Source organism: Nocardiopsis sp. CNZ308 (assembly GCF_004217075.1).
In genome coordinates, this window is record NZ_SHKJ01000001.1 from 6257075 (window position 1) to 6314116 (window position 57042).

Sequence of the window (57042 nt, forward strand, 5' to 3'; positions counted from 1 at the left end):
CGCGGGCCGACGCGGTCGTAGAGGCGGCCCACCACCGGGGCGAGCAGACCCATGACCAGGCCGCCGGGCAGCAGGGACAGGCCGGTGACGAGCGTGTCGTGGCCCAGGACGTTCTGCATGTAGACCGGCAGCAGGATGAGGGTGCCGAACAGGGCCATGAAGCTGATCACGACCAGGCCGATCGAGACGCAGAACTGCTTGGAGCGGAACACCCGCAGGTCCAGCAGGGCGCGGTCGCGGCGCTGGAGGCGCAGCTGGCGCCACACGAACAGCACCAGCGCGACGGCGCCGACCCCGATCGAGGCGAAGGGCGGGACCACGGCGGTGGCCTCGCCCTCGCCCAGGCCGGAGAAGCCGTAGACGAGCCCGCCGAAGGCCAGCGCCGACACCAGGAGCGAGAGGACGTCGATGCTGGCGGCGCGCGGCTCGGTGACGTTGCGGATGAAGAGGGCGCCCAGGACCAGGCCCAGGATCGCGATGGGCAGGACCAGTCCGAACATCCACCGCCAGTCGAGCACGCTGAGGATGAGGCCCGCCAGGGTCGGGCCGACGGCGGGCGCGACCGACATGACGATGGAGATGTTGCCCATCGTGCGGCCGCGGCGGTCCGACGGGACCAGGTTCAGCACGGTGGTCATGAGCAGCGGCATCATGATCGCCGTTCCCGCCGCCTGGACCACGCGGCCCACGAGCAGGAAACCGAAGCCGGGGGCGAGGAAGCACAGCAGCGTGCCGACGCTGAACAGCGTCATCGCGGTGATGAACACCTGGCGCACGTGGAAGCGCTGGAGCAGGAACCCGGTGGCAGGGATCACCACGGCCATCACGAGCATGAAGGCCGAGGTCAGCCACTGTCCGGTGGAGACGGAGATGCCGAGGTCCCGGTTGAGCGCGGGCAGCGCCACGCCCATGATCGTCTCGTTCAGGATCACCACGAACGCCGAGACCAGGAGCAGCGGGATGATCAGGCGCCCCGCCCGCGCGCTCTTGTCGTCTTGGGGTGGGGCCGAAGCGGTCTCGGCCGTGGATGGAGTGGGCTGCCCGGTCACAGATGTCCTCAGATTGTGGTGTTCGAAAGGGTTCGTCCGGAGGGTTCGCGGAACCTCCCCAGAGGTAACCCAACGCTCCAAACTATCCGCCCGTTCCCGGAACAGCGGTGTGTTCTGGACCATAACCACGCCATCCGCGCAGCAAACCCGCCGCGGCGGCCCCGTGCCGGTCCCGGGTGCGCGGCGGGTGGAGTGTGACCGGTGCAGATGCCGGATTCGACCCGACCGTAAACGGAGTGTGACCGGAGCGGTCGCCGGGTCCGGTCCGACGCGGGGGAGGAAGGGGACCGCAGCGGACGCCGTGACCGGCCGGGCGTCACGCGGACCGCGACCGGGGCGGCCGCCCCTCAGCCGCGGTCGGAGCCGTCCGCGGGCAGCCCCCGGCAGGCGGTGCGCGCCAGGGCCAGGGCGCAGGCGTCCTCCACCACGCCGCCGATCCAGGCCGGGCGGCCCGTACCGCTCCAGTACCGCCGCCACCCCACCCCCGCCAGGGTGCCGACCGGCGCGGCCGCGGCGGCGAGGACGGCGGCCAAGGCGGGCGAGGTACCCGCTCCCCGGGCCAGGAGGGCGCCGCCGGTGCCCGCGCTCACCACCCTGGCCGTCAGGCTCGGCGCGGCGGTGCGGCTGGGGATGCCGGGGAGCTTGTCCCCGGAGAACTCCCCGAGCGCGGCCAGCGCCATGAGCGCGCGCTTGCCCTTCCCGGCGGAGTGCCACAGCGGCGCGCCCCCGAGCGTGCTCCGCGAGCCCGCGGCCAGTCCCAGCAGCAGCGCGCGGGCCGCGCCCGATGATGCGCCCATGGTCGGTGCCCCCTCGTTCTTCGGCCGCCGCACGCGGCCGGGTGCTATCCCGGCTATCCCGTTCGGCCCCCGTGAAACCTCGCGGGCGCGGGGGCCGCGCCCGCTCGCGGCCGCCGGAACCGCCGGACCGGCCGGGCCCGCGGGGGTGACCTCGGACGACGGCCGCACGGACGCGTGCGCCTCCCCGGCGAGGCCGTTCGGCCCTCGACCAGAAATGTTGACGGTGTGGCGTGAGGGGTTTTCGCTCCGACGGCCTTCCGGTCCCCAACGGTGGTTTCGGCGCGCAGTCAGCCCCTGGCCGACCGGACCGTCCCGCGGGGCCAGGCCGGGGAGAACTAGGGTGTGGGCATGCCCCTCCCCTCCCCCGCCCCCGACCCCGACGACGCCCTCCTCGGCTCACTCGTGCGCGCGGCGTTCGGCGACGGCGCCCGCGTGCGCGAACGCGCGGTGCTCACCGGCGGCACCTACAACTCCGTGCACCGCGTGGTCCTGGCCGACGGCCGCCGGTCGGTGCTCAAGCTCGCGCCCCCTTCGGACCGGCCCCGGCTCACCTATGAGCACGGCATCGCGGCCACCGAGGCCCTGGTCCACGAGCGGGCGCGTCCCGTGTGCGGCCCGCTCGTGCCCGAGGTGCTGCACCTGGGCACCGTTCCCGGGGATCCGGGCCGCGCGTACCTGTTCCTCAGCCACCTGCCCGGGGTCCCCCTGGACGGGGTCCGCGCCGACCTGGGGCCGGAGCGGACCGCCGGGGTGCGCCGGGAGCTGGGGCGGGCCGTGGCGGCGCTGCACACCGTCACCGGCGACGGGTTCGGCTACCCGGGGCGGGAGGCGCTGAGCGCGCCCACCTGGCCGGAGGCCTTCGGCGCGATGGCGGAGGCGGTGGTGGCCGACGCCGACCGGTTCTCGGTCGCGCTGCCCGGCGGCGGCGCGCGGATCCTGCGGCTGGTCTCGGCCAACCTCGTGCACCTGGCCCCGGTGCGAACCCCCGTGCTCACCCACTTCGACCTGTGGGACGGCAACGTCCTGCTCACCGGGACCGGCGGCGACGGGGGCGCGCCCCGCCTCAGCGGGATCGTCGACGCCGAGCGCGCCTTCTGGGGCGACCCGGCGGCCGAACTGGTGTCCCTGGCGCTCTTCGGCGACGTCCGCGACGACACCGCGCTCCTGGCGGGCTACCGCGAGGCCGGGGGCCGCGTCGACTTCTCCCCCGGGCTGCTGCGCAGGCTCGCGCTGTACCGGGTCTACCTGTACCTGATCATGTTCACCGAACCCACCCCGCGCGGGCACGCGCCGGACGGGGCGGCCCGGACCAGGGCGTTCCTGGCCGGGCACCTGGAGGCCGACCTGGCCCGGCTGGCCGGGCCGCTGGACTGAACCCGGCGCACCGGACCGGCCCGACGCGCGAAAGCGGCGCCCGGCCCGGCGGACGGGCGCCGCCGCCCCGGACCGAGGGCCCGGCCCCGCGAGCGGTCAGTGGGCCCCGGGCGCCTGCGGCTCCCCGAGCCCGGCCTCGCGGCGGGCGCGGCGGCCCACCGCCTCCACCGCGCGCAGGGCGTCGCGCACGTCCCGGGCCGAGGGCGTGAACGCCAGGTTGTGGATGGTCTCCTCCGGCGCGGTCGCCGCGGCCACGACCCGGTCGAGCACCTCGTCGTCCGCGTCGCCCAGCCCCGCCTCGGTCAGGGTGGTCGGCAGGCCCACGCGGGCCGTGAACCGCGCGAAGTCGTCCACCTCCGAGGCCGGGGCGCCCTCCAGCACCAGCTGGGTGAGCGAGCCGATGTTGACCTTCTCCCCGTGGGCGAGGTGGTGCGTCTCGTCCACCGCCGTCAGCCCGTCGTGCACCGCGTGCGCGGCGGCCAGCCCGCCGGACTCGAAGCCCAGGCCGGACAGCAGCGTGGTGGCCTCCACCACGGCCTCCACGTCCGGGGTCACCAGGCCGCGGTCCACCGCCTCCAGCGCGGGCAGGGACGACTCCCACAGGATGTCCCAGGACAGGCGCGCCAGGGTCGTGCCCGCCCGGGTCGGCAGGCCCTCCACCATGTTCGTGCTGTGCGCCCGCTCCACCGCGCGCGCCTCGATCCAGGTGGCGAGGGCGTCCCCGACCCCGGCGGCCAGGAACCGGGTGGGCGCCTCGGCCACGAACTGCGTGTCGACCACCACAAGCGCCGGGTTGCGGTCGTAGAAGCGGTAGGACTCGAACGCCCCGGACTCGGTGTAGACCACCGACAGCGCCGACGTGGGCGCGTCGGTCGAGGCCACCGTGGCCGCGCTGACCCACGGGATTCCCGCGTTGTCCCCCGCGGCCTTGGCGGTGTCGATCGCGGCTCCGCCGCCCAGGCCGATGACCACGTCGTGGCCCCCGTCCCGGATCGTCCCGGAGACGCGTTCGGCCTCGGCCCTGGTCGGAACGCCGCCGAAGTCCTCGAAGACCAGGGGCAGGTCCGCCTCGCGGAAGGAGGCGGTGAGGACCTCCTCGGTCAGTCCGCGGACGACGTCGTCGACCAGGACGAGCGGGCGGGAGCCGTGGTCGGAGACGAGCGGGCCCAGCCGGGCCAGGGCGCCCCGGCCCTGGACGTAGCGCCCCGGCGAGGCGAAGACGCGCGGCCGGGTTCCTCGGGTGTGCTCTGCCATGGGGTGGAACCTCCTCCTCGGTGGATTGCCCTCCCCCTCCCGCTGGCCGCACACCCACCTGCCCAAACGTGCTGTGGCGAGGCATGGGCCACTCTTGGGCGCGAGGAGGGGCGCGTACGCGTTCCTCCCGCCCGCCGCACACGACGACGGGACCGCCCCCGAGGAGGCGGTCCCGTCGTGTGTCCGGACGGGGTCAGCGCGGCAGGCGCTCGGCCAGCCAGGCCTCGACCTCGGCGGAGGAGCGCGGCAGACCGGCCGACATGACCGTGCGGCCCTCCTCGGTGACCAGCACGTCGTCCTCGATGCGCACGCCGATGCCGCGCAGCTCCTCGGGGACGGTCAGGTCGTCGGGCTGGAAGTACAGGCCCGGCTCGACGGTGAGCACCATGCCCGGCTCCAGGTCGCCGTACAGGTGGACCTCCTGGCGCGAGACCGCGCAGTCGTGCACGTCCATGCCCAGCATGTGGCCGGTGCCGTGCAGGGTGTAACGGCGCTGCAGACCCAGCTCCAGGACGCGCTCGACCGGGCCCTCAAGCAGGCCCCACTCGACGAGGCCCTCGGCGAGCACCCGCTGGGAGGCCTCGTGGAAGGCCACGAACGGCCTGCCGGGGGCGACGGCGGCGATACCGGCCTCCTGGGCGGCGTACACCAGGTCGTAGACGCGGCGCTGCACGTCGGTGAAGGTGCCCGACACCGGCATGGTGCGGGTGACGTCGGCGGTGTACAGCGTGGTGGTCTCCACGCCCGCGTCCAGCAGCAGCAGGTCGCCCTCGCGCACCGGGCCGTCGTTGCGGGTCCAGTGCAGGGTGGTGGCGTTGGCGCCGGAGGCCGCGATGGTGCCGTAGCCGACGTCGTTGCCCTCCACCCGGGCGCGGAGGAAGAACGTGCCCTCGATGAACCGCTCGGAGGTGTCCTTGGCCTGCGGCAGCGCCTTGACGACGTCGCCGAAGCCGCGCACGGTGGCGTCCACGGCCAGCTGGAGCTGGGCGATCTCCCACTCGTCCTTGACCAGGCGGTGGTCGGCCAGCGTGACGGAGAGGTCCTCGTCGAGCTGGGCGTACTTGGCCCGGGCCTCCTCGTCGGCGTCGGCGCGCAGCCCGTCGACGATCGCGTCGAGCTCGGCGTCGTGGCCTCGCACGATGCGGGTGGTCGCGCCGCCCGCGCGCAGCACGCCGGACAGCGTGGTCACGTCGGCGGTGGCCACGCCCAGCAGGTCGGCGGCCTCGGAGAGGCTGTTGCGGCGGCCGGTCCACAGCTCGCCGTAGCCGCCCAGCCAGAACTCGCCGTTGTCGCGGTTGGAGCGGGGCTTGAGGTAGAGGACCACGTCGTGCCCGCCCTCGGCGCGGGGCGTGAACACCAGGCAGCCGCCGTCGGAGGTGTCGCCGGTGAGGTAGGCGTAATCGGTGGCCGCCCGGAACGGGTACTCGGTGTCGTTGGAGCGGGTGAGCAGCTGCCCGGCCGGGACGACCAGGCGGTCACCGGGGAAGGCCGCGCTGAGCGCGGCGCGGCGGCGGGCGGTGTGCCCGGCCTGCTCGACGGGCTCCAGGTCGCGACGCTCGGTGTCGGCCCACCCGGTGGTCATCCACGCGGCGAGCTCGTCGGAGACCGACTGCGCCTGCCCGTTCTTGCGGGGACTGAACACGGGGGCGTTCGTCTCGTCCTGGGGGCGCTGCTGCTCGCTCACGTCGTGCGTCTCCTCGCGGGTCGGGCGTCGTGGCCGCTTGTGGCGGCCCTGGGCACCCATCGTACGGGGAGGCCCCGGGGTGCGGCCGTCGCGCGGACATACCGGAAGCCATAACGCGTCCGGCCCCTCCGGCGGCGGCGCGGCGGGCCGCGCCGGAGCCCGCCGGGGACGGCCGCACCCCCGGGCGCCGCCCTCCGGGGAGGCCTCTCCGGTCACCGGGCGCCCGCCTCCTCACACGAGGTCGTGGGCGAAGGGGATGGCCGTGCGGTGGGGCAGCTCGTCGATGTCGGCCGGATCGACCGGCCGGTAGCCGATCCGCGTGTAGAAGGCGACCGCCTCGGGCTGGGCGGGACCGGTGAACAGCAGGACCCGGGTGTAGCCGAGGTCGCGGGCGGCCTCCTCCAGGGCGGTCATCACCCGGCTGGCCAGTCCGAGGCGGCGGTGGCGCCCCGAGGTCCAGACGCGTTTGAACTCGGCGGTGTCGGCCATGGCCGCCCGGTCCTTCTTGTAGGGGCGCACGGCCCCTCCGGCGACGATCTCCCCGTCCAGTTCGGCCAGTACGAGGCGGCCGTGGGGAGCGGCGAACTCGGTCACCGGGTAGCGCGCGAGCTCGTCGGCCGCGCCCTCGGCGCCGTAGCGCTCGGTGTACTCCTCCAGCAGGCCGTCGAGCAGGCCCCGCACGCGCGGATCGTCGTGGCGCACGCGCAGCATGCGGACCGCACTGGTCCGCGGGCCCTCTGCAACGCCTTCGGCACTGGTGTGTGTCACGCGTTCCTCCCCGTGGCCGACGGGACCTCCCGCCGCCGTGTCGGCGCGCGGTGCCCGGTTCCGCCGGAATACTACGCGTCGGATCATCGGACCTGCGACGCGGGCCGTACGCCCCGACGGACCTGCGCGGGCGGTCAGTCGGCGTTGGGCCCGTACCTGTTGTCGCGGTCCTCCGGGTCGTCGGGGTCGGCGATGCTGCCCAGGGCCGCGGCCACCGGCGGCAGGACGGCCGCCACCGCGCACATGGCCACCGCCCATCCCGCGCCGAAGAGGTAGTAGACGGGCAGCGCGCCGGCGAACAGGGCCAGGCACGCTCCCATGACGAGGCTGTACTGGCGTACACGGCGCTTCATCGCGGCCCCCTCGGTCCACGGGAACCCCTCCACGCTACCCGCGGTGCCGCCCCGGCCCGGTCCGCCGGCCCCGCGAAGGCGCGACCGCCCCTGCCGGGGTGCGGGCGCGCATCGACCCGAACCCGTTCTCGATCTCGTACCCGGCCTCCAGCAGCCGCCGCCTGGCCTCCTCGGCGCTGCGCACGGTGGCCTCGTCGAAGAGGAGGTTGTAGTAGCGCTCGGGCACCCGGTTGAGCACCGCTCTGAGGGCCCGCAGCGACGCGGTGGCCGCCGCGTCCCCGCCGGGCGCCTCGGGCAGGACCCCGTAGGCGCGGCGCGCCCACGCGGGCAGGGTGGCGTAGGACAGGGCGCCGACCGGGAACCACAGGGGCTTGAGCGGGGCCAGCCAGGACAGGCGCTCGGGCACCTTGGGCCACAGCAGGAAGCGCACCGCCTGCCGGGCCTCGGGAGTGGCGCGCAACACCGGTCGGACCGAGGCCAGGTAGCGGCGCAGGTCGGCGACCGAACGCGGCACGTCCTCGCGCGACAGGCCCACGTAGGCGGCCGTGCGCGACTGCTCGTCGAGGTAGCGGTCCGCGTCGCGGGCGGTCAGCGCGACGCCCGCGCGCACGGCGTTCTCCAGGTAGGAGGAGACCTCCGCGCAGTGCACCCACACCAGCAGGTCGTGCTGGTCCACCCGGTGCGGGCGGCCGGTGGCCGGGTCGGTGAAGGACAGCGCGCGGTGCACCCGCCGGACGCGCTCGCCGAGCGCGTCCGCCTCGGCGGGGCTGCCGTAGGTGGTGACGGCCACGAAGTGGGCGGTGCGCATCAGGCGGCCGGTGGGGTCGGAGCGAAAGTCCGAGCGCTGCCACACCCCCTGCATGGCCACGGGGTGCAGGGCCTGGAGCATGAGGGCGCGCACGCCCGCCACCCACATCGACCGGTCCAGGTGGATCTTCCAGGTGACGCTCTCGGGAGCGGCGACGGTCGGCTGCATCCGGTCTCCTACGGGCTGCGGGGGGAGTTCGCGCCGTGACGGCTCTGCACCTCCACGATAGGTCCGGCGCTCCCCCGCCTCCCGGCGGGTCCGCGACGCGGCCGACTCGTGACCGGGCCTTGGGCGAACCGGGGGGTGGCCCGGGAGCAGTCTGGGTAGTGGGACCGCCCGGTCCGCGGGCGGTCACCGGGAGCCGAGGAGGCGAGCCATGTCCGCCCCACCCCAGGCCCACCCGTCCTTCGACACCGACCGGTACATCCGTGCCGTGGAGTCGGCCGACGCCGAGGCGATGGCGGCCCAGTACAGCGACGACGCCCGGATGGAGATGATCGACCGGCGAACTCCTCCCAGCGCCCCGACGGTCCTGCGCGGCAGGGAGGAGATCGGGCAGGCCCTGCGGGAGGTCTGTTCGCGCGAGATGACCCATGAGGTGCTCCAGTGCGTGTCCGACGGCGAGCACGTCGCCGTCACCGAGCGGTGCACCTACCCCGACGGCGGCAAGGTCATGAGCATGGCCATGCTGGACCTGCGGGACGGGCGCATCGTGCACGAGTCCGTGGTCCAGGCCTGGGACGAGGGGGCCGTGGACACCCCCCAGGGGGCCCGGTTCGAGGAGGCCGAGCAGACCCAGGAGTTCGAGCGGGGGCGTATGGAGGTCGTCCGCGTCGGCGGACGGGCGGTCACGCGCCTGACCCTGATGCCCGGCTGGCGCTGGTCCGAGCACCTGCGGCCCCTCCAGGGCACGGACAGCTGCATGAGGACCCACTGCGGCTACGTGGTCTCGGGCACCCTGGCCTGCCGCATGGACGACGGAACCGAGCGCGAGTTCGGGCGGGGCGACGTCGCCTTCATCCCGCCCGGGCACGACGGCTGGGTCGTGGGCGGGGAGACCGCCGTCATGATCGACTGGTGCGCGGCCGAGTCCGGCTGAACGCCCGGCACCGCCGGTGGCCGTGCCGGTGGCGCGGCCACCGGGGGCGCCGTCCCCGCCGTGCGGGGGACGGCCCCGGCTCAGGCGGGGCGGCCTCGCAGGTAGGCCAGGACCGCCTGGACGCGGCGGTGCACCCCGTCGTCCGGGGGCAGGTCGAGCTTGGCCAGGATGTTGCCCACGTGCTTGCCGACGGCGGCGTCGCTGACCACCAGGTGGCGGGCGATCGCCCCGTTGGAGCGGCCCTCGGCCATCAGGGCGAGGACCTCGCGCTCGCGCGGGGTCAGGCGCTCCAGCGGGTCGGCGCGGCGGCGCAGCAGCTGGCGGACCACCTCGGGGTCGACGAAGGTCTCGCCGTCCACCACCCGGCGCAGCACGGAGGCGAACTCGCGGACGTCGCCCACCCTCTGCTTGAGCAGGTAGCCCACGCCCTGGCCGCTGCCGGAGTCGAGCAGGTCGGTGGCGTAGCTCAGCTCCACGTACTGGCTCAGCGCGACCACCGCCAGGCCCGGGCGCTCGCGGCGCAGCCGGACGGCGGCCCGCAGCCCCTCGTCGGTGAAGCCGGGCGGCATGCGGATGTCGGTGACCACGAGGCCGGGTTCGTGCTCGGCGACGGCCGACACCAGTGCCTCGGCGTCGCCGACCGAGGCCACGACGGGGAAGCCGAAGCGCTCCAGGATTCCGGACAGCCCCTCTCTGAGCAGCACGCCGTCCTCGGCCAGGACGGTGGGCACCGGGGGCGCGTCGGGGGTCACGCCAGCGTGGTCGGGGGGACGGGTCCGCACGGAAGCTCCACTCGGATTCGGGTAGGTCCGCCCTGGGGGCTGGACAGCTCCATTGTGCCGCCCATGACCGCGACGCGGTCCCTGAGCCCGGTGATCCCGGACCCGCGTGCGGGGTCGGCGCCGCCCGGGCCGTGGTCGGTGACCTCCACCAGCAGGGTGTCGGGTCGGCCCGGCGCGCCGGGTGCGGTGCTGGCGTGCACGGTGGCGGCGTCGGCCCCGGTGTGCTTGCAGACGTTGGTCAGGGCCTCGGCGACCACGAAGTAGGCCGTGCCCTCCACGTGCGCGGGCAGGCGTCCGCCGATCCGCGCGTGCACCGTCACGGGCACGGGGCAGCGGTCGGCCAGCTCCTCCAGGGCGGCGGACAGCCCCCGGTCGGTGAGGACCCGGGGATGGATGCCGCGCACCAGCTCGCGCAGCTCGGTGATGAGCTCGTCGGCCTTGGCCTGGGCGGCGACCACGCGCTGGTCGGCCTCGCTGCCCTCCTCCAGGTCCAGGCGGGCCACGCCCAGGTCCATGGACAGGGCGACCAGGCGCTGCTGGGCGCCGTCGTGCAGGTCGCGTTCGATGCGCCTGCGCTCGTACTCGAAGGCGTTGACCAGGCGGGCCCGCGACTCGGTGACCTGGTTGAGTTCGGCGTGCAGGACCCCCTTGGGCGGGCCGACCAGCAGGGCGCGGGCCAGCAGGGCGTGCAGGCACGCCAGGGCCGCCGACACGTAGAGCAGGACGACCAGCAGCAGCGGGGCCAGGAGGGTGTAGGGCATCGCCTCGGCGCTGGAGGTGAGCCTCACGGGGCCGAGGTCGACGACGGAGCCGGGGCTGTCGTCCAGCAGGAGCGGGCCGGAGGCCAGGACGATCACGAGCAGCAGCAGGAAGCCGGTGAGCATGGCGTTGACCCCCGCCAGGAGGAGCATCAGCCCCGCGTAGGCCACCTCCCGCCAGGTGGCGGCCTCGGTGTAGCGGGTGCGCACCCACCCCCACAGCCCGGGGACCGGTTCGCGGTGCCCGCTCTCGCGGGGGCCGCCCCCGACCAGGCCCAGGCGCCAGCGCTCCAGCGCGCCCAGGGGGATGGCGACCAGCGGGCCGAACAGGAACGTCAATGCCAGGCACAGGGCCAGCACCAGCACGATCCCGCCGTAGTCGGCGGAGACCTCGATCCCTCCGGTCCAGGCCATGAACAGCGCCGCCCAGGGGGCCAGGACGGGCGAGGCGACGAAGAACAGGACGGAGGCCACCAGGACGGTGCTGCCGCTGTAGGCGAGGCCGCGCCAGGGCCAGGAGGTGAGCAGGAAACGCCTCGTCGCGAGCGCCTGGAACAGGGCGCGCGGCGCGTTCGGGGGCTCCGCGGGAGTGGTCATGGGACAACGTTAGACAGGCCCGGCGCAGGCCGGAACCGGCTGCGCCACCGGGTCGGGGGTGGGGCTGGCCCTACCTTCCGGCCCCGGATCCGGGCGTTCGCCGACCGCCCCGCGTCGCCGCCGGTCCGCTCTCGGGGCGTTCGGGGGGAGTGGCCGCGCGTGCGCCGCAGCTCAGGACGATAGGGTCGGACGACGTGAGTGCGAAACCGCTGATCCCTGATGTCCTGGCTGCCCGCTACGCGTCCGCGGAGCTGACCCGGCTGTGGTCCCCCGAGTACAAGGTGGTCGCCGAGCGGCGGCTGTGGCTGGCCGTGCTGCGCGCCCAGGCGCGTCTGGGCGTGGACGTCCCGGCCGGTGTGGTCGAGGACTACGAGAAGGTCCTGGAGCAGGTGGACCTGGCCTCCATCGCCGAGCGCGAGCGGGTCACCCGCCACGACGTCAAGGCCCGCATCGAGGAGTTCAACGCCCTCGCCGGGCACGAGCACGTGCACAAGGGCATGACCTCGCGCGACCTGACCGAGAACGTCGAGCAGCTCCAGGTGCGCGACAGCCTGCTGCTGGCCCGCGACCGGGTGGTGGCTCTGCTGGCGCGGCTGGGGAGGCTGTCGGCCGAGTACGGCGAGACGGTGATGGCGGGCCGCTCCCACAACGTGGCGGCGCAGGCCACGACGCTCGGCAAGCGGTTCGCGTCGATCGCCGACGAGGTGCTGGTCGCCCACGGGCGGCTGGAGGAGCTGATCTCCCGCTACCCGCTGCGCGGGATCAAGGGCCCGGTGGGCACCGCGCAGGACATGCTGGACCTGCTGGGCGGGGACCGGGCCGCGCTCAGCGCGCTGGAGGACGAGGTGGCCTCCCACCTCGGGTTCGAGCGGCGCTTCACCAGCGTGGGCCAGGTCTACCCGCGCTCGCTGGACTTCGAGGTGCTGACCGCGCTGGTGCAGCTGGCCGCCGGTCCCTCGTCGCTGGCCAAGACGATCCGCCTGATGGCCGGGCACGAGCTGGTCACCGAGGGGTTCGCCGAGGGCCAGGTGGGCTCCTCGGCCATGCCGCACAAGATGAACACGCGCTCGTGCGAGCGGGTCAACGGGCTGACCGTGATCCTGCGCGGGTACGCGTCCATGGCCGGTGAGCTGGCCGGGGACCAGTGGAACGAGGGCGACGTGTCCTGCTCGGTGGTGCGCCGGGTGGCCCTGCCGGACGCGTTCTTCGCCTTCGACGGGCTGGTGGAGACGATGCTGACGGTGCTGGACGAGTTCGGGGCCTTCCCCGCGGTGGTCTCCGCCGAGCTCGACCGCTACCTGCCGTTCCTGGCCACGACCAAGATGCTCATGGCCGCGGTGCGCGCCGGGGTGGGCCGCGAGACCGCCCACGAGCTGATCAAGGAGCACGCGGTGGGCTCGGCCCTGGCCATGCGCCAGGAGGGTGCGGGCAACCGGCTGCTGGACCGCCTGGCCGAGGACGAGCGCTTCCCGCTCGGCCGCGAGGAGCTGGACGCGCTGCTGGCCGACCGGATCACCTTCACCGGCGCCGCCGCCGACCAGGTGGCCGCCGTGGTGGGGCGGATCGACGCGATCGTGGCCGCGCACCCGGAGGCGGCCGCCTACTCCCCCGGTTCGATCCTGTAAGGGGATCCGGATCCGCCTGGCGAGGGGTCCGGGACGGTGCCGCGGCGCCGTCCCGGACCCCTCGCCATGTGCGGCGGACGGACGTGCTGCGGGCGGGCGCGCGGTGGCGCGCGTATGACCCAGTTCACCGCCGCTGACGCTCGGCCCGAAAGTTAACACCTATTACGGTTGGGCTGTCGGCACGTCCAACCCCCGATCCCCTCGGAGCACCCATGATCGACCCCGATTCCTTCGGTACCGCGCTGTGGACCGTGCTGATCGTCGCCGCCGTCGTCATCGCCTTCGGTCTGGCCGCCCTGTCGGACATGGCCATGCGCCGCCGCGAGGACCGTGCCGCGCGCGCCGCCGGACGCGACGACCCCGTGGCGGCGCGCGCCGGCGAGCGGCAGCGCGTGAACGGGAGCGGGCCCACCGGCGGCGGGGGCTCCCGAGCCTGACACCGGCGCCGCCCCGGCGGGGCGGCGCCCCCGACCTGCGGCGGACGGCCTCCGCCCCGCACGGTCGCGCGGCTCACGCCACCAGGCGGGCGAACAGCTCCGGGTCGGCGTTGCCCCCCGAGACGACCGCGACCGTCTCCTGCGGGCGGCCGGGCGCGGTGGGCACCCGGCCCGCCAGGACCGCGGCGGCGGCCAGGGCCCCGCTGGGCTCGGCGACCAGGCGCGCCCCGTGGGCGAGGGCGGCGACGGCGCGGGCGATCTCCTCCTCGGTCACGGTGACGACCCCGTCCAGGCGGGCGCGCAGGTGGGCGAAGGTCAGCTCGGACAGGCACACGCGCACCCCGTCGGCCATGGTGCGGTGGGTGCGCTCGGGCGGCCAGGTGACCAGGCTTCCGGTGCGCAGGCTCTCGGCGGCGTCGGCGGCCAGTTCGGGTTCCACCCCCACGACGCGGACGCGGCGCGGGCCCGCGGCGGCCAGCGCGGCGGTGGCCACCCCCGAGGCCAGACCGCCTCCGCCCACGGGCACGACGACGGTCGCCACCTCGGGCGACTGCTCCAGGACCTCCAGGCCGACCGTGCCCTGGCCCGCGATGACGCGCGGGTCGTCGAAGGGCGGGACGAGGGCGAGCCCCTCCTCGTCCCGGAGCCGCCGGGCGGTGGCCTCCCGCTCCCGGGGGGCGACCATGACGATGCGGGCGCCCAGGGCGCGCATGCGGTCGACCTTCACCCCGGGCGCGCCCTCGGGGACGACGACGGTGCAGGGCACCCCGTGCCGGGCGGCGGCGTGGGCGAGCGCCTGGCCGTGGTTGCCCGAGGAGTGGGTCACCACACCGCTCCGGCGCTGGCCGGGGTCGAGCAGGGCGACGGCGTTGGTGGCGCCGCGCAGCTTGAAGGCCCCGGTGGGCTGGAGGCTCTCGGGCTTGAGCAGGAACGGCGGCCCTCCGGCGGGGCCCGCCGTCAGCGGGGTGCGCACCACCTCCCCGCGCAGGCGTTCCCGGGCGGCGCGGACGTCCTCCACCGTGATCAGTTCCATGGGCCCTCTATGCCCGGTCCCGGCCCGGCCACGCGTCCGGACGGTGCCCCGCCCGGTCCGGGTGCGGCGGCCGTGCGGGCCACGGCGCGGGGCTCCCGCCCCGCCGGGTCCTCCCCCCCTCCGGTCGGGCGGCTCACGGGGGTCCGGCCGTCGGTCGGGAGGGGAGCGGGTCTCGCGGAGGGGACCCGCGTGCACTACCGTGGCCCGTTGACTGTCAGCACAAGTCCATATCGTCGACGTCGCAGTGCACGGGAAGCCGGTGGAAGTCCGGCGCGGTCCTCGCCACTGTGACCGGAGGGCGCCTCCCACACGCCACCGGGCCGGACACGGCCCGGGAAGGGGGAGCGGCGCGGGGCGAGAGCCCGACTCCGGGAGCCAGGAGACCGGCTGCGACCGTCCGCGTCATCAGACCACGAAGGATGGTTTGTTCGATGAAGCCCACCGGGACACGCGCGGTCCGGTACCGCCTGCCCGCCTGCGCCGCCCTCGCCCTGCTCCTGGCCACGACCGCCTGCGGCGGGGGTTCCGCCGCCCCCTCCCCCGAGGCCGCCGGGGAGACGATCCGCAACTGCGGCGTCGACGTGGCCGCGGACAGCCCGCCGGAACGGGTGTTCGCCGCCTACCAGCCCGCCATCGAGACCGCCCACGCGCTGGGCCTCAGCGACCGCCTGGTGGGGACGGCGTTCCTGGACGCCGCCGTCCTGGAGGAGTACGCCGACGCCCAGGCCGGGCAGGAGTACTACCCCAACCTGCCCAGCCGGGAGGAACTGCTCAGCCACGGGCCCGACTTCGTGCTCGCCGGGTTCAACGACGTGTTCACCGACGAGAACCTCGGTACGCGGGCCTCCCTGGGCGAGCTGGGCATCGGCAGCTGGATCCCGGCGCCGCTGTGCCCGAGCGGGGACGGGCGCACCGACGCGACCATCGACCCGGCCTCGGTGACGATGGACAACGTCTACGCCGACCTGCGGGACCTGGGCGCCCTGTTCGGCGCGCGCGAGCGCGCCGAGGAGGTCATCGCGCACATGGAGGGCACGATAGGCGGGGTCACCGAGGCCCTGGAGGGCGGCGTGCCCGAGGAGGACCGGCCCTCGGTGATGGTCGGCCGCCCCAGCGACCAGGGGTTCCGGGTGGCCGGCGGGCAGGACTTCTCCACCGAGATCATCCGCCTGGCCGGAGGCGTCAACGCCTTCGCCGACCTGGACGGCGGGCGCAACCACGACGTGGCCGTCGAGGACGTGATCGCGCGCGACCCCGACTTCATCCTGGTCGACGTGTGCTGCGACGCGCGGATGACCGCCGCCGACGCCGCCCCGGACGTGGAGCGGATCACGGCCGATCCCGTGCTGGCCAACCTGACCGCGGTCACCGAGGAGCAGGTGGAGGAGTTCACCTTCGCCGACCGCTCCGCGGGTGTGCGCAGCGCGGCCGCGGTGGAGACGGTCGCCCGGATCCTGCACCCCGGCCTGTTCGGGTAGGCGGGCCGATGGCCCCCCGTGTGGCGGAGAGGCCCGTGACGACCGTGCCCTCGGGAGTCCGGCGCCGGCTGCGGGCCGCGGCCGACGGTCCCGGGGTGCTCGTCAGTGCCCGCGCCCGCGTCGCCGGGTTGGCGGTGGCGCTGCTGGTCCTGGCCGCGGCCCTGCTGGCGTCGGTCCTGGTCGGCTACGAGCGGCTGTCCGTGGCCGACGTGTACCTCGCCTACGCCGGTTTCACCGGTTCGGACACCGACCTGGTCGTGCGGCACCTGCGTGTGCCGCGCACCCTGGCCGGGCTGGCGGTCGGCACGGCCCTGGGCGTGTCCGGGGTCCTGGCGCAGGGGGTGACCCGCAACCCCCTCGGCGACCCCGGCGTCCTCGGCATCAACGCGGGCGCCTCCCTGGCGGCGGTCCTCGCGATCAGCGTGTTCGGGGTGTCCGCGCTGCTGGGCTACGTCGGCTTCGCCTTCGTGGGCGCCGCGGCGGCGGTCTGCGCGGTCTACGCCGTGGGGTCGCTGGGCCGGGAGGGCGGCGGTCCGGTCAGGCTCACGCTCGCCGGAGCCGCGGTCTCGGCCCTGCTGGGTTCGCTGACCTCGGCGATCGTCCTGCGCGACCGCGCGAGCCTGGACGAGTACCGGTTCTGGGTGGTGGGCTCGCTGGCGGGCGCCGACGGCGCGGCGCTGCTCCAGGCGCTGCCGTTCCTGGCCGCCGGGCTGGTGACGGCGGTGGCGGTGGCCCGGTCCCTGAACGCGGTGGCGCTCGGCGACGAGCTGGCCCGCTCCCTGGGGACACGGCTGTGGCTGGTGCGCGGGGCGAGCGCCCTGGCGGTGGTGCTCCTGGCGGGAACGGCGACGGCCGTGGCCGGTCCGATCGGCTTCGTCGGCGTCGCCGTGCCGCACGCGGCGCGGGTCCTGGTCGGCCCCGACCACCGCTGGGTGCTGCCCTGGTCGGCGGTGCTGGCGCCCGTCCTGTTGTTGGCGGCCGACGTCGCGGGCCGGGTGGTGGCGCGTCCGGAGGAGTTGCAGGTCGGCGTCCTCACCGCTCTCATCGGTGCGCCGTTCTTCGTCCTCCTGGTGCGCGGGCGAAGGGTGACGGGGCCGTGACGGCGCGCTCCGGGGTCCTGGGCCCCCGGACGGGGGCGGCCCGCCTGGGCGGACTGTCGGTGCGGGTGTACTGGCCCGCGGTACTGCTCGGCGGCCTGCTCACCGCCCTGGCTTCGGCGGTGGCCCTGGTCTCGCTGACCCTGGGGGACTTCGAGCTGGGTGTGGGCGAGGTGGTGGACGCGCTCACCGGCCGTGCCGGGGTGATGGTGACGCACGTGGTGGTGGAGATGCGGCTGCCGCGTGTGCTCACCGCGCTGGGTGTGGGCGCCGCGCTGGCGCTCTCGGGGGCGCTGCTGCAACGGCTGGCGCACAACCCGCTGGTCAGCCCGGACGTCATCGGGGTCAGCGCGGGCGCGACGACGGCGGCGGTGCTCGCCATCGTCGTCTTCGGCGGCACGGCGGCGGCGATCGCGGCCAGTGCGCTGGCGGGAGCCGTGGCCACCGCGTTCCTGCTGTACCTGCTCGCCTACCGGCGCGGTGTCAGCGGGCAGCGGCTGGTCCTGGTGGGGATCGCGGTCACCGCGATGCTGGGCGCGGTGACGTCGTACCTGCTGACCCGCACGGAGCTCACCACGGCGCAGCGCGCCATGCTCTGGCTCACCGGCAGCCTGGCCAACCGGGACTGGCCGCACGTGGTGACGGTGGCGGTGGCGCTGGCCGTCCTGGCGCCGACCACGCTCCTGCTGGCCCGGCCGCTGTCCCTGCTCCAGCTCGGGGAGGACACGGCGACCGCCCTGGGCGGCCGGGTGCGGCTCGCCCGGGGCGCCCTGCTGTTCACCTCCGCCGCGCTCGCGGCCACGGCCACCGCCGTCGCCGGTCCCGTCGCGTTCGTCGCCCTGGTGGCCCCGCAGATCGTGCGGCGGCTGCTGGGCGGACGCGCCCTCGGGCTGCTGGCCTGCGCCGCCTGCGGAGCGCTCCTGACGGCCGGCGCGGACCTGGTCGCGCGCACCGCCTTCGGGGGGAGCGAACTTCCGGTCGGGGTGGTCACCGGGGTGCTGGGAGCCCCCTTCCTGCTGTACCTGCTGGCGCGCGGCGACAGCGCGGGACGGGGCCGGTGAACGCCCGCGGCGCCGCCCCGCCGGGTCGCCGGGGGCGCCTTCCCGGTCAGGCGGCCCGCGGGGCCGGGGCCCCGCGGCCTCCCATGGCGAAGTGGCGCGAACCGGGGGCGAGCGCCGCGGCCCCCGGGGCCAGGAAGCACAGGGCGGCGCACACGACGAGGACCGCCTCCGTGCCGAAGGCCTGGGTGGCCGGGGCGATCAGCGCGAGCCCGACCGGGGCCAGGCCGTAGGAGAACAGGAAGTCCAGGGAGGAGACGCGGGCGAGCTTGTCGGGCGCGACCTCGCGCTGGGCGGCGGTGAACCACGGGACGTTGAACAGTTCGATCCCGACCCCCGCCAGGGCGTAGGCGGCGAACACCGTCCACGGGCCCACGGGGAGGAGCAGGCTCAGCGGCGCGAGGCCGTACAGGGCCAGGCCCGCCAGCGCCACCCACCCCTGGGAGGAGGGGCGCCAGCGCCCGATCAGCAGCGCCCCGGCCAGCGCGCCGCCGGTGTAGGCGGTCAGCGCGCCCGCCAGCACCGCCTCGGTGCCGTAGGTGTCGCGGCTGACCACGGGGAGCAGCACGCCCGTGGCGGAGTACCCGGTGGCGATCACCGCCGTCAGGGCGCCCAGCCCCGCGAGGAACCACGTGTGGCGCCGGGCCTCGCGCAGCCCGTCCCGGAAGTCGGCGACCAGGGAGAAGCCGCGCGCGGGCACCGCCCCCGGGGCGGGCGCGCTCCGGCCCCGGGGCGGGGCCAGTGCGGCGACGGCCCAGAGCGCGGCGGTGACCAGGAGGAGGGCGTGCACGCCCAGGACCGTGGAGAGCAGCGCCGTCACCCCCGGGGCGACCAGGGTGGTGACCCGCACGGAGATGGTGAGCGCCGCGTTGGCGCGCTGGCGCCGCGGCTCGTCCACGACCTCGGCGGTCAGCGCCTGGAAGGCGGGTCTACAGGCTCCCTGGCCCGCGCCCACGGCCGCCGCGGCCACGGCCGCGAGCGCGAGGGCTCCGGTCGCCACGCCCACGGCGACCAGCGGCGTGGCGGCCGCCGCGAGGACCCCTGCCCACAGCACCACCGCGCGGCGGGAGAGCCGGTCGGCCAGCAGGCCGCCGAGCGGCAGGGCCAGGAGGAAGCCGCCGGTACGGGTGGCCAGGAGCAGGCCGAGCCCCATGGCGGTGAGCGATCCGTCCAGCACGGCCAGGCCGAGGATGAACGGCATGGCCCACGTGGCCAGTCCCGAGGCGGTGCTCCCCGACCACAGGCGCAGGAAGGCGGGGTCCGAGAACACGTGCGCGCGCGGTGGGGCCGTGGGCACAGTGCCGGTCTGCTGGGGGTGGGCCACGTCTTTCCACGTCCTCTCCGCGGAGGGTCACCGGCGGGGCGCGCTGGCGCCGCCCCGCCCGGGCGCGTCCGTCGCGGGCCCGTCCGCCGCGCGGCGCCCGGGTCCACGGAACACACCCCCGGGGACGCGAACTCCGACCCCACTAATGACAATGGTTATCGTTTTATCTACAATAGCGCGCGGACTCCGGTACTCAGAACATCCGGCGCTCCCCGTTGGTGTCCCGTGTTACTCCCGACCCCCTTTGGAAGGACGACCGTGGACCGCTCCCTCGTGGACCAACTGCCCCCACCGCTGCCCGCCGAACAGATCCTCGCCGTCAACCCGCCGCGAGAGGACCTGCACACCACCCGCTCCTACACCTGGAACGGCTGGGGGTTCGAGGTACCGCCCGGCGTCTTCCTCCCCGGCGGGACCAGCAGGATGATCCACCAGCGCATCCTGGACGACGACATCGACGTGCGCGGACGGCGCTACGCCGCCATGGGCGTGGGCCTGGGCGTGGAGGCCGTCGCCGCAGGGGCCCGCGGCGCCCGCCGGGTCCACGCCGCCGACGTCCACGCCCCCAGCGTCGAGGCCGCCGCCCGCAACTTCGCGCGCCTGCTCGGGGACCGCACCGCCACCGAACTCGTCCCCGTGACCGGCGACATGTTCGAGGGCTTCCCGGACGGGACCGGGCTCGACGTGGTCACCTTCAACCCGCCCGCGGTCAGCCAGACGGTCAGCACCGACCCCGACGTCGTGCGCAACGTGTGCGTGGGCGCGGCGATCACGGAGAAGTTCTTCACCCAGCTGGCCGAGCGCCCGCTGCTGGCCCCCGGCGCGGAGGTCTTCCTCATCGCCTCCAACACCGCCGACCTGCGCCGCATCGTCGCCCACGCGGAGGCCACCGGCTTCCGGGCCGGGGTCCACCACCGGCACGACTGGGGCGACGGGGTCCTGACCTACCTGTTCCGCTTCCAGGAGGCCGGGAGATGACCCTCGACGACCTCCTGCGCGACGCCGTCGGCCGGGTCGGCGACACCGTGGCCACCAGCGTCTTCTGGCTCCACCACGGCACCCGCCTGGCCGGGGGCGACACCACCTACCTCAACCACTACATCGCCGTGCGCGTCGGCGGTGCCTTCGGGGCCTGCGCCTTCGAGGACGGGCAGATCGCGCCGGACCTGTGCCGCGAGGCCTCGGGCGCCCCGCTGGCCGAACTGCTCGCTCAGGGACCCCTCCCCCTGCGGGTGGCCGCCCTGGACGCCCACCTCGCCCACACCTCGCCGCACCGCGAGGACCCCCGGGCCGAACCGGTCACCCTGCCCGCCGGGACACCAGAACAGCGCGCGCGGGCCCGGGACGCCGCCGTCGCCGGTCTCGTCCCCATCACCGAGGGCGCGCGGATCGCGCTGATCGGCGTCGTCAACCCCCTCGTGGCGGCCATCCGCGAACGCGGCGGCGAGTGCCTGCCCTGCGACCTCAACCTGCGCACCACCCGCTGGGGCGACCCCGTCTCGGAGTCCATGGAGGAGGTGGTCGACGCGGCCGACGCCGTCGTGGCCACCGGCATGACCCTCGGCAACGGCACCTTCGACCCGCTCCTGGCACGGTGCCGCGGGCGCGGCGTCCCCCTGTACGTCTACGCCCAGAGCGCGAGCGCGGTGGCGCGCGCCTTCCTCGGCCGCGGAGTCGACGGAGTCTCCGCCGAGCCCTTCCCCTTCTCCCAGTTCAGCGCCGACCCCACGCGGCTCTACCGCTACCGGGCGACCCCGGCGGCCTGAACACCCACGCCCTCCTCCCGGGCGGGCGCGTGCACCGTCGCGTTCCGGCGCACGCGCCCGCCCCAGCCACCAGTAAGGAGAACGACCGTGGACGAGCACGTCTCTGAAGCGATCGGCCGCCCCGACCTCATCGACCTGGGCGGCGGACTGCTGTGCCTGCGGTTCGAGACCCTCAAGGCCCTCTCGGCCCTGGCCGCCGTCCGCCACCTCGTCGAGACCGGCGCCGTCCGCCCCGGCGACACCGTGGTGGACAGCTCCAGCGGCGTCTACGCGCACGCGCTGGCGCTGGCCTGCCACCGGTACGGGCTGCGATGTCACATCATCGGCTCCACCACCGTGGACCGCACCCTGCGCGTACAACTGGAGGTCCTGGGCGTACACCTGGAACAGATGGAGTCCACCGACGACCTGCGCCTGGACCAGAACCGCCGGGTGCGCCGGGTCAGGGAGGTCCTGGCCGCCCACCCGGACCACCACTGGATGCGCCAGTACCACGACCCCCTCCACTACCTGGGCTACCGGGAGGTCGCCGAGACGATCCGCCGGGAGACGGCGGGCGCGGACCTCACGCTCGTGGGGGGTGTGGGGACGGGCGTGTCCACCGGCGCGCTGGGCACCTACCTGCGCGAGGCCGACCCGGGCACCCGCCTGGTGGGGGTGCAGCCGTTCGGCAGCGTCACCTTCGCCAGCGACGGCGTGCCCGACAAGGACATCATCATCGCCGGGATCGGCAGCGCCATCCCCTTCGGCAACGTCGACCACACCCTCTACGACACCGTGCACTGGACCGGTTTCACGGCGGCCCTGGCCGGGACGGTCGACCTGCTGCGGCGGCACGCCGTGTTCGCGGGGCTCTCCAGCGGCGCCGCCTACCTGGCCGCCCGGTGGGAACTGGGACTCTCCCCCGGCCGGACGGTGGTGTTCCTCGCCGCCGACACCGGCCACCGCTACACCGAGTCCGTGTTCGCCCGCCACCGGGAGGCCGAGGCGGTGGAGGACCTCAAGCCGCTGGACGTCACCGGCACCTCCGAGCTGCGCCTGCCCTGGGCGCGCATGGAGTGGCGCCGGGCCGGGGCGCCGCGGCAGGCGGAGTTCGACCGCACGGCCTGAGCCGGACGCGCGGGCGCGGGACGGCGGTGGCCGCGCCCGCGCGCGGGGCACCGCGCCGGGGCCCGCCCTCGGGTCGCCGTCCGCCCCGCCGCGCGGTCCGGGGGTTCGGCCCGCTCGGCGCGGGGCGGGATAATCGATGCCGATGCGTACCGAATGGACACCGCGAGACCTGCCCGGACGAGCGTTCTACCAGCTGATGACGGCCGTGATCCTGCCGCGCCCGATCGCGTGGGTCTCCACCACGTCGGCGTCGGGCGTGGACAACCTGGCACCGCACTCCTTCTTCACCGTCGCGTGCACCCAGCCGCCGATCGTGCAGTTCACCTCGGTGCGGCGCAAGGACTCGCTGCGCAACGTGGAGGAGACCGGCGAGTTCGTGGTCAACCTGGCACCGGAGCCGATGCAGGCACAGGTCAACGCCAGCGGCACCTCCTACCCGCCGGAGGTGAGCGAGTTCGAGGCCCTGGGGATCGGGCGCGAGCCCAGCGCGTCGGTGCGCCCTCCCCGGGTGGCCGACTCCCCGGTGGCGCTGGAGTGCGTGCTGCACTCGACGGTGGGCCTGGGCGACTCGACGGTGGTGTTCGGCCGGGTGGTACGGGCGGCCGTGGACGAGTCGGTGCTGGTGGACGGGCACCCGGAGGCGACCCTGCTGCGCCCGCTGGCGCGGCTGGGCCGCGACGAGTGGTCCACGCTGGGCGAGGTGCGGTCCCTCCAGCGGATCCCGTACCGGCCCTGACCGGCGGCTCCGGCCGCCGCCGTCAGGCGGCCGACCCGGCATGCGGAGGGTCCGTCCCGGCCAGCGGAGGCCGTCCGGACCGCCGCTTCCGGCCCGTCCGACCGGGAGCGGCGGGCACGGGTCCCGCACGGGCGGTTCGGGCACGCCCGCCGTTCCCCGGTCAGACCCGCAGGCCGGTCTCGGGGAAGGGGAAGGCCGACAGGCGGTACAGGACGTCGGCGGGGTCACCGCTCCAGTCCATGGCGCGTATCTGGGCGGCGCTGCGGCGGCCGGTGGCGGCGCGCACCAGCTCGAAGGCCGTGGCCGACCACTCCAGGTCGGCCCGCTCACCGAAGGCCCACTCCTGGCCGGTGTCCGTGGCCGCCACGCGCACCCCGGGTAGCTCGGGGGACCACGCGCGGGCCGTCGCGCCCAGGACGAAGGCGGCCAGTTCGTCGGCGTGTTCGGTCTGGGCGGGCATCCCCAGCGCGCCCCGGACGTCGTTCTCGTGGTGCCACACGTCGATCGCGGGCAGCGAGTAGCGGGCCCGGGTCCGGGTGGCGAAGACCTCCAGCAGGGCCGGGGTGTCCTCGCGCCAGGCCGCGCAGAGCGCGGCGATGTCCAGGTGCTCGCGCTCGGCCACCTGGCGGGCGGTGACGGCGTCGTCGGCCGGGGGCGTGACCCGTTCCGCGGGCACGTCGGCGCAGAGTCCGGCCAGGTGCGCGTAGGTCTGCCGGACGGTCCACGCGGGCAGGGCGGGAACGGGCGTGGCGAGCTGCTCCGCGCTCAGGTCGTCGGCGAGCGCGAGCATGCGCTCCTGGCAGGAGGTGTAGATCTTCGCGGTGTTCATGGCGCCACGGTACCGAACAGCGTTCGGTACCGTGGCGCCGGGACCGCGCGGGCCTTCACGGCCCTCGTGTGGGGGGTACGGTCCCTCCGGGATGGTCAGGTCACGGCTCCTGGCAGGTCACCCGCGGCTCGATGTTCACGTTCCCCGAGGTGGCGGTGAACCCGAAGCTGGCGCTCTCCCCGGCCGCGAGCGAGCCGTTGTGCGCGGCGTTCCTGGCCTCGAAGTGGGCGCCGTGGTTGACGAGCGAGGCGTTCCAGGCGCTGCTGACCGCCTGGCCGTTGGCGAACACCCAGTCCACCATCCAGCCGTCGGTCCCGTCCTCGCCCGCGGTGACCTCGACCTCGGCCTGGAAGCCGCCCTGCCACTCGTTGAGGACCGTGTACTCGGCCGTGCAGTACTCACCCGCCGGCGGGTCCGTGGGCTCCGGCTCGGGTTCCGGCTCCGGCTCCGGCTCCGGCTCGGGCTCGGGGTCCGGGTTGCCGCCCGAGCCCCCTTCGAAGACCACGTCGGAGCAGTTGTAGAACGCCTCGGGACTGTCGGAGCGCTCCCACACCACGTAGATGACGTGCTGGCCCTCCTTGTCGGGCAGGTCCACGTCCCAGTAGTACTCGGCTCCGGCGACGCCGCCGCTGCGCAGCGGCGGGTCGGTGACCTCGTCGATGAGCTCCAGGGAGTCCCAGGTCAGCGCGTCGGTCGCGGGGTCGAACCCGTCCTCGGTGACGTAGGTGTAGAAGGTGCCCGGGTGCGCGGCCCAGGCGTTGTGGTGGAACTCCACCGTCGTGTTGGCGGGCAGCTCGGTGGTCGGCCAGTCGGCGCGGACCGCGTTGAAGGCGGAGAAGCTGTCGGTGGGTCCGCACAGCTCGCCGTCGGCCACGAACTCCTGGTGGCGTCCGTCGGAGTTGCTGATGAGGTTGCCGAACCAGTTCCAGAACGGGTAGTTGCCGCCCTCGGCCAGCGCGTCGGCGCAGGCGTCGTTGGTCGGCGCGAGCGCGCCGCCGCTGCTGCCGCCGGTGGCGTCCTGGAAGCAGGCGTAGGTGCGGCTGGCCGGGTAGGTGAACGCGCCGTGGGCCTGGGCCGTGTCGGGCAGCGCGACGACGGTGGTGCCGACGGCGAGGCCGCCGAGCGCCAAGGCCATGGCGAGGGTGCTGCGTGACCGCATGGGCCACTCCAATCTCTGTGGGGGGTGCCCGGCCGCACCGGGGCGGTGCGGGCCGGGGCGGGTGGTCTGTTCCCTCAGCGGGATCAGCGGGTGTGTCGGATCACGTGGTCACCGGGTCGCGGGGACTCCGGGTTGTGGGGGTACCGGGTCGCAGGGGCAGTGGGTCGCGGGGATTCCGGTGGTCGGGGCACTGGATCGTAGGAGCACGGAAAGAACAGGGTGCGGACGGGTCAGGAGCCGCTGCACGTCAGCTCGGGGGTCGAGACACCGCCGCTGGAGTTGCCGACGAACCCGAACGAGGTCGACTGCCCCGCCGCCAGCACGCCGTTGTAACCCACGTTCGTCGCGGTCACACTGCCGTCACTCCCCGACACCGACGCGTTCCAGGCGTGCGAGACGCTCTCACCGCTACCGAAGGTCCACTCCACAGTCCACCCCGACAGAGCGGCACCCGCCGTCACCGTCACCTGCGCCTGAAAACCCCCCTGCCACTGGTTCGTCACCGAGTACACCGCCTCACACTCACCCGACGGCGGGTCGGTGGGCTCCTCGGTCGGCGGGTCGGTGGGCTCCTCGGTGGGCGGGTCGGTCGGGTCGGGGCCGCCGCCGTAGACCGGGGCCTCCTCGGCGGTGGCGGCGATGCCGTCCGGTCCGTTGAAGATGCGCTCGCCCCAGGGGGTCAGGCTCTCGACGTCGAAGCCCTCGACCATGTCCAGGTACTCCACGGGGCTGCCGTTGCCGCTCCAGGACCAGCCGATGTAGCCCAGGCCCAGGCGCTCGGCGTGGGACATGATGGCGTCCTCGTCGGGGTTGCCGTCGGAGTGGTCGTGGCCGAACTCGCCGACGATCAGCGGCAGGCCCGCGTCGACGAAGTGCTCCAGGTAGGAGACGACCGTCGACTCCTGCTGGTAGACGCCGTACATGTGCACGGAGAAGACCGTGTTGGCGTGCGGGTCGGAGTCGAACACCGGCTGGGCGTTGTCGCGCATGACGCCCGCCCAGTCCTGGCCCCAGTTCGGCGCGTCCACGACCAGGGTGTGGTCGAAGCCCGCGTCGCGCAGGCGGTTGATGGCGTCGCTGGTGTCGGCGGCCCAGTTCTGGTTGATCGCGGCGTCGTTGCCGTAGGGCTCGTTGCCGATGTTGACGAGGATGTGGTCCTCCTCGCCCTCGACGGCCTCCTGGACGCGCAGCCAGTAGTCGACGGCCTGGTCGAGCGTGGCGGCCCCGGCCTGCTCGCCGTAACCGGTGGTGTCGTGCACCTCCAGGACGCAGATCAGCCGGTTGGTCTTGCACTCGTCGACGACGTCGGCCACGTCGGCGGCGGTGTTCTCCGTCCAGCGCTGGCCGCTGCTGAGGACGACGCGGACGGCGTTGGCGCCCAGGGACTTGATGTCGGCGAACGACTGGGTCTCCTGGGTGTACCAGGTGTGGGCGTGGCTGACGCCGCGGATGACGAAGTCGTTTCCGGCGGCGTCGACGAGGCGGCCGTCGCTGACGCGGAAGCCGGTGTCGGCGTGCGCGGGCAGCGAGTGCACGAGCAGTGCGGCCACCAGGGTGATGACCGACCCGAGGGCGATCAGCAGGCGTTTGACCATGGGAGGGCTCCAGGTAGAGGGGCGGACAACGTTGTCGGGTTGCGGGGGTCCCGCCCTCGTGGGCGGGGACCGGGTGGGCGCCGGGGGTGGCGGCTGCGTTCCCCCGGCGCCCGGTCCTGACACAGGCGCGGCCTGTTCCGGGGCGGTCGCGTCAGTGTCGTTCGGTCCTCCCCCGCGGGCGGGGTCAGCCGCCGGTCAGGAAGCGCTGCACGTGAGTTCGGGTGTGGAGACACCGCCGCTGGAGTTGCCGACGAACCCGAACGAGGTCGACTGCCCCGCCGCCAACGCGCCGTTGTAACCCACGTTCGTCGCGGTCACACTGCCGCCGCTCCCCGACACCGACGCGTTCCAGGCGTGCGAGACGCTCTCACCGCTACCGAAGGTCCACTCCACGGTCCACCCCGACAGAGCGGCACCCGCCGTCACCGTCACCTGCGCCTGAAAACCCCCCTGCCACTGGTTCGTCACCGAGTACACCGCCTCACACTCACCCGACGGCGGGTCGGTCGGGTCCGGGTCCGGGCCGGGACCGGGGTCGCCGCCGAGCGCCTCGTGGATCGACCAGTAGGCGGGCTTGGGCTCGTAGTCCTCGTCGATGGGCAGTGCCGCGCCCTGGCCCGGGAAGGTACCGGGAACCCAGGAGTGGGCGTCGGTGACGCCCCACACGATCACACCCGAGCACCCCTGGACCGCGTAGCAGGCGTTGACCACCTGCTCGTAGTCCCTGGCCTGCTGCTCCAGCTTCTGCTGGGTGACGGGCAGCTGGATGCGGATGTCCAGCTCGGTGATCATCACCTCCAGGCCCAGGTCCACGAAGCGCTGGATGTTCTGCTGGATGCTGGAGGGGACCTGCCCCGCGATGAGGTGGCCCTGGAAGCCGATGCCGTCGATCGGCACGCCCTGCGCCAGCAGGTCCCGGACCAGGTCGTAGTAGGCGTCGCTCTTGGCGTTGATCCCGTCGATGTTGTAGTCGTTGATGAACAGGCGGGCGTCGGGGTCGGCCCGGTCGGCCATCCGGAAGGCCTCGGCGATGAAGTCCTCCCCCAGCGTCCGGTAGAAGACCGAGTCGCGGAACCGGGCGTCGTCCCCGATGGGCTCGTTGACCACGTCCCAGGTGGCGATGTCGTCGCGGTAGCGCCCCACGGTGGTGCTGATGTGGGTGTCCATGACGTCCAGCAGCTGGCCCTCGGTGAAGGTGCCGTCCCTCACCCATGGGGGCAGCTGGCTGTGCCACACCAGCGTGTGGCCGTGGATCAGCTGGTCGTTCTGCTGGGCGAAGTCCACGATGCGGTCGGCGTTGGTCCAGTTGAACTGCCCCGGCTGGGGCTGGACGGTCTCCCACTTGAGGTCGTTCTCGTGGGTGACGGAGTTGAACTCGGTCGCGGCGGTCTGCGCGTAGGCCGCCTGGTTCAGGTGCTGCGGCGCGACCGCGGTGCCCATGCGCAGCCCGCGCTGGTCGGCGAGTTCGCGCAGGGTGGCCTGCTGGGCCCGGGCCGCCTCCTGCGCCGTGAGCGCTGTGTCCTCGGCGTGGGCGGCGGCGGTCAGACCGCCCGTGACCAGGCTGAGTGCGAGGGCGACCGCGGCCGCGGCCCCTCCCCGGAGCCGTCTTCGCCCCTTGGTGACCGACATGGTGTTCCTTTCTTCTGTGGGGGGTCGGGGGCGGGCGCCGTCGGCGCCCGCCCCCGTGCGGCTACGGCCGGTCAGGCGCCGTCGCCGAACAACTCGCCGTGGGTGGCGAGGGCTGTGGCCACGTCCACCTGCGCCCAGAAGCGGTGGTAGGTGAACTCGGGCACCGGTCCCCCGTTGAGGTACTCCTCGACCTGGGGCCAGTTCGGGTCGTCCTCGTAGAAGGACCGGATGGACAGGAACGTGGAGTCGGAGTCGACCGGGTCCCCGTTGGGCATCTGGCCGGTCCATCCCTGGGGGATGTAGAGGCCGCCGTCGGGGGCGCCGAACTCGTCGTCGAAGCGGGCGTAGTCGGCCCGCGTCTCGGGAACGGCGACGCCCAGGTCGTCCTGGTTGGCCAGGAGGGCGTCGAGCAGGCCCTCGGCCGTCGCGCGGGCGTCGGCGTCACCGGTGGCGGCGGCGTAGTGCATGAGGGTCTTGGCCAGGCCCGCGGCGATGCCGACGTCCTGTCCGTGCGAGACGACCTCGACGCTCAGGTCGGGGTTGCCCGTGGACTCGCCCGTCCAGGTGTCGGGCTGGCCGCTCCACTCCATGTCGGCGGGGATGGCGAACTCGCCGTTCTCGCCGACGGTGGTGTTGGCGATCGCCCAGGGCACCCAGTCGTCCAGGATGTCCCCGGCGCGCTCGTCACCGGTGATGCGGTGGTACTCGGCCACCCGCTCCATGTCCCAGACCTGGAAGCCGAACCAGCGGTTGGACGGCGGGTCGTGCCAGACGGGCTTCTCGTCGTAGAACATGCCGTAGAAGGTGGGCGTGCCCGAGGGCGGCTGGGCGTAGGTGCCCTCCCAGCTGTTGGTCGCGCCGCCCGCGATGGCGCCGTCGGAGGACTGGAGCCACTCCAGGAACTCCAGCTGCCGGTCGAGGCTGGTGCCCCAGTCCTCGGTGCCGGTGGCCGACTCCGGCTGGAGCGCGGACACCTCCGAGAGCGCGTAGGCCGCCATCACGTTCTGGTAGCCCTGGTGGGCGGAGGATCCGCCGATGCGCCAGGCCCAGGGGTACTGGGCGCTCTCCAGCGCGCCTCCCCAGGAGTAGTACCAGGCCATGAGGTAGTGCGCGGAGTCCTTGCCCGATCCGGGCGGGCAGGACTGGGGATCGACGCAGTCGCCGATCTCCTTGAAGTACTTGTCGAACATGGCGTAGCGCAGGTAGTCGCCCATCATCGCCGCGTTGGAGACGTTCTCGGCGATCGCGCCCTCGTTGCCCTGCTCCGAGGCCCACTCGTGCGCCAGGTAGGCCACCTGCACGGCGCGCGCGTCGGCGTCGGGGGCGTTGGTGTAGCGCCACTGCTCGGAGTAGTTGTCGTCGTCGGTGAACAGGTCGAGGAACCCGTTCTCGCCGCCGTGCTGGAAGGTCTCGCAGGACGGGTGCGGCACGGTCTCCCAGACCGACTCGTTGGAGCCGCGCTGGAAGGTGTTGATGTAGGCGGGGGCCTCATCGGTGCCGTCACCGCAGAACCCGTAGCCGTAGGTGTTGTCCACGTCCAGCAGCCAGTGCATGCCGTAGACCTCGTCGGTGCCGTAGGTGCTGCTCAGCTCCTGGGCGAGCGGGTCCTGCCCCGCCTCGACCGAGTCGTCCAGCGGCATCGGGTAGTCGCTCGGGTCGAGCGACTCGGGGATGTAGGTCGCCGGGGCCGACGGGTCGTAGGAGCCGTTCGTGGGCTGGTCGGCCGTGCCCGGGATGATGAAGGCCTCCATGGACTCCCACGCGGAGTTGAAGGGCTCCCAGTCGCCGGTGATCCTGCCGTAGGTCGCCTCCAGCCACAGGTAGTAGCTGTAGGCCTCGGAGGTGGTGGCGTGGCCGTGGTCGGGCGCCTCCACGATCAGGGTCTCCACCGAGTGGTACGGCACGAGGAGGCCGTCGAACTCGCGGAAGTAGCCGCTGTCGGGGTCCTTGATCTTGTCGTACTGGGTGAGGAACTCCTCCTCGTAGGCGTTGGAGGCGCCGGAGAGTTCGCGCGCGGTGACGACCACGGGGTCGTAGCCCTCGGCGGAGACGGTGAACTCGGCCTGGGCGGGGTCGCCCGAGCCGTCACCGGAGGAGGCGACCGTCACCTCCTGCGGGGTGTCCCAGTCGGCTTCGCCGAAGGTCAGCGAGGCTCCCGAGGCCACCGACAGGGTCGGGCTGCCGGAGGTGCGCTCCACGCTGACGGCCACGTCCTCGGCGGGCGCCTCGGACAGGGCCACGTCGAAGGCGGTCTCGCCGCCGGGCGCCAGGGTGACCGAGTCGGGGTCCACGACCAGGGTCGGGTCCTCGGGCTCGGGCTCCTCGCCCGCGCAGTCCAGGCCGTTGAGGGTGAAGTCGGTGGGTACCTCGTTGGTACCGCTGTAGGTGGCCTGGAATCCGAACGTCGCGGTCTGGCCGGAGGCGAGGCCGGGCGCCCAGGAGGGGCCGCTGGCGGTCACGGAGCCGCCGCTCTGGGAGACCTGCGCGCTCCAGCTGTTGCTGATGCGCTGGTTGCCGGAGAACTCCCAGCCCAGCGTCCAGTTGGAGAGGGACTCGGCCTCGTTGGTGACCGAGACCTCGGCCGTGAAACCCGAGCCCCAGTCGTTGAGTTGGTAGTCGACGGAGCAAATCGGTGCGGCCTGCGCGGGCGCGGCCGGAAGGAGGGCGGCTAGGAGCACCGCTCCGAGGAGCGCGGGCGCGGGTCTGCGCCAGCGCGCCGTGCGGCGCGGGCCGGGGCGGGGGGTGGTCACGTGTCCTCCTCGGACAGGTTCTCCGTTCCCCTCCGCGGTCCCGCGCGCCGGAGGACGGCGCCGGGGCGGAGCTCTCCGATGGGGGGAGGCGGCGGGGTCGGAGTGCGGGTGTGGGGGGGAGGGAGCCGGGTACGACGCTGTGACCTGCGGCTCGTTGCCCGGGTCGGGCCGGTGCGCGTTCGGTGGTTTTCCGGAATTCGGACGCCCGTTTCGCGCACGCCTTGCGGGAGCGCTCCCAGGCATCGTGGGGCGAAGTTAACATCCACGACACACGGAGACAACGGGTGCAAACATGGTGACTACTCGTTAAGTTCCCGGGGCCCCGGGGCGGGCCGGACCGCCCCGGGGAGTCTCGGAGCGCAGTGCGGAGCGGAGGTGCCCGCCCGTGTCGGACGGGCACCCCTCGTACTCACCGCACCGGCAGGCGGTCGCCGGTCCTACTGGATGGGCGGGTGGGCGTTGGCCAGCAGCTCCTGGAACTGCGCGGAGAACCAGTGCCCCGAGATCGGCGCCTCGGGCAGCGCACCGCTCATGTTGTAACCGTTGCGCGGGTTGCCCTCATAGGTCGGGTCGCACATCCGGTCGAACCCCTTGCCCTCCGGGTTCTCGATGTACTCGCTGGACCCGTCGGACTCACCCGGCGGCTTCATCCACACATAGGCGTCGATCCCCGGCTCCGGAGCGGCCTGGGGACGCTCACCCAACCCCGCACCGGACTGGTTGCACCAGTTCCCGGACTGGATCCGGCGGTCGTAGCGGCCCCCGTCCACGTAGGCGTTCACATCCGTGCTCGGCCCCGGCCCGTCCGGACGGTCCGGGCCGCCCCACCCGTTACGGGAGGTGTCGATGAGCATCCCGATCCCCGAATCGAAGCCCTGACCCACCAGCTCCTCGCGCAGAGCCTGGGCGAAGGACAGCTCGTCGGTGAACTGGTTCCAGTCCACCCAGTCCGACTGGCGCACCGGCGTACCCGCGATGGTCTGGTCGATGGAGAAGTTGTCCTCCACCAGAGCCGAGTAGTTCGCGGTGTTGGCGATGAACCCGTGCACATCGGCCGGAGTCGCCCCGGCGGCGTTGGCCGCCTCATGGAACAGCGCCGCCGAGGCGGTGAAGTTGTCCTGCCAACCGATCCACCCGTGGTGACCGGCGTCCACGTAGTTGTAGACGTTGTCGATCGCGCCCAGCTGCGCCAGCGCGTAGCCCACCCCCTCGACGTAGTTGCCGTTGGCCAGCATCTCGTCGCAGTTCTCGGTCGCGGTCTCGCGGGGGGAGACGTTGGTGACCAGGTTGGGCAGCGAGTCGATCTCGACCGTGGTCACCACCCGCAGCTCGGTGTCCTCGTAATCGGCCAGGATCTCGGCGATGGGATCGATGTAGTCGTTCTTGTACCGGTCGATCTCGTCCGGGCCCAGCTCGCCGTTGGAGGCCAGGGCGGCGCAGTCACGGCCGGGCAGGTTGTAGATGACCACCTGGAACACCAGCGGCTCACCGTCGGCCTGGGCCAGGGCCTCGTCCAGGTGATCGCGCAATCCCATGCTGCCGGTGGTGGGGCTGTCGTTGCCCTCGATGGCGCTGATGCGGTCCAGCCACACCCCGGTGGGCTCATCGGCCACGGCGTCCCCGCCGGGCTCGGCGGCGGCGTTGGCCGACCAGATCGGGTTGACGTACACGTCAGCGCCCACGTACGGATTGTCCACCCGCTCGCCCGTGCCGGGGTCCGGGTCCGGGTCCGGATCGGGGTCGGGGTCCGGATCGGGGTCGGGGTCGACTAGGCCCTCACAGGCCACACCGTTCAGGGTGAACTCGGCGGGGACGGCGTTGGCGCCCGAGTACGTGGCCTGGAAGCCGAAGGTGGCCGTGCCGTCCGTCGCGATCGCGCCGTTGTACCCGGCGTTGGTGGCCGAGACGCTCTGTCCGCTCTGGGTGACGGTGCCGTTCCAGGAGTTGGTGACCCGCTGGTTTCCGGCGAAGTCCCATTCCAGGGTCCAGCCGTTGACCGCGTCGCCGAGGTTGGTGATCTCCACGCTCGCGGTGAACCCGGAGCCCCAGTCGTTGAGTTGGTAGTCGACCTCGCAACCGGCCGCTGCGCTGGCGGGGGCGGGCACGGCCGTGGCCAGTGCGGCGCCCACGATCAGGGCCGATGTCGCGGCGAGGCCGCGCCGTGCGCCCGGACGCCTGTCCGGAGTGCGCGGGATTCTGCTCATCTCTTGCTTTTCCTCATGGTTGGGGGGTGGTGCCAGAGGGACGAGAGTGTCGGGGCGCGGGGCCGCCGACTGATGCGTGGAATCCGAAGGGTGATGCGGGTGATGCGGGTGGTGCGCGGGGCACGTCGTCCTCCGGGGAGGGTGCGGCGACGCGGGGGGTGACCCCATGGGTGGGAGCGCTCCCAGAACAGGAGTGCGAAGGGCGGGATGGGACGGGTTGGGAATGCGGACACTCACGCTCCCCCGAACGCAACCCGAATCAGTGTGATTCAGGTCATTCGGGAGCGCTCCCATGAGAATAACCACCACGGCTTCACATGTAAACACCCCGTAAAGAACAGCGTTCGGCAGTGCGGTCCGACCTCGGAGGATCCCGACTCCGCGGCGGCCGCCCGCCCCTCACCCCCTGGCGCCCCCCACGGGAATAGCCGGGACGGGCGCGCCGTTCCTCTGGTAGTTTCACCAAAAACTACTTCTCAAGAAGCTTTTTACTAGGGGGACAGATGGCGACCCGCACACTGGTGACCGTCTCGGCGGGGATGAGCACGCCGTCCTCGACCCGCCTGCTCGCCGACCGGCTGACCGCCGCCGCCGAGTCCTCGCTGCGCGAGCGCGGCGACGAGGTCCGCACCCGTACCGTGGAGCTGCGCGAGGTGGCGCACGACATCGTGAACGCGATGACCACCCGGGTGCCCACCGGTGAGCTGCGCGGTGTGCTGGAGGACGTCGCCGGAGCCGACGGGATCATCGCGGTGACCCCGGTGTTCAACGCCTCCTACAGCGGCCTGTTCAAGTCCTTCTTCGACGTGGTCGACCCCGAGGACCTGGACGGCATGCCGGTGCTGATCGGCGCGACCGGAGGCAGCCCGCGCCACTCGCTGGTGCTGGAGCACGCGCTGCGGCCGATGTTCGCCCACACCCGTTCGGTGGTCGCGCCCACCGGCGTGTACGCGGCCTCGGAGGACTGGGGGTCGGGCGAGGGCGGCGGCCGCGAGCTGACCCAGCGCGTCGAGCGCGCCGGACGCCAGCTCGCGGCGCTGGCCGCGGACCGCTCCCCCGCGGCCGCGGACCCCTACGAGGAGCCGGTCCCCTTCGCCGACCTGATGTCGGGTCTGGGCGCCTGACCGGTCACCCACCGCCCGTCCGGGGTCACCAGGGGACGGCGCCCTCGTCGTCGAAGAAGCCGCCGCGCGGTCCGTCGTCGGGCAGGGTGGCGAGCCGGATCGCGATCGCCGCGCCCTGTTCGGGCGTCCGTGGCGCGTTGAAACCGGTGAAGTCGGTCGCCACGTAGCCCGGGCAGGCGGCGTTGACGATGACGTTGGTGTCGGCGAACCGGCGGGCGTACTGCGCCGTGACGCTGTTGAGCAGGGTCTTGGACGGCGCGTACGCGGCCAGGACGGGGCCGGTCCGCAACGTCAGAGAGCCCATGTTGCTCGACATGTTAACGATGCGCGGCGAGCTCGCGCGGCCGAGCAGCGGCAGCATCGCGTTCGTCACCCGCACGACCCCGAACACGTTCGTGTCGAGGACCTCGCGGAGGACGTCGAGGTCGAGGGTGGTCGGGTCCTGGGCTCCGCCGTCGGTGCGGCCGGAGACGCCCGCGTTGTTGACGAGCACGTCGAGCCGACCCGCCTCTCGCTCGATCGTCTTCGCCGCCGCCGCGACGCTGTCGTCGCACGTGACGTCGAGGGCGACCCCGAACGCGTCGGCGCCCGCCGCGCGCAGCCGCTCGACGGCCTCCTCCCGCCTGGCGTCGTCGCGGGCCCCCACCGCGACCGTGAAGCCCAACTCCCCCAGTCCTTGGGCGATGGCGAAACCGATTCCCTTGTTCGCGCCGGTGACCAGCGCGGTCTTCGTGTCGTTCACGGAGTCCATGCTCGGCGGAGCGCGCACCCGCGGTCCAATACCGGCTCGGTCGGCCGTGATACCCGCCGGGTATCGGTCCATAGGCTGTTGGCGTGGACGATCTCGAAACCCGCGAACTCCGCTACTTCGTCGCCGTCGCCGAGGAACTGCACTTCGGGCGCGCCGCCGACCGGCTCGGCATCGCGCAGCCTCCGCTCTCGCGCGCGATCGGGCGGCTGGAGCGGCGGCTCGGTGTCCCGCTCCTCGACCGGAACCGCCGCGGTGTGGCGCTCACCGACGCCGGCGGGGTGCTGCTCCGGGAGGCCCGGGCGGCCCTGGACGCGGTCGCGGCAGCCGCGCGCCGGACGCGGCGGGCCGGGGCCCCGGATCGGCCGCTGGTGCTCGTGACGAAGGCCGGGGCCTCCCACGAGCTGCTGCGACGGCTCCTCGACGCGGCGGGGAGCGCACCCGGCGCCGCGCCGGTCGAGGTCCTGCTGTGCGAGGTCGGCGAGCAGGCGGGGCTGCTCCGCGACGGGAGCGCCGACGTGGCGATCATGCACCTGCCCTTCGACGACGTCGCCGGGTTCGACACCGAGGAGCTCTGCGTCGAGGGCCAGGTGGCGATCCTTCCCGCCGCGCACCCGCTCGCCGCACGCGACCGGCTCACACTGGCGGAGGTCGCCGACGTGCCGGGCCTGCCGATCGCCCGGTGGCCCCGGCTCGACGGGACCTACCCCGACGGGCCCGGGCCGCGGGTGCGCACCCAGTCACAGCTCGCCCAACTCGTGGCGCTGGGCCGGACGCTGCTGGTCATCCCCGCCTCCAGCCGCGCCTGGCAGTGGCCCGAACACGTCGCGGTGCCCGTGACGGACGCGCCGCGGGTCACCACGGTGCTCGCGTGGCCCGCGGGCAGCCGCTCCCGGGAGGTCGCCTCGCTCGTGCGCTCGGCGGACGGGCTCCGCGGCACCGGGACGTGTGGCGGCTCCGAGCGGTCAGGCCCGGCCCCGTCGCGGCCCGCCGCCGTCGGGAAGGGCTGAGGCCGGGGCGCCCGCCGCCCGTCCGTGCCCCACACGCGGACGGACGACGGGTGGACCGGAGCCGGGCCGGGGTCGCGGCAGGCGCGGACGGCGGTGCCCCCGCCCGCGGTCAGTTCCCGTACTCGGCGCGGATGCGGTCGGCGAAGCGGGCGAAGTCGGCCCCGTGCAGGAAGGCCGAGCGCATGGTGCCGTGGTCGGCCCTCCCCTGGCCAGCGATGTCGAAGGCGGTGCCGTGGTCCACCGACGTGCGCAGGATGGGCAGGCCCACCGTCACCGAGATCGTCCCGTCGAAGTCGAAGGTCTTGGCCGCGATGTGGCCCTGGTCGTGGTACTGCGAGAGCACCCCGTCGTAGTGGCCGGTCAGCAGGCGGTGGAAGACCGAGTCCGCCGGGACCGGCCCGACCACGTCCGCGCCCGAGGCGCGTGTGCGCTCCACCGCCGGGGCCAGGTGGCGGATCTCCTCGTCGCCGAAGGCGCCGTTCTCGCCGCCGTGCGGGTTGATCGCCGCCACCGCCAGGGTGGGCTCGTCGTGGCCGAACACGCGCAGCGCGGTGAGCGCCTCGGTGATCGCCCCCACCTGCTGCTCCTCGTCGATCATGTCCAGCGCGCCGCGCAGCGAGACGTGCCGGGTGGCGAAGAAGATCTTCTTGCCCCGCACCACGAACATGGTGTTCTGGCGGGTGACGCCGGTCAGCTCCCCGAGCATCTCGGTGTGGCCGAGGTGGCGGCTGCCCGAGGCCCAGATGGCCTCCTTGTTGATGGGCCCGGTGACGATCCCGTCCACGCGCCGCTCCATCGCCGCCCGTGTGGCCACCTCGATCGCGCGGACCGCGGCGGCCCCGGCGCGCGCGTCGACCACGCCCCACTCCAGTTCGGTGTCGCCGAGCGCGCCGATGTCGAGGCAGTCGACCACCCCCTCCTGCTCCGGCGGCAGGTCCCAGGAGGACAGGGCGCGCACCCGCACGTCCAGGTCCAGGACGGCGGCCGCGCGGCGCAGCACGGCGGGGTCGGCGACGACCACCCCGCGCGCGGGGGCGGTGGCGCCCACCTCGGCCAGGGTGCGCACGGTGATCTCGGGGCCGATGCCGACGGGGTCTCCGACGGTGACGGCCAGGGTCGGGCGTTCAGTCATCTTCTTCTCTTCCTCCGCTCGGGATCCGCGCGGACACCCCGCGCAGCCTGTCGTTGACCGTGTCGCGCAGCCGCGCCAGGCAGCGCGCGATGGTGTCCTGGTCCCCGACCAGCCCTCCCTTGGTGATGATCGGGGTGTCCTCCAGCGGCCCGCCGTCCAGGCGGCCGTGCACGGCCAGCGGGACGAGTTCGCCGCCCACGTCCAGGGCCCGCACGTCCAGGGCGGTGAGCAGGGCGGAGGTGACGTCGCCGCCGCTGGAGAACAGTGCGCTGGGCCGGGCCCGGGCGACGGCCCCGGCGACCAGCGCGGCGAGCATGCCGGGCATGGCGCGGCGCGCCTCGGTCGGCAGGCGCACGACGTCCTCGGCCGAGGCGCGGGTGCGCACGACCACCGCCGCGGGGAAGGAGGCCCTGGTCAGGGCCCCGACCAGGAGCCGCGCGACCTCGTCGCGGTGCCCGGGGTCGGAGGTGAAGCGCCGGGCGTCGACGTCGACGAACTCCACCGAGGGGTCCTCGGCGACGGTGTCGAGCTGGTGCCGGGTCAGCTCGGTCGCGCTGCCCACCACCGCCAGGACCGGCCCGGGGTCGGGCGCGGTGCCGCGCAGCCCCAGTTCGCGGGCGAGCAGCGCCCCGAACGGGCCGGGGTCGGCGGCCACCCAGACGGTGCCGTCCCGGCGGGAGGCCGCGGCCGCCGCCCGGGCGATGTCGGCCAGGTGGTCCTCGGTCACGGCGTCGCACAGCACGACGGGTTCGTCGCCCGCGAGCAGCTCACCGACGAGGTCGGCGCGGGTGACCCGCCCCAGGGACAGGTGCCGCACGGCCAGGGCGCTCTGCTCGGCGACGAGGTCGGCCACCACGCTGGTGCGGACCGGGTTCAGCGGGTCCAGGGCCAGCTGGGTGCGTTCCAGGGGGACCCCGTCGAGCAGTTGGACGCCGTCCACGGTGATCCGCCCGGAGGCGGGGTGGGCGGGCGCGAAGAGCACGCGGACGCGGACTCCGGTCGGCGTGCGCTCGCGCACCGCCCGCCAGGCGGCCTCCAGTTCGGCGCCGACGTTGCCGCGCAGGGTGGTGTCGGTGCGCTTGACCACCAGGTCCACCGGCCAGAGCCGGTCCACGGTGGCGGCGACGAGTCCGGCGGCCTCGCGGGCGGGCAGGTGGCGGCTGTCCAGGTTGGCCACGACCGCGTCGTAGGCCGGAGCCGCGTGGGCGGCGTGCCCGGCGTCCACCGAGGCCACGCGCATGCCGGTCTGGGCGAAGCGCGCGCCGGTGGCGTTGGCTCCGGTGAGGTCGTCGGACAGGACGAGGATCTGCGCCACGGGGTCCCCCTATCCCAGGACCAGGGCGGCGACGCACAGCAGCGGCAGGCTGGCCAGCCACAGCACGGTGGTCATCCCGCTCCACATCTTCATGGCGGCGCCGCCGGACAGGCCGGTGAACCGGGTCACGACCCAGAAGTAGGAGTCGCTGACGTAGGAGAAGACGAAGGAGCCGGCGCAGGCGGAGGCCACGGCGAGCGCGGGGTTGATCCCCGCCGCCGCCACGATCGGGGCGCTGAGGGTGGCGGAGGTGATGATGGCGACGGTTCCCGAGCCCTGGGCCAGCCGGACGAACGTGGCGATCACGAACGGCAGCAGGAACATCGGCACGGGCCAGCCCGAGACGGCGTCGGCCAGCGCGTCGCCCACGCCGGAGGCGCGCAGGACCTCGCCGAAGGCCCCTCCGGCGCCGGTGATGAACACGATCATCCCGGCCGAGGCGGCGGCCGCGGTCAGCCAGGAGACGACCTCCCCGCGCCCGGTCCCCCGGGGCGGCAGCGTGTAGACGGCCACGACCAGCCCGATGACCAGGGCGATGGCGGGGTTGCCGAGGAAGGCGAAGACGTCGGCGGCCGCGCTGCCCCCGGCGAGCGCGCCGGTGAAGGTGTTGCCCACGATGAGCAGCAGGGGCAGCAGCAGCGGAACGGAGGCGGTCAGCGCGCTCACGCCCGGGTCCGGGGGCTCCTCGCTGATGTCGCGTCCGGCGGCCGGGACGGCGTCTCCGAGCCCGGCGGCCTTGCGGGTGGCCGCTCCCGGCTCGCCCGCGGCGGCGTTCTCGGGGACCAGGCCCGACTCCACGCTCGCCTCCAGACGGGGTCCCATGTAGCGCGCGTAGACCACCACGACCGGGATGAGCAGGATCGACATGGCCCCGCCGAGCATGACGGTGGTGCCCAGGTCGGCACCGAGGAGCCCGACTGCGGCGAGCGGACCGGGTGTGGGCGGGACCAGGTGGTGGGTGATGGACAGCCCGCCCGCCAGGGCCAGGCTCATCACGACCAGCGGCCTGCCGTAGCGCCTGGCCAGGGAGCGGGCGAGCGGGTGCAGGATGACGAAGCCGGAGTCGCAGAACACCGGGACGGACACGACCGCGCCGGTGGCGGTCATCGCCACGTCCTCGCGGCCTTTGCCGGCCATGCGGACGAAGGCCTTGGCCAGGGCGTCGGCGCCGCCGCTGCGTTCCAGGACGGTGCCGATCATCACGCCCAGGGCGATGACGATGCCGATCCCGGCGAGGGTGTTGCCGAAGCCGGTGGTCAGGTGCCCCACCAGCTCGGGGGCGGGGACGCCCGCGACCACGCCGGTGACCAGGGCTCCGGCGAGCAGTCCGACGAACGCGTCCAGCCGGGACCACACGATGAGGGCGATGACGGTGCCCACGCCCAGGAGCAGTGCCGCGAGGAGCTGTACTTCCATACCAGGTGCCTTTCAGGGGGTCATTCCGGTCGCGTGCCCGCGTCGACCGCGACGACGTGGGGGGTGCAGGCGGGATCGGCGTCGAGGGCCTCGCGCTCGCGTGCTCCGATCCCGTCGTCGGTGATCAGGCCGTAGGGTCCGGGGACGACGGCCCAGTACGGGTGGGGGCCGGAGCCGACCTTGGTGGAGTCGGCGACCACGAAGATCCGCCGGGCGCTGCGCATCTGGAGTTCCTTGGCGGCGGCGATCTCGGGGCTGGGGCAGTTGAGCCCCCGGCCGGGCAGGAGCCCGTCGGCGCCGATGAAGGCGATGTGCGGGGTGATGCGGTCCAGCACGCCGTGCGCGTAGTCGCCGACGATGGAGCCGCGCCTGCGCCGCACGCGCCCGCCGACGACGACGAGTTCGATGCCCTCGGCGTCGTGCAGCGCCGCCATGGGGCCGAGGCCGGAGGTGACCACGGTGGGCCCCGAGCGCCGGGCCAGGCGCTCGGCCACGAAGGTGGTGGTGCTCCCGGCGTCCAGCAGGACGACGTGGTCGTCCTCGACCAGTGCGGCGGCGTGCTCGGCGATGCGCCGCTTGGCGGGGGCGTTGCGCAGGCTCTTCTGGGTCCAGGACAGTTCGGCGCCCGCGGGCGCGGGGACCGCGCCGCCGTGGGTGCGGACCACCTTTCCGGCCCTCTCCAGTTCGCCCAGCCCGCGCCGCACGGTGGAGGGGCTGATGCCGAGTTCCCGAGCGAGGTCCTCGACCCTCTGCACGCCGTCGGTGACGGCGTCCAGCAGCCCTTGGTGACGCATGACCACTCCTGCTCGTTTCGCGCATGTGAACAGGGCCATACTGCGCGCTTTACGCAGAGAAAAACAAGAGGTCAGCGCCAATCTGCTCATAACGCGCATATAACGCCCAGAGGGCGCGGATACAGCCACCGGGCTGAGAACAGCGCGGCCGGGGACGTTTGGGCGGGGCGGCGCACGGCTATGTCGCATACGGCGCCGCGGGGGGCCACAGCGAGAACTACGGAGCGTGCCGATGCGAAGACAGTTCATCAACGAGCCGGGCGACGTGGTGTCCGAGGCGTTGGAGGGGTTCGCCGCGGCCTGGCCGCACCACGTGCGCCTCAACGCCGACCCCGCCTACCTCGTGCGCGCCCGCCCCGCCGCGGACAAGGTCGCGGTGGTCTCCGGCGGCGGCTCGGGCCACGAGCCCCTGCACGTGGGCTTCGTGGGCACCGGCATGCTCGACGCCGCCGTGCCGGGCGCCGTCTTCGCCTCCCCCACGGCCGTGCAGATCCGGGCGGCCTCACAGGCGGCCGACACCGGCCGGGGCGTCCTGCACGTGGTCAAGAACTACACCGGCGACGTGCTCAACTTCCGCATCGCCGGTGAGCTGCTGGCCGACGCGGGCGTACGCAGCGAGATCGTCCTGGTCGACGACGACCTGGCCACCGACACCGGCGACGGCGGGGGCCCGGGACGCCGGGGCACGGCGGCGGTCGTGGCGGTGGAGAAGGTCTGCGGCGCCGCGGCCGAGCGCGGCGCCGACCTGGCGGAGCTGGCCGCGCTCGGACGCCGGGTGGCCGAGCGCAGCCGCACCCTGTCCGTGGCGCTGGCCGCGGGCGCCCACCCGGGCGAGTCGCGGCCCTCGTTCGAGCTGCCCGGGGACGAGGTGGAGTTCGGCGTGGGCATCCACGGCGAGCGGGCCCGGCGGCGACGGGCCTTCGGCCCCTCCCGCGAGCTGGTGCCCCCGATGGTCTCGCCGCTGGTGGAGGCGCTGGGCCTGGGGCGCGGGGACCGCGTGATCGCCATCGTCAACGGCCTGGGCGCCACACACGACCTGGAGCTGTACGGGGTGTTCCGCGAGGCGCGGCGCGTCCTGGACGACGCCGGGGTAGAGGTGGCCCGCTCGCTCGTGGGGTCCTACGTGACCTCCCTGGACATGGCGGGCTGCTCGGTCACCCTGGTGGGGGCCGACGACGAGGTGCTGGAGCTGTGGGACGCTCCGGCCGCCACACCCGCGCTCACCTGGTAGAACGTCCGTCCCACCACAGTCCGAACGGGAGCACCGGCATGGCAGAGCAGCTCAGTCCCTCCGACGTCGAGCGGTGGGTGCAGGCCTTCATCGGCGCGGTCGAGGAGGAGGGCGCGCACCTCACCGACCTGGACCGCCGCAGCGGCGACGGCGACTTCGGCACCAACATGACCACCGCGCTGCGCCGTACGCGCGAGGCCCTGGCCGACACCGCCGCCACGGGGTCGGCCGGACAGCCCTTCGAGGTGATGGCGGAGACCTTCCTGGGCCACAGCGGCGGCACCAGCGGCCCGCTGTTCGGCATGTGGTTCCGCGAGTTCGGCAAGGCGGGCGCGGGCGCGGAGGCGTTCACCCTGGCGATGGTGGCCGAGGCCACCGCGAACGGGTGGGCGACCCTGCACCGGCTGGGGTCGGCCGAGGTCGGGGACCGCACCATGGTCGACGCCATCGCCCCGGCCTCGGAGGCCCTGGCCGGGGCGGTGGACAGCGGCGCGGGGCTGCGCGCCGGGCTGCGGGCGGCCGCGGAGGCCGCGCGGGAGGGCGCGGACGGCACCAGCGGCCTGCTCGGCCGCCGGGGGCGCACCAGCTATGTGGGCGAGGCCGCCCTGGGCAGCCCGGACCCCGGCGCGGTGACCGTCGCCCTGTTCTACCGGGCCGCGCAGGGGGTCGTCGGCGTCTGAGCCCCGGTCGGCCGGGACCGCGCGAAGGCCCGCGGCGGGTCCGGCCGCCGCCGGGGCACGTCCTCGGCGGAAGGCGACCGCTCCGACAGCCGCGCGGCCCGGTCAGGCGCCGCCGAGGTACTCCACGAAACGCACCCCGATCCCGCCCGGGCCGCAGCTCACCCCGACCATGCGGCCGGTGAACCCGCCCGCGACCTCGGTCGACAGGTAGCGTCCGTCGATCCTGGCCAGCTCGGTGGTGCCCTGCGGGGCGCGGACCGCGGCGACGACCACGTCCGGCCCCCGTTCGCGGCTGTACTCGGGCGCCGTCGAGGGCTCCACCCGCAGTTCGAGCACCGTGTCCGCGGAGGCGTGCGCCTCCCCGAGCACGGTGGTGAGCGGTCCGGCCCGGGCGACGGCGCGCACCCGCCCGCCCCCGACCTCCAGGGCGAACCGGTGAGCGGGGTCGATGCGGACCTCCAGGGCGCCCGCGCCCCCGCCCGCGTCGATCCCGGCCCGGACGGTCATGGTCGTGTGCTCCTGGCGGCGACCGACGAACACCTCCTCGTCCCCGGGAGGCGACATCCGCCACCGGTCCCCCGACCACCGCAGCACCCGGTCGGGGAAGACCCCGGCGCCGACCCAGCCGGGGCCGAGCACGCCCTCGCCCAGCGAGACGCGCACCCGCGGCGGCTCTTCGGGCTCGACCGGTCCGGTGACCACGGGCCAGCCGTCGCGCCAGGCGACGTCGGCGGCGAAGGTCTCCCGGCCCAGCACGTGCCACCCGGGGAAGGAGCCCGAGGGACGCACCCCCAGGAACACCGCCGCCCACGACCCGTCGGGCCTCTCGACCAGGTCGGCGTGGCCGGTGTTCTGCACCGGGCCCGGCGTCCCCCTGGCGGTCAGCAGGGGGTTGTGCGGGCAGGGCTCGAACGGACCCTCCAGCGAGGGCCCCCGGGCGACCGTCACCGCGTGTCCGGGGCCGGTGCCGCCCTCGGCGACCACCAGGTACCACCACCGCCCCACCCGGTACAGGTGCGGCGCCTCCGGATCCCTGCCCCCGGTACCGCTCCACAGCGGACGCGGCCGGGACAGCAGCTCACCGGTGGCCGGGTCGAGGACGGCCTGGCGGATGCCGCCGTCCGACCACGTGAGCAGGCACCTGCCGTCCCCGTCCCACGCCAGGTCCGGGTCGATGCCTCCCGCGCCGCGGATCCGCACCGGGTCGGACCACGGACCGGCAGGGTCGGTCGCCGTCATCAGCAGGTGCCCGGGACCGTCGGAGACGTTGGTGGTCACCAGGAAGAAGGTGCCGTCGTGGTAGCGCAGGGTCGGGGCGTAGACGCCCGAGGACGGCGCGGCGCCGGACAGCACCAGCTGGGAGGGCCGGTCCATCACCGCGCCGACACGCTCCCAGGACACGAGGTCCGACGACCGGAACAGGGGGACGCCAGGGGCGTACTCGAAGCTCGAACACGCCAGGTAGAACACGTCGCCGACGCGGCACACCGTGGGGTCGGGGTGGAAACCGCCGAGGATCGGGCGGGTCGGCAGGACTCCGCCTCCGGGGGGAACTTCGGGCTCGGTCACCCACCGAGTGTGACACGCCCCTCCCGGGCGGAACGGGGCGGGTCGGGTGCCCGGTCCGGGGCCGGGTCTGGGTCTGGGTCTGGATCCGGGCCCGGGTCGAACGGCGCCAGCCCCACCGCGCCAGCTTCACAGCGCCAGCCCCTTGCAACGCCGAGTCCCTGAACGGTGGAGGCCTGGTGCGGTGGCGTCAGCTGCCGCGCAGTGGCTCGGGAGGGCGACCAACGCTTGCTGTTCGCGCGTGGTCGGGCTCTGCTGCGTTGGCAGCGAAGGCAGCGGGTGTCCGGGGACCCCGCTCAACGCCCTACCCGTTGGTGGTGGCGGGAGGTAGCGTCACCAGCTGCCGCGAAGTGGCCTGGGAGGGCGACCAACGCTTGCTGTTCGCGCGTGGTGGGGCTCTGCTGCGTTGGCAGCGAAGGCAGCGGGTGTCCGGGGACCCCGCTCAACGCCCTACCCGTTGGTGGTGGCGGGAGGTAGCGTCACCAGCTGCCGCGTAGTGGCCCGGGAGGGCGATCAACGGTCGGCCTTCGGAGGCGGCTGGGCTCTGCTGCGTCGGCACCAAAGGCAGCGAGACTGTCGGGCCCCGGGCAGCGGTCCCGGCCCCTGGGGCGGGGGCGGGCGACGGAGGCAGCGACCACGGTGGGCGCAGGGCCCGGGCCGCTTGCCGGGTGCGGGCATGCCGGGGCTCGGCGCGGCCCGGGGGTCATTCCCGGGGCGGTGGATCCGGGTCCCTGCCGGGCAGGTGGTCTCGTCCCCGGCCCCGTCCCCGGTCCCGTCCTGGGTAGTGGTGTGTGCGGAGTTCGCGTTGGTACTTGGCCCGGTTGTGCGGCCCACACAACGGTTGCAGATTAGCCACCACCGTGCGCCCACCCCGCGAGAACGACCGCACGTGGTCGGCCTGGCACAACGCCACCGGTACTTCGCATCCGCCCGGGTGGGCGCAGGTGCTGTGCCCGTGAAAGGCCGCCGTGCGCTGGCGGGCTGAGGCCAGACGGCGGCTATGGCCCACATCCAGCACCTGTCCGGTGGGCGGTGCGGTGAGCATCCGCACCACCTCAGAATCCCCAGCCAGTTCGTGGACCAGCCCGACCGGAATCACCCGACCGTGCTCGTCCAACGCCGGAACCTCCTGACCCTGAGCGTCCAGGTAGGTTTCCACGGGCACCACGATGCGGATCTGCGCCAACGGAGCCGGAGCATGAGTGCACCCGGTGTGGGTGGTGGCAAAACGCAGCGCGGCGATGAGCGCATCATGCTCACGCTGAGACCGGGACCGGGTGTCCTCGTTTGTGGGTGGGGTGGTGAAGGTGTCGATGGCCGCACGCACGATCAACGCATCCCCAGACCCGCCCCAGGCCTGCAACTGGTAACTGCCCTGGAAGGTGTCATGGAGCGTTAGTCCACGGGCCGCGTGAGCAGTTTCGTGGTCACGGTCCAACCGGTGGGGGTCCAAACGGTAAGCGACCTGGCGGGCCACCGACTGGAGCTGGTTGACCGACAACGCGGGCCGCTCCTGCTTGGCCGCCACCAGCGCCGCTTCGAACCCGTGCCGGTACTCCACCTGATCGGGAAAATGCTGCTCATCGCGGGCCTGGACGGCCTTGTCGGTCGCTTTGGCGATCGCCACCGCCTCACCCAACACCACCCGGCCCTCAACTACGGCCTGGGCAGTGGCGGGCAACGTCTCCTCGTGCACGTGCTGGGCCAGACGGGCCAGGTCCTTGGCCTGAGCGGCAGGGACCTTGCACCGATGGGTGATCCACTTGTCCAGCGTGGAGTAACCGCTGTAGCGGGCTACCTCACCGCGTGCGTACAGGCGCGCCATCCGCGCGAGCGCCTGGTAGCGGAGCAGGTCCAGCTGCGCCCACAGCGCCGCGACCTCCTCAGCCGCACTCTCGTCCGCCCCGGGCGGCACCTCGGCGTTCAACGCCTGGTGGATGATCTCGCGCGCACCGGCCAGCGCGGCCACGGCCGGGGAGCATTCCCCGGGGGCCGCTTTGGGCGCTGCGATCATCATCTCCATACTTCTTATTATAGGCCAGCACCCGCCCTTTCTCCACTATTCACAGCCCCGAATTAGACGCCTTTCTTTCCGGGGGCTACACTTGATTGAATAGCCACAATTAAGGCGGACTCAAAACGTGCCCGAAAATGACCGCTTGTCGTTGGCGCGATCGTCTCCCGCGCCGACGACAGGAGTCAGAAGCGTTGCCCAAGGCCGGAGGGTCCGCTTGCCGTTGGTGCCGACGTCGCAGAGCCCGACCACCCCTACGCCCCGGGCGCTGGTCGCCCTCCGGTGGTCGCTCCCGCCTTTGGTGCCGCTGTTCGTCGGCCGCCTCCACCCCCACCCAGCACCAGCCGTTTACCGAAGACCATTCCACTTCGCGGCAGCTGGCGCGCTTTCGCTGCCGCCAGCAACCCCCAGCAGGAATGGCGTAGGGGAGAGACCTGTGGGCGGCCCCTCCCTACCCCTCAATTATTTATCCCCGTTGGGCGAGGGGCGCTTAAGGGCATGCCGAAACGCCCACTGGGTGGGATCCCCCCTATTTCCAGGAAACCATCACCACCCCACCCGCGACCACCCCCAACCCCCGCCTGTGGAAAACACGGGAACGGCCCCGGGCGATCGCCCGGGGCCGGAACACTACATAGAGGAGACCGGGAACCGGTCAGGCCTCGATGGTGAGCTCGCCCATCCGGTCCCATCCCTCGCCCTCCACGACCCGGCTGACGATGAGCGGGGTCTCGGTGAGCAGCGGCTTCATGGCGGCAAGCCCGTCGCGGAAGTGGTCGCTGTTGACGTGCGCCTCGGCGGCGCCGTCCTTGAACGCCTCGACGAGCACGAACTCGTTCTCGCGCTCGACGCTGCGGGACCACTCGAACCACAGGTTGCCCGGCTCGGCGCGGGTGGCCGCGGTGAAGTCGGCTACCGCGTCCAGGAAACCGTCTCCGACCTCGGGCTTGACCCGGAACTTGACGACGATGAGGATCATCGCCCCTCCTCCTTGTTGGTGCTGCGGGACACGGTGTGCCGTGCCCCGTCCCCACTTTCCCAGAACCGGCGGCCACGGCGACCTCTGCGGCCACCGGCCTGACCGGCACGAACCGGTTCACGGGCGCGGGACGGTCTCAGGTCTCAGGTCTCAGGAACGGTGCGGCGGATCCCCCGCCAACTCGCGCGCCAGCTCACCCTCTGACTCACCCTCCGGTTTCACCCTCCGCTTCCCCCTCCGGCCTCGCGATGCCCACGGCGCCGCGGTAACCGTCCCCCTCCAGCGACGACATCGCGTCGAGCGCGGCGTCGGGCACGGGCAGCAGGTGGGCGTCGACCCAGGTGTCGCCCGTGGCGCCGTTGGTCCAGGGGTCCTCGACCACGAGCGCGCCCGGCACGGCCCCGTGGCAGAGCACCCAGTGCGGCACGTCGAAGCCCTGCATCGCGGCCAGGGAGACCAGCAGCAGGACGCGCTCCCCCCGGCCGATCGCGTCGCGGATGTCGGCCGTGGACAGGCGGCGCGGGTCCACCGGGACCCCGGCCCGCGCCGCGTCCTCCCGCGACGCGCGCTGGAGGACGGCGCGCCACTCCCTCTCGTCCCCGGCGTAGGAGTCGAGCATGACCGGCCGGTCCACGTCGAGGAACACCGTGACGGGCGACGACGGCCACGCCCGGAGCACGGCCACGCCCAGCCCGACGGGCTCGCAGGCGGGGAAGTTCGTCGCGTCGCGCCACAGCGTCAGCTCCGCCGGGCGGTCCAGGGACTCGCGGGGCACCGCCCCGGCCTGCGCCTGCGCGACCAGGGCGGTGACGGCGCCGCACGTGAAGTTCGTGGACTGGCGGTAGTACGGCGGCTCCGCCTCCGCCGGCCCCTCCCCCAGCCAGCGCACGTGACCGGCGGGCGGACGGTTCCCGTCCCCGTCCTCCCCGCGCGGAGCCTCCAGCGGCGCGAAACCCGCGGCGGAGGCCTCCTCGGCGCCGACCGTCCACCCCTCCCACTTGACCTGTACGAGCCCCCGGCCCCGCGCGTGGGCCAGGACCGCCGCCGCGGCGGCGGGCACGTCGCCGACGGCGTCGACGATCTTGGCGTAGGCCGTGCGCGGGCGCGCCGTCACCAGCGCGGCGGCGGCCCAGCCCTCCCCCGCCCCGTCGGGGACGGCCACGATCTCGGGTGCGTGGGCCGAGCGGTCGACCGCTCCCCAGCGTTCGAGCACCCGGTCGGGGGCGATCCGCGTCAGGGGCGCGGGCACGGCGGCCGGGTCGAAGGGGACGACGACCGGGGCGAAGGGGGCGACGACCGGGGCGGGCGCGTCGGGGCTGTGGGACGGCATTCGGTACTCCTGGTGCGGATCAGAGGGGATCGGCGGTTCACGCGCGGGAGCGGCGCAGCAGCCAGACGAGGTAGGGGGCGCCGACCAGGGCGATCATGAGCCCGGCCGGCAGTTGGGCCGGGGCCAGCAGCGTGCGGCCCAGGGTGTCGGCCACACAGACCAGCAGCGCGCCCAGCAGCATCGCGACCGGAACGCTGCGCCCGTGCCGGGCGCCGACCAGCGCGCGGGCCAGGTGGGGCGCCACGAGCCCGACGAAGCCGACGACCCCGACCGCGACCACGCTGACGGCGGCCAGGACCGCGGCGACGGTGAGCAGCACCAGCCGCATCCGCTCCACCCGCATGCCCAGGATGCGGGGCGTGTCCTCGTCCACGGCGATCAGGTCGAGGTGACGGGCCAGGCCGAGCATCAGCGGCGCCGCCAGGACGAGCGCCACGGCGACCGGCACGACCTCCGGCAGGGTGCGCCCGTAGGTCGTGCCGGACAGCCACGTGAAGATGCGCGGGGTCTGCCAGGGGTCGGCGCGCAGGAGCAGGAACGTCGTGACCGCGCTCAGGCTGTACCCGCACCCGATGCCGATCAGCACGAACCGGTCCGGACGCAGCGCGCCCCTCCAGGCCAGCGCGGCGATCAGGGCGAACGTGCCCAGGCCCGTGAGGACCGACGCGGTGACCAGCGACGGCAGACCGCCGCCCGAACCGGAGGTCACCACGATCACCGCCCCCAGCCCGGCTCCGGCGGTGATGCCCAGCAGCCCCGGCTCCGCGAGCGGGTTGCGCACGGTGCTCTGGACGGCGCTCCCGGCCAGGGCCAGCGCCGCTCCGGCGAGCACGGCGGCGGCCACGCGGGGGACCCGTTCGTCCAGGGACCGGCCGATCAGGTCCGGTGCGGTCCCCTGGAGCCACAGGGCGATGTCCCCCGTGCGCAGCCACAGGCTGCCCGCGAGCAGGCCCGCGAGCACCGCCGAGACGAGCAGGGCCGCCGCCACGAGCAGGACGCCGAGGAAGCGCCGCCGCGTGCGCGGTCCGGTCCGCGCGCCCGGCGGCTGGCGCACCGGGCCCGCGTCGCGCAGGCGCAGGGCCAGGGCCACGATGAGCAGGCCGCCGAGCACGGCCGTGGGCACCCCCGTGGGGATCGAGGCCGCGCCCTCGGCGCCGAGCAGCGCGCGCAGCCCGGCGTCCGCGAGCAGGATCAGGAGGGAGCCGAGGAGCCCGGAGGCGGTCACCAGCAGCAGGTGCCTGCGCAGCGGCCGGATCCGTCCGGCGAGCAGGCGTGCCAGCACGGGCGCGCCCAGGCCGACGAAGGCGATCGGACCGGCCAGGGTCACCGCCGCTCCGGTGAGGAGCACCGCGCAGAGCACCGCGGCGGTCCGGGTCGAGCGCAGGGGTACGCCGAGCGAGGCCGCGGTGTCGTCGCCCAGGCCCAGCACGTCCAGCCTTCGGCTCAGCAGCAGCGCCGCGCCCAGCACAGCCGCGATGAGCGGCATCGCGCGCAGGGACGCGTCGATGTTGAGCTGGGCCAGCGAACCGCTCCCCCAGGCGAAGAGGCCGGTGGTGTTCTCCTTGAACAGGATCAGCAGCATCGCGGTCGCCGCGTCCAGGGCCATCGCGGTCGCCGAACCGGCCAGGATCAGCCGCGTCGTGGCCGTTCCGGCGGCGTTGCCCGCCAGTCCCAGCACGAGCGCGGCGGCCAGCAGCCCTCCAGTGAAGGACACCAGACCGGAGGCCCACAGCGGGACGGCGAACCCGAACGCGGCCACCAGGGTCAGGGCCAGGTAGGACCCCGCCGTGACCGCGAGCGTGTCGGGAGAGGCGAGCGCGTTGCGCGTGACCGACTGCAGCAGCGCCCCGGCGGCGCCGAGGGCGAAGCCCACGGCCACACCGGCGAACAGGCGCGGAAGCCGCGATCCGGCCAGCACGTCGCCGACCGGGACCCCGTCGACGGCCTCCCGCTCCCCGGCCGCGTAGCGCACCAGGTCCCACCACCCCACGCCGGAGGTCCCCTGGGTGAGGTGCCACACGGCCACCGCGAGGACCGCGGTGACCAGCCCCGCGAGGACCGCCGCCCCGGCGGCGCCGCCGCGCGCGCCGACGCGCGGCAGCGGGGACCGCCGGGGCGGGGCCTGAAGCGAAACGCTCATTACCGCGTGATCGCGTCGGCGAAGGCGTCGACCGCCTGCGCGGTCGAGCGCGGGCCGCCCGCGCCCCAGATCCGCGGGGGGAAGGCGTGGGCCCGGTTCTCCTCCACGGCCGGGAGGGAGTTCCAGATCGGGTTCTCCTCCAGCGCCTCCACGTAGCCGCCGACGCCCTCGTCGTTGGCGTAGAAGAGGTTGGCCTCGCCCACGGCGGTGAGTCCCTCGACGTCGGTCTGCGCCAGGCCGTAGGAGGGGTTGACGCCGCCGTCCCCGTAGGCCTCGTTGATCTCGTCGGTCCAGACCGGGGTCATCCCGAGCTCCTCGCCGAGAGCGGTGAACAGCGCGCCCTCGCCGTAGGGCCGGATGGTGAGGTTGCCGCCCTGGAGCCACCCGTCGAAGTACAGGAAGTCCTGCGTCGGCAGGTCGGCGGAGGCCACCCGCTCCTTGGCCTCGGCGAGGTGGGCGTCGAACTCCCCGATCACCTGGTCGGCCCGCTCGGTGCGCCCCGTGGCCTCGCCGATCATCTGGAAGACGCGTCGCATGTTCCCGACGGGGTCGGCCGGGTCGGCGCCCAGCGTGACGAGGACGGGCACCCCGCGTTCCTCCAGCTGCGCGATGATCTCGTCGTCGGCGCCGAAGGCCTCCACGATGACCAGGTCGGGGTTCTGCGCGTACAGGGTGTCCAGGTCGGGCTCCTCGCGGTTGCCGATGTCGGTCACGCCCTCGGGCAGCTCCTCCGCGCTCACCCAGGTGCTGTAGCCCTCGGTGTCGGAGACCGCCACGGGCGTGACGCACAGGGTGAGCGCGTCCTCGACCTGCTGCCACTCCAGGACGGCGATGCGCTCGGCGGGCTGGTCGAGCTCCACCTGCCGGCCGGCACCGTCGGTCAGCGACACCGGGCCCGTGGAGGTGGTCGTGGTGTCCTCGGCGCAGCTCTCGGAGGCGGGCGCGGCGACGCCGCCGGTCTCGGGCTCCTCGACGCTGGTGGTGCCGCATCCTGTGACGGCGAGGGCGAGGGCGGCGCAGGCCGCGGTCGCGAGACGGGGGAGACGGGTCATCGGTGGTTCTCTCTGTTCTGTTCTGCGGTGTTCGGGTGGTCCGCGTCCGCGGACCGGGGACGGGCCGCGTGGCGGCCCACGGGGTCGATGCGAAGGCGGCCGGTCCGGGGGTCGTGGGCGGTCTCGACCCGGATGCCGTAGACCTCGCTGAGGTTGCGGCTGGTGAGGACCTCGGCCGGGTCGCCCGCGGAGTGGACGCGTCCGGCGCTGAGCAGCAGCAGCGTGTCCGCGACGCGCGCGGCGTGGTCGAGGTCGTGCAGCACGACGCCGACGGCGGCCCCGTGGTCCTCGGCCAGGTCGCGGATCAGGTCGAGGGTCTCGACCTGGTAGCGCAGGTCCAGGTGGTTGGTGGGCTCGTCCAGCAGCACGACGCCGGTGTCCTGGGCCAGGCAGGTGGCGAGCCAGACGCGCTGCATCTCTCCGCCGGAGAGCTGTCCGGCCGCCCGGTCGGCCATGTCCCGCACCCCGGTGGCCTCCATGGCGTGCTCGATGGCGCGCCGGTCCTGGTCGGAGAGCCCCGCGAGGCCGCGCCGGTAGGGGTGGCGTCCGAACGCGACGACGTCCCTGACCGCCAGGCCCTCCGGTGTGGGCCGGGCCTGGGCGAACAGGGTGACCTCCCGGGCGAACCGGCGTGCGCTGAGCAGGGAAGCCGGGCGCCCCGGTTCCCCGTCCCCGCCGCCGAGCGTGACCTGTCCCCCGTCGATACGGTGCAGTCGGGCGAGCGAGCGCAGGAGCGTGGACTTGCCGCTGCCGTTGGGCCCCACCAGGGCGGTCACGCGCCCGGCCTCCAGGGACAGCGAGGCGCCGTGGACGACCGTGGAACTGCCGTAGCTCAGGACCAGCCGGTCCCCGCTCAGGGCGTGCGCCCGCCTCACGGCGCTGGGCACGCCGGGCGTGCCTGGACCGCGGCGACCGCGGCGGAGGACGGACGCGGCACGGCGCGGACGGAGCCGCGGACGGCGTGCGCACACTGCCCGACCAGCGGGTACAGCCGAACACGGGCACGGGCGTCCGACCGGGAGATTAGGTTAGCCTTCACTCACTCAGAATAGATTCGGCCACTCCGTGGCTGCAATCAGGACTTCCGGACACCGGATACGGAATTCCGGTCAACGGCCGCCCGGGAAGGGCCGAAGTACGTCCCCGGGGTGGTGCCCATCACGCGCCGGAAGGCGTCGATGAAGGTGCTGGTCTGGGCGTATCCGAGGAGTTCGGCGGCGTCCTGCACCTCGCACCCCTCGCCGAGCAGCAGGAGCGCCCGGTGGATGCGCAGTGACTGCCGCCACTGCGCGAACGAGAGCCCGGTGGCGGTGCGGAAGGCGCGGCTGATCGTGCGGGGGCTCACGCCCAGGTCGCGCGCCCACTCCTCCAGGGAGCGGTCGTCGGCGGGGTCGCGCAACAGGGCGTCGGCGACCACGTCGGCCCGGGCCTCGCCGGGCAGGCGCAGCGCGAGCTGGGGCTGCGAAGGCTCCAGCACGTCGAACACCACCGCCTCCGCGCGCGAGCGCGCCCCGGCGTCCAGGTCGGTGCGGGCCAGGCGCATCAGCAGTGACTCCAGCACCGGGGTCATCGCGATGGCCGTGGGGCCCTCGAAGGCGACCGGCGTGCGGTCCGGGGCGAAGAAGGCGGTGTGGAGTTCGGCCCTGGCCGTCAGCCGGCCCGCGTGCACCTTCCCGGCGGGCACCCACAGCCCGCACCCCTCGGAGACGGTGAAGACGCGGTCGCCGACGCGGGCGGTCAGCGCCCCGCAGCGCACCCACACCAGTTCGTGCGCGGGGTGCGCGTGCGGCTCCCACTCCGTGGGGGCGCCCGGCGCGTGGGACTCCGCGATGATCACGAAGGGCGCCGCGGCCCCCTCCGGAAGCGGGGCGGCCCGCCGCACCAGCGTGCTCGGCTCGCGCCGCCAGGTCCCCAGACCCGCGCCCTCCCCGGAGGGCGCGACCGTCCCGGGCGGTGCGCTGCCGGTACGCTCCGGAAGCGGAGAAATGGGCGACATGTCCTTATTGTCGCAGTCGACGCCGGGTACGGCGTCCGGACGGCCGCACGCTCACCCGGCGCGAACCGCTCCGAAGTCCAGAGGGACCCCGACCGCTCCCGTCAGCCCGTCAGCCCGTCAGCCCGTCAGCCCGTCAGCCCGTCAGCCCGTCAGCAGTGTTTACCCTCACACGGACACGCGCCGTGGCCTGCGATAGTGTGGAACGTCGTCGTCGCGCCGCCCGCGGTGGGACCCGGGGACCGTTCTTCCCCCTCGTCCCCCGCCGTGAGTGCCCGTCGGCAACCGGGCAGGGCTGCGTTCGACGCTCCGCCCCACTCCATGCCGCGCCTGCCGCGCTGGCCGTGAGACCGGGCGGTCGTTCCCGGCGGCCGCCACGCGCGCACAGCGCATGGAGCTTCAGATACCGGCTGCGGCGCGTCCCGGCCGGTGCTTCCATTCGAGGGGCTTCCTCTACTCCATGTTCTCCACTCTGCGCTCACGCGCGTCCGCGCGAGGCAGACGTACCGATCCCTGGGTCATGGGCGTGTCCGGCGTCTTCATGACCGTCTTCGTCACCGCCGCCCTGGTCTCGCCCGGTGTGGTCGGGACCGCCGTGGACACGGCCTTCACCTGGTCCGCGCGCTGGTTCGGCGCCTACTGGCAGCTGTTGATGCTGGCCACCTTCGTCGTCATCACCATCCTGGCCTTCTCCCGCTACGGCCGGGTGCGCATGGGCGGCTCCGGCAGGCCCGAGTTCAACCGGTTCACCTGGGTCGCGATGATCACCACCACCCTGCTCGCCGCCGGAGGGGTGTTCTGGGCGGCGGCGGAACCCATCGCCCACTACTCCTCCCCACCGCCGCAGTACGCCGACCAGGTGGACGAGGGCTCGGCCGCCGCCGTCGCGATGGCGCAGAGCTTCGTGCACTGGGGCTTCATCGGCTGGGCGATCGGCGGCGCTCTGGCAACCCTGGTCATGATGCGCGGGGTGGAGAAGGGCATGCCGCTGCGCCCGCGCACCCTGCTGTGGCCGCTCATGGGCGAGCGCGTGCGCACCCACTGGATCGGCACGGTGGTCGACATCAGCTGCGTGCTCGCCGTGGTGGCCGGAACCGTGGGGCCCATCGGCTTCCTCGGGCTCCAGATCTCCTACATCTGCAGCCAGCTGTTCGGGCTGCCCGACAGCTACGCCGTCCAGGTACTGATCATCCTGGGCCTGACCGTGGTGTCCGCGGTGTCGGTGCTGAGCGGGATCCACAAGGGCATCCAGCTGTTGAGCCGGGCCAACGTCTGGGTGGCGCTGGTCCTCATCCTCGCCGTCCTGGGGATGGGGTCGCTGCCCTTCGTCGCGGACCTCTACATCCAGGCGAGCGTGGTGCACGCGCAGGAGTTCCTGCCCATGGCCCTGTACACGGGCGACGAGCAGTGGCTCGGGTACTGGACGCTGTTCTTCTTCGGCTGGTTCCTGGGCTTCGGTCCGATGATGGCGATCTTCTTCGCCCGCATCTCCCGGGGCCGCACCGTGCGCGACATCTACGTCGGGGCGACGGTGCTGCCCACCGTGGTGACCACGGTCTGGTTCACCGCGCTGGGCGGCACCGGCATCTGGCTGGAACAGCAGTCCCCGGGAGCGATCACGGCCCCCTACGCCGAGGACGGCCTGCCCGCCGCGGCGCTGGCCATCCTGGAGGCGCTGCCGCTGACGGGGATGCTGGGCGTGCTGACGGTGATCGTCGCGCTGATCTTCCTGGCGTCCACGCTCGACTCGATGTCCTACGCCATCTCGGTCTCCAGCATGCACGAGGGAGAACCCTCGGGCCTGGTCCGCGCGTTCTGGTGTGTGGGCATGGGCCTGGCCGCCGTCGCCCTTCTCCTGGTGGGGGACGGAGGGATCCAGGCCTTGCAGTCCTTCATCGTGGTGACCGCGGTGCCCGTCGGCCTGATCATGCTGCCGACGCTGTGGACCACGCACCCGCTGCTGCGCGACATGGCGATCGAACAGGGCATCGTCGCCCCGCGCCCGTCACGGGACGGGGACGAGGACGGCGCCCACGCGCCGCGGTCCGGGGAGCTGGTCGGCCAGGCCTCTCCGTAGGGACACCGCCGCGACCGCGCGACCCGAGGCGGGTTCCGGGCGCGGCGCGGCCCGGGCCGCGGACGCCCCCGGGGGTTCCAGGGGGTTGCCACGGCCCGGGCCGCAGGGTGGTCCTACCGCTGGCCGTCCCCGCCGGAGGCGGTGTCCGCGTCCCCCTTGGCGGCCAGCAGCGAGGCGTGGGTGGGCGCGTCGGGCACGTGCGCGGGCCGCCCGGCGGCGAACTCCTTGCGCAGCACCGGCACGACCTCCTCGCCGAGCAGGTCCAGCTGCTCCAGGACCGTCTTGAGCGGCAGGCCCGCGTGGTCCATGAGGAAGAGCTGGCGCTGGTAGTCGCCGAAGGAGTCGCGGAAGGTCAGCGTGCGGTCGATGACCTCCTGCGGGCTGCCGACGGTCAGCGGGGTCTCGCGGGTGAACTCCTCCAGGGAGGGGCCGCCGCCGTAGACCGGCGCGTTGTCGAAGTAGGGGCGGAACTCCCTCACCGCGTCCTGGGAGTTCTTGCGCATGAACACCTGTCCGCCCAGGCCGACGATGGCCTGCTCGGCCCTGCCGTGGCCGTAGTGCTCGAAGCGGCGGCGGTAGAGCGAGATGAGCTTCTTGGTGTGCGTGGCGGGCCAGAAGATGTTGTTGTGGAAGAAGCCGTCGCCGTAGAAGGCGGCCTGCTCGGCGATCTCGGGGCTGCGGATGGAGCCGTGCCACACGAACGGGGGCACCCCGTCCAGGGGGCGGGGGGTGGAGGTGAAGCCCTGCAGGGGGGTGCGGAACCTGCCCTCCCAGTCCACGACGTCCTCGCGCCAGAGCCGGTGCAGCAGCTGGTAGTTCTCCAGCGCCAGCGGGATGCCCTGGCGGATGTCCTGGCCGAACCAGGGGTAGACGGGGCCGGTGTTGCCGCGGCCCATCATCAGGTCCACCCGGCCGTCGGCCAGGTGCTGGAGCATGGCGAAGTCCTCGGCGATCTTGACCGGGTCGTTGGTGGTGATCAGGGTGGTGGAGGTGGACAGGAGGAGCCTGTCGGTCCTGGCCGCGATGTAGCCGAGCATCGTGGTGGGTGAGGAGGCCACGAAGGGCGGGTTGTGGTGCTCGCCGGTGGCGAAGACGTCCAAGCCGACCTCCTCGGCCTTGAGCGCGATGGTCACCATCGCCTTGACGCGCTCGGCCTCGGTCGGCGTACGGCCGGTGGTGGGGTCGGTGGTCACGTCGCTCACCGAGAAGATTCCGAACTGCATGGCCCGCTCCCCTAGGTATCTTCCAAAGAAGTAGTTTCCGATTAAACTATCATGCGGAACGCCTC

General features: G+C 73.8%; 47 protein-coding genes and 1 riboswitch (1 of these 48 running past the window's edge). Of the genes, 16 read left to right on the top strand and 31 right to left on the bottom strand.

Features of this window, described 5'->3' with window-relative positions:
* Both EV372_RS27020 and EV372_RS27025 read right to left on the bottom strand, forming a co-directional pair.
* Nucleotides 1–1049, bottom strand: partial view of an MDR family MFS transporter gene (locus tag EV372_RS27020; protein ID WP_130398374.1) — the 5' portion only. 442 nt of this gene lie to the left of the window's left edge; 1049 of the gene's 1491 nt are visible here — the first part of the coding sequence; it begins with the start codon at nucleotides 1047–1049; the stop codon falls past the left edge of the window.
* A gap of 347 nt (nucleotides 1050–1396) precedes the next feature.
* A complete protein-coding gene (locus tag EV372_RS27025; protein WP_130398375.1) occupies nucleotides 1397–1846 on the bottom strand; it encodes a hypothetical protein in 450 nt (149 codons plus the stop codon).
* 348 nt (nucleotides 1847–2194) lie between these two features.
* On the opposite strand from EV372_RS27025, the gene EV372_RS27030 reads away from it, so the two are divergent.
* Nucleotides 2195–3220, top strand: coding sequence for a phosphotransferase family protein (locus tag EV372_RS27030; protein WP_165436043.1), 1026 nt, complete (start codon nucleotides 2195–2197; stop codon nucleotides 3218–3220).
* A gap of 96 nt (nucleotides 3221–3316) precedes the next feature.
* Here EV372_RS27030 and EV372_RS27035 read toward each other — a convergent pair whose 3' ends face one another.
* The 5 genes from EV372_RS27035 to EV372_RS27055 form a co-directional block, all read right to left on the bottom strand.
* On the bottom strand, nucleotides 3317–4474 hold the full coding sequence (locus tag EV372_RS27035; RefSeq protein WP_130398377.1) for a glycerol dehydrogenase: 1158 nt from the start codon (nucleotides 4472–4474) through the stop codon (nucleotides 3317–3319).
* Nucleotides 4475–4667: 193 nt separating this feature from the next.
* Nucleotides 4668–6158, bottom strand: a complete 1491-nt coding sequence (locus EV372_RS27040) for an aminopeptidase P family protein (protein WP_130398378.1) — start codon at nucleotides 6156–6158, stop codon at nucleotides 4668–4670.
* Nucleotides 6159–6389: 231 nt separating this feature from the next.
* A complete protein-coding gene (locus tag EV372_RS27045; protein ID WP_197044328.1) occupies nucleotides 6390–6926 on the bottom strand; it encodes a GNAT family N-acetyltransferase in 537 nt (178 codons plus the stop codon).
* A gap of 134 nt (nucleotides 6927–7060) precedes the next feature.
* Nucleotides 7061–7279: a DUF3099 domain-containing protein gene (locus EV372_RS27050; protein ID WP_130398379.1), complete on the bottom strand. Its 219-nt coding sequence runs from the start codon at nucleotides 7277–7279 to the stop codon at nucleotides 7061–7063.
* Between the two features lie 34 nt (nucleotides 7280–7313).
* Nucleotides 7314–8255, bottom strand: a complete 942-nt coding sequence (locus EV372_RS27055; protein WP_253793677.1) for an oxygenase MpaB family protein — start codon at nucleotides 8253–8255, stop codon at nucleotides 7314–7316.
* Nucleotides 8256–8463: 208 nt separating this feature from the next.
* Here EV372_RS27055 and EV372_RS27060 point away from each other — a divergent pair, with 208 nt between their 5' ends.
* The gene (locus EV372_RS27060; RefSeq protein WP_130398380.1) at nucleotides 8464–9186 is read left to right on the top strand and encodes a nuclear transport factor 2 family protein; all 723 of its coding nucleotides are present in this window, start codon (nucleotides 8464–8466) and stop codon (nucleotides 9184–9186) included.
* A gap of 80 nt (nucleotides 9187–9266) precedes the next feature.
* Here EV372_RS27060 and EV372_RS27065 read toward each other — a convergent pair whose 3' ends face one another.
* Nucleotides 9267–9968: a response regulator gene (locus tag EV372_RS27065; protein WP_130398381.1), complete on the bottom strand. Its 702-nt coding sequence runs from the start codon at nucleotides 9966–9968 to the stop codon at nucleotides 9267–9269.
* Nucleotides 9935–11323, bottom strand: a complete 1389-nt coding sequence (locus EV372_RS27070) for a sensor histidine kinase (protein WP_130398382.1) — start codon at nucleotides 11321–11323, stop codon at nucleotides 9935–9937. The genes EV372_RS27065 and EV372_RS27070 overlap by 34 nt, the downstream gene beginning before the upstream one ends.
* Before the next feature lie 194 nt (nucleotides 11324–11517).
* On the opposite strand from EV372_RS27070, the gene purB reads away from it, so the two are divergent.
* Both purB and EV372_RS27080 read left to right on the top strand, forming a co-directional pair.
* Nucleotides 11518–12948, top strand: a complete 1431-nt coding sequence (purB, locus tag EV372_RS27075; protein ID WP_130398383.1) for an adenylosuccinate lyase — start codon at nucleotides 11518–11520, stop codon at nucleotides 12946–12948.
* Nucleotides 12949–13160: 212 nt separating this feature from the next.
* Nucleotides 13161–13385 carry a histidine kinase gene (locus EV372_RS27080; protein WP_130398384.1) on the top strand — a complete coding sequence of 75 codons (225 nt, stop codon included), beginning with the start codon at nucleotides 13161–13163 and terminating at the stop codon, nucleotides 13383–13385.
* 73 nt (nucleotides 13386–13458) lie between these two features.
* Here the strand turns inward: EV372_RS27080 and EV372_RS27085 are convergent, their stop codons facing one another.
* The gene (locus EV372_RS27085; protein WP_130398385.1) at nucleotides 13459–14418 is read right to left on the bottom strand and encodes a threonine/serine dehydratase family protein; all 960 of its coding nucleotides are present in this window, start codon (nucleotides 14416–14418) and stop codon (nucleotides 13459–13461) included.
* A gap of 225 nt (nucleotides 14419–14643) precedes the next feature.
* Nucleotides 14644–14824: riboswitch (cobalamin riboswitch) on the top strand.
* A 25-nt stretch (nucleotides 14825–14849) separates the two neighbouring features.
* Here EV372_RS27085 and EV372_RS27090 point away from each other — a divergent pair.
* Genes EV372_RS27090 through EV372_RS27100 form a run of 3 tightly spaced genes read left to right on the top strand, consistent with a single transcriptional unit; the run spans nucleotide 14850 to nucleotide 18054 of the window.
* Entirely contained in the window at nucleotides 14850–15896 is a 1047-nt protein-coding gene (locus tag EV372_RS27090; protein ID WP_130398386.1) for an ABC transporter substrate-binding protein, read from the top strand.
* A gap of 8 nt (nucleotides 15897–15904) precedes the next feature.
* Complete coding sequence (locus EV372_RS27095; protein ID WP_130398387.1) at nucleotides 15905–16996, top strand: iron ABC transporter permease; 1092 nt, start codon at nucleotides 15905–15907, stop codon at nucleotides 16994–16996.
* Complete coding sequence (locus EV372_RS27100; protein ID WP_130398388.1) at nucleotides 16993–18054, top strand: iron chelate uptake ABC transporter family permease subunit; 1062 nt, start codon at nucleotides 16993–16995, stop codon at nucleotides 18052–18054. The genes EV372_RS27095 and EV372_RS27100 overlap by 4 nt, the downstream gene beginning before the upstream one ends.
* A gap of 46 nt (nucleotides 18055–18100) precedes the next feature.
* Here EV372_RS27100 and EV372_RS27105 read toward each other — a convergent pair whose 3' ends face one another.
* Nucleotides 18101–19375: an MFS transporter gene (locus tag EV372_RS27105; protein WP_130398389.1), complete on the bottom strand. Its 1275-nt coding sequence runs from the start codon at nucleotides 19373–19375 to the stop codon at nucleotides 18101–18103.
* A gap of 258 nt (nucleotides 19376–19633) precedes the next feature.
* Here EV372_RS27105 and EV372_RS27110 point away from each other — a divergent pair, with 258 nt between their 5' ends.
* The 4 genes from EV372_RS27110 to EV372_RS27125 all read left to right on the top strand — a co-directional run bounded on the left by EV372_RS27110 (nucleotide 19634) and on the right by EV372_RS27125 (nucleotide 22987).
* The gene (locus EV372_RS27110; RefSeq protein ID WP_130398390.1) at nucleotides 19634–20353 is read left to right on the top strand and encodes a class I SAM-dependent methyltransferase; all 720 of its coding nucleotides are present in this window, start codon (nucleotides 19634–19636) and stop codon (nucleotides 20351–20353) included.
* The gene (locus EV372_RS27115; RefSeq protein ID WP_130398391.1) at nucleotides 20350–21141 is read left to right on the top strand and encodes a Rossmann-like domain-containing protein; all 792 of its coding nucleotides are present in this window, start codon (nucleotides 20350–20352) and stop codon (nucleotides 21139–21141) included. Before EV372_RS27110 ends, EV372_RS27115 begins: the two co-directional genes overlap by 4 nt.
* Before the next feature lie 87 nt (nucleotides 21142–21228).
* Nucleotides 21229–22251 carry a pyridoxal-phosphate dependent enzyme gene (locus EV372_RS27120; RefSeq protein ID WP_130398392.1) on the top strand — a complete coding sequence of 341 codons (1023 nt, stop codon included), beginning with the start codon at nucleotides 21229–21231 and terminating at the stop codon, nucleotides 22249–22251.
* A gap of 142 nt (nucleotides 22252–22393) precedes the next feature.
* A complete protein-coding gene (locus EV372_RS27125) occupies nucleotides 22394–22987 on the top strand; it encodes a flavin reductase family protein (RefSeq protein WP_130398393.1) in 594 nt (197 codons plus the stop codon).
* Between the two features lie 160 nt (nucleotides 22988–23147).
* On the opposite strand, the gene EV372_RS27130 is transcribed toward EV372_RS27125, so the two are convergent.
* From EV372_RS27130 to EV372_RS27155, 6 genes are all read right to left on the bottom strand, one after another.
* On the bottom strand, nucleotides 23148–23816 hold the full coding sequence (locus EV372_RS27130; protein WP_130398394.1) for a maleylpyruvate isomerase family mycothiol-dependent enzyme: 669 nt from the start codon (nucleotides 23814–23816) through the stop codon (nucleotides 23148–23150).
* Between the two features lie 100 nt (nucleotides 23817–23916).
* Nucleotides 23917–24975, bottom strand: a complete 1059-nt coding sequence (locus EV372_RS27135; protein WP_130398395.1) for a lytic polysaccharide monooxygenase — start codon at nucleotides 24973–24975, stop codon at nucleotides 23917–23919.
* 230 nt (nucleotides 24976–25205) lie between these two features.
* Nucleotides 25206–26570, bottom strand: a complete 1365-nt coding sequence (locus tag EV372_RS27140; protein ID WP_130398396.1) for a cellulase family glycosylhydrolase — start codon at nucleotides 26568–26570, stop codon at nucleotides 25206–25208.
* A gap of 195 nt (nucleotides 26571–26765) precedes the next feature.
* A complete protein-coding gene (locus EV372_RS27145; RefSeq protein ID WP_130398397.1) occupies nucleotides 26766–28199 on the bottom strand; it encodes an endo-1,4-beta-xylanase in 1434 nt (477 codons plus the stop codon).
* Nucleotides 28200–28270: 71 nt separating this feature from the next.
* On the bottom strand, nucleotides 28271–30949 hold the full coding sequence (locus EV372_RS27150; RefSeq protein ID WP_130398398.1) for a glycoside hydrolase family 48 protein: 2679 nt from the start codon (nucleotides 30947–30949) through the stop codon (nucleotides 28271–28273).
* A gap of 437 nt (nucleotides 30950–31386) precedes the next feature.
* A complete protein-coding gene (locus tag EV372_RS27155) occupies nucleotides 31387–33153 on the bottom strand; it encodes a glycoside hydrolase family 6 protein (RefSeq protein WP_130398399.1) in 1767 nt (588 codons plus the stop codon).
* A 503-nt stretch (nucleotides 33154–33656) separates the two neighbouring features.
* On the opposite strand from EV372_RS27155, the gene EV372_RS27160 reads away from it, so the two are divergent.
* Nucleotides 33657–34277 (top strand): FMN reductase, encoded by a 621-nt coding sequence (locus EV372_RS27160; RefSeq protein WP_130398400.1) that lies wholly within the window; start codon nucleotides 33657–33659, stop codon nucleotides 34275–34277.
* Nucleotides 34278–34302: 25 nt separating this feature from the next.
* Here the strand turns inward: EV372_RS27160 and EV372_RS27165 are convergent, their stop codons facing one another.
* Nucleotides 34303–35028 carry an SDR family oxidoreductase gene (locus tag EV372_RS27165; protein WP_130398401.1) on the bottom strand — a complete coding sequence of 242 codons (726 nt, stop codon included), beginning with the start codon at nucleotides 35026–35028 and terminating at the stop codon, nucleotides 34303–34305.
* 83 nt (nucleotides 35029–35111) lie between these two features.
* Here EV372_RS27165 and EV372_RS27170 point away from each other — a divergent pair, with 83 nt between their 5' ends.
* Nucleotides 35112–36035, top strand: coding sequence for a LysR family transcriptional regulator (locus EV372_RS27170; RefSeq protein WP_130398402.1), 924 nt, complete (start codon nucleotides 35112–35114; stop codon nucleotides 36033–36035).
* Nucleotides 36036–36144: 109 nt separating this feature from the next.
* On the opposite strand, the gene pdxA is transcribed toward EV372_RS27170, so the two are convergent.
* Genes pdxA through EV372_RS27190 form a run of 4 tightly spaced genes read right to left on the bottom strand, consistent with a single transcriptional unit; the run spans nucleotide 36145 to nucleotide 40692 of the window.
* Nucleotides 36145–37167 carry a 4-hydroxythreonine-4-phosphate dehydrogenase PdxA gene (gene pdxA, locus EV372_RS27175; RefSeq protein WP_130398403.1) on the bottom strand — a complete coding sequence of 341 codons (1023 nt, stop codon included), beginning with the start codon at nucleotides 37165–37167 and terminating at the stop codon, nucleotides 36145–36147.
* Nucleotides 37160–38482, bottom strand: coding sequence for a four-carbon acid sugar kinase family protein (locus EV372_RS27180; protein WP_130398404.1), 1323 nt, complete (start codon nucleotides 38480–38482; stop codon nucleotides 37160–37162). Before EV372_RS27180 ends, pdxA begins: the two co-directional genes overlap by 8 nt.
* A gap of 9 nt (nucleotides 38483–38491) precedes the next feature.
* Nucleotides 38492–39898, bottom strand: a complete 1407-nt coding sequence (locus EV372_RS27185) for a GntT/GntP/DsdX family permease (RefSeq protein WP_130398405.1) — start codon at nucleotides 39896–39898, stop codon at nucleotides 38492–38494.
* Nucleotides 39899–39918: 20 nt separating this feature from the next.
* Nucleotides 39919–40692 carry a DeoR/GlpR family DNA-binding transcription regulator gene (locus EV372_RS27190; protein WP_130398406.1) on the bottom strand — a complete coding sequence of 258 codons (774 nt, stop codon included), beginning with the start codon at nucleotides 40690–40692 and terminating at the stop codon, nucleotides 39919–39921.
* A gap of 232 nt (nucleotides 40693–40924) precedes the next feature.
* Here EV372_RS27190 and EV372_RS27195 point away from each other — a divergent pair, with 232 nt between their 5' ends.
* Entirely contained in the window at nucleotides 40925–41923 is a 999-nt protein-coding gene (locus EV372_RS27195; protein WP_130398407.1) for a dihydroxyacetone kinase subunit DhaK, read from the top strand.
* A gap of 38 nt (nucleotides 41924–41961) precedes the next feature.
* Nucleotides 41962–42603, top strand: coding sequence for a DAK2 domain-containing protein (locus EV372_RS27200; RefSeq protein ID WP_130398408.1), 642 nt, complete (start codon nucleotides 41962–41964; stop codon nucleotides 42601–42603).
* Between the two features lie 102 nt (nucleotides 42604–42705).
* On the opposite strand, the gene EV372_RS27205 is transcribed toward EV372_RS27200, so the two are convergent.
* The 8 genes from EV372_RS27205 to EV372_RS27245 form a co-directional block, all read right to left on the bottom strand.
* Nucleotides 42706–44172, bottom strand: coding sequence for a glycoside hydrolase family 43 protein (locus EV372_RS27205; RefSeq protein WP_130398409.1), 1467 nt, complete (start codon nucleotides 44170–44172; stop codon nucleotides 42706–42708).
* A 700-nt stretch (nucleotides 44173–44872) separates the two neighbouring features.
* On the bottom strand, nucleotides 44873–46183 hold the full coding sequence (locus EV372_RS27215) for an HNH endonuclease signature motif containing protein (protein WP_130399145.1): 1311 nt from the start codon (nucleotides 46181–46183) through the stop codon (nucleotides 44873–44875).
* 655 nt (nucleotides 46184–46838) lie between these two features.
* Nucleotides 46839–47162 carry a putative quinol monooxygenase gene (locus EV372_RS27220; protein ID WP_019611536.1) on the bottom strand — a complete coding sequence of 108 codons (324 nt, stop codon included), beginning with the start codon at nucleotides 47160–47162 and terminating at the stop codon, nucleotides 46839–46841.
* Between the two features lie 205 nt (nucleotides 47163–47367).
* Nucleotides 47368–48492 (bottom strand): peptidase C39 family protein, encoded by a 1125-nt coding sequence (locus EV372_RS27225; protein WP_130398410.1) that lies wholly within the window; start codon nucleotides 48490–48492, stop codon nucleotides 47368–47370.
* A gap of 37 nt (nucleotides 48493–48529) precedes the next feature.
* Nucleotides 48530–50632 (bottom strand): iron ABC transporter permease, encoded by a 2103-nt coding sequence (locus EV372_RS27230; RefSeq protein ID WP_130398411.1) that lies wholly within the window; start codon nucleotides 50630–50632, stop codon nucleotides 48530–48532.
* Entirely contained in the window at nucleotides 50632–51684 is a 1053-nt protein-coding gene (locus tag EV372_RS27235; RefSeq protein ID WP_130398412.1) for an iron-siderophore ABC transporter substrate-binding protein, read from the bottom strand. Before EV372_RS27235 ends, EV372_RS27230 begins: the two co-directional genes overlap by 1 nt.
* On the bottom strand, nucleotides 51681–52571 hold the full coding sequence (locus tag EV372_RS27240; RefSeq protein WP_130398413.1) for an ABC transporter ATP-binding protein: 891 nt from the start codon (nucleotides 52569–52571) through the stop codon (nucleotides 51681–51683). Before EV372_RS27240 ends, EV372_RS27235 begins: the two co-directional genes overlap by 4 nt.
* 188 nt (nucleotides 52572–52759) lie before the next feature.
* Complete coding sequence (locus EV372_RS27245) at nucleotides 52760–53680, bottom strand: helix-turn-helix domain-containing protein (RefSeq protein ID WP_197044329.1); 921 nt, start codon at nucleotides 53678–53680, stop codon at nucleotides 52760–52762.
* 457 nt (nucleotides 53681–54137) lie between these two features.
* On the opposite strand from EV372_RS27245, the gene EV372_RS27250 reads away from it, so the two are divergent.
* On the top strand, nucleotides 54138–55754 hold the full coding sequence (locus tag EV372_RS27250) for a BCCT family transporter (protein ID WP_130398414.1): 1617 nt from the start codon (nucleotides 54138–54140) through the stop codon (nucleotides 55752–55754).
* Nucleotides 55755–55867: 113 nt separating this feature from the next.
* Here EV372_RS27250 and EV372_RS27255 read toward each other — a convergent pair whose 3' ends face one another.
* Nucleotides 55868–56977 (bottom strand): LLM class flavin-dependent oxidoreductase, encoded by a 1110-nt coding sequence (locus tag EV372_RS27255; RefSeq protein WP_130398415.1) that lies wholly within the window; start codon nucleotides 56975–56977, stop codon nucleotides 55868–55870.
* Nucleotides 56978–57042: the final 65 nt, after the last annotated feature.

Coding starts and splice junctions, on each gene's coding strand:
- EV372_RS27125 (WP_130398393.1), top strand. CDS start 22,394: ATGCGTACCGAATGGACACCGCGAGACCTGCCCGGACGAGCGTTCTAC.
- EV372_RS27190 (WP_130398406.1), bottom strand. CDS start 40,692: ATGCGTCACCAAGGGCTGCTGGACGCCGTCACCGACGGCGTGCAGAGG.
- EV372_RS27245 (WP_197044329.1), bottom strand. CDS start 53,680: ATGTCGCCCATTTCTCCGCTTCCGGAGCGTACCGGCAGCGCACCGCCC.
- EV372_RS27160 (WP_130398400.1), top strand. CDS start 33,657: ATGGCGACCCGCACACTGGTGACCGTCTCGGCGGGGATGAGCACGCCG.
- EV372_RS27225 (WP_130398410.1), bottom strand. CDS start 48,492: ATGCCGTCCCACAGCCCCGACGCGCCCGCCCCGGTCGTCGCCCCCTTC.
- EV372_RS27230 (WP_130398411.1), bottom strand. CDS start 50,632: ATGAGCGTTTCGCTTCAGGCCCCGCCCCGGCGGTCCCCGCTGCCGCGC.
- EV372_RS27115 (WP_130398391.1), top strand. CDS start 20,350: ATGACCCTCGACGACCTCCTGCGCGACGCCGTCGGCCGGGTCGGCGAC.
- EV372_RS27140 (WP_130398396.1), bottom strand. CDS start 26,570: ATGGTCAAACGCCTGCTGATCGCCCTCGGGTCGGTCATCACCCTGGTG.
- pdxA (WP_130398403.1), bottom strand. CDS start 37,167: ATGACTGAACGCCCGACCCTGGCCGTCACCGTCGGAGACCCCGTCGGC.
- EV372_RS27165 (WP_130398401.1), bottom strand. CDS start 35,028: ATGGACTCCGTGAACGACACGAAGACCGCGCTGGTCACCGGCGCGAAC.
- EV372_RS27250 (WP_130398414.1), top strand. CDS start 54,138: ATGTTCTCCACTCTGCGCTCACGCGCGTCCGCGCGAGGCAGACGTACC.
- EV372_RS27185 (WP_130398405.1), bottom strand. CDS start 39,898: ATGGAAGTACAGCTCCTCGCGGCACTGCTCCTGGGCGTGGGCACCGTC.
- EV372_RS27035 (WP_130398377.1), bottom strand. CDS start 4,474: ATGGCAGAGCACACCCGAGGAACCCGGCCGCGCGTCTTCGCCTCGCCG.
- EV372_RS27080 (WP_130398384.1), top strand. CDS start 13,161: ATGATCGACCCCGATTCCTTCGGTACCGCGCTGTGGACCGTGCTGATC.
- EV372_RS27235 (WP_130398412.1), bottom strand. CDS start 51,684: ATGACCCGTCTCCCCCGTCTCGCGACCGCGGCCTGCGCCGCCCTCGCC.
- EV372_RS27135 (WP_130398395.1), bottom strand. CDS start 24,975: ATGCGGTCACGCAGCACCCTCGCCATGGCCTTGGCGCTCGGCGGCCTC.
- EV372_RS27145 (WP_130398397.1), bottom strand. CDS start 28,199: ATGTCGGTCACCAAGGGGCGAAGACGGCTCCGGGGAGGGGCCGCGGCC.
- EV372_RS27155 (WP_130398399.1), bottom strand. CDS start 33,153: ATGAGCAGAATCCCGCGCACTCCGGACAGGCGTCCGGGCGCACGGCGC.
- EV372_RS27215 (WP_130399145.1), bottom strand. CDS start 46,183: ATGATCGCAGCGCCCAAAGCGGCCCCCGGGGAATGCTCCCCGGCCGTG.
- EV372_RS27060 (WP_130398380.1), top strand. CDS start 8,464: ATGTCCGCCCCACCCCAGGCCCACCCGTCCTTCGACACCGACCGGTAC.
- EV372_RS27090 (WP_130398386.1), top strand. CDS start 14,850: ATGAAGCCCACCGGGACACGCGCGGTCCGGTACCGCCTGCCCGCCTGC.
- EV372_RS27195 (WP_130398407.1), top strand. CDS start 40,925: ATGCGAAGACAGTTCATCAACGAGCCGGGCGACGTGGTGTCCGAGGCG.
- EV372_RS27255 (WP_130398415.1), bottom strand. CDS start 56,977: ATGCAGTTCGGAATCTTCTCGGTGAGCGACGTGACCACCGACCCCACC.
- EV372_RS27085 (WP_130398385.1), bottom strand. CDS start 14,418: ATGGAACTGATCACGGTGGAGGACGTCCGCGCCGCCCGGGAACGCCTG.
- EV372_RS27095 (WP_130398387.1), top strand. CDS start 15,905: ATGGCCCCCCGTGTGGCGGAGAGGCCCGTGACGACCGTGCCCTCGGGA.
- EV372_RS27220 (WP_019611536.1), bottom strand. CDS start 47,162: ATGATCCTCATCGTCGTCAAGTTCCGGGTCAAGCCCGAGGTCGGAGAC.
- EV372_RS27030 (WP_165436043.1), top strand. CDS start 2,195: ATGCCCCTCCCCTCCCCCGCCCCCGACCCCGACGACGCCCTCCTCGGC.
- EV372_RS27055 (WP_253793677.1), bottom strand. CDS start 8,255: ATGCAGCCGACCGTCGCCGCTCCCGAGAGCGTCACCTGGAAGATCCAC.
- EV372_RS27070 (WP_130398382.1), bottom strand. CDS start 11,323: ATGACCACTCCCGCGGAGCCCCCGAACGCGCCGCGCGCCCTGTTCCAG.
- EV372_RS27200 (WP_130398408.1), top strand. CDS start 41,962: ATGGCAGAGCAGCTCAGTCCCTCCGACGTCGAGCGGTGGGTGCAGGCC.
- EV372_RS27050 (WP_130398379.1), bottom strand. CDS start 7,279: ATGAAGCGCCGTGTACGCCAGTACAGCCTCGTCATGGGAGCGTGCCTG.
- EV372_RS27025 (WP_130398375.1), bottom strand. CDS start 1,846: ATGGGCGCATCATCGGGCGCGGCCCGCGCGCTGCTGCTGGGACTGGCC.
- EV372_RS27130 (WP_130398394.1), bottom strand. CDS start 23,816: ATGAACACCGCGAAGATCTACACCTCCTGCCAGGAGCGCATGCTCGCG.